The sequence below is a fragment of the Phreatobacter stygius genome, assembly GCF_005144885.1.
Lineage (GTDB): Bacteria > Pseudomonadota > Alphaproteobacteria > Rhizobiales > Phreatobacteraceae > Phreatobacter > Phreatobacter stygius.
This window is the reverse complement of the sequence record NZ_CP039690.1, coordinates 1-55,377: the sequence shown is the minus strand read 5'-3', so window position 1 is coordinate 55,377 and position 55,377 is coordinate 1. Positions and strand designations below refer to the sequence as shown.

General features: G+C 66.6%; 55 protein-coding genes, 2 tRNA genes and 5 pseudogenes (1 of these 62 only partly in view). 47 read left to right on the top strand and 15 right to left on the bottom strand.

The genetic code is table 11. The annotated features are described in order from the left end of the window. A protein-coding gene (locus tag E8M01_RS00280) for a glycoside hydrolase family 3 N-terminal domain-containing protein (protein ID WP_170181702.1) crosses the window boundary here: on the bottom strand, window positions 1-990 show its start. It extends 1,254 nt beyond the left edge of the window; 990 of the gene's 2,244 nt are visible here — the first part of the coding sequence; it begins with the start codon at window positions 988-990; the stop codon falls past the left edge of the window. Between the two features lie 159 nt (window positions 991-1,149). On the opposite strand from E8M01_RS00280, the gene E8M01_RS00275 reads away from it, so the two are divergent. The 7 genes from E8M01_RS00275 (at window position 1,150) to E8M01_RS00245 (ending at window position 5,887) form a co-directional block, all read left to right on the top strand. Beyond that, window positions 1,150-1,929: an alpha/beta fold hydrolase gene (locus E8M01_RS00275; RefSeq protein ID WP_136958276.1), complete on the top strand. Its 780-nt coding sequence runs from the start codon at window positions 1,150-1,152 to the stop codon at window positions 1,927-1,929. A 1-nt stretch (window position 1,930) separates the two neighbouring features. Continuing rightward, window positions 1,931-2,785 carry an alpha/beta fold hydrolase gene (locus E8M01_RS00270; protein ID WP_136958275.1) on the top strand — a complete coding sequence of 285 codons (855 nt, stop codon included), beginning with the start codon at window positions 1,931-1,933 and terminating at the stop codon, window positions 2,783-2,785. A 243-nt stretch (window positions 2,786-3,028) separates the two neighbouring features. Next, window positions 3,029-3,868 (top strand): serine O-acetyltransferase, encoded by an 840-nt coding sequence (cysE, locus tag E8M01_RS00265; protein WP_136958274.1) that lies wholly within the window; start codon window positions 3,029-3,031, stop codon window positions 3,866-3,868. Window positions 3,869-4,010: 142 nt separating this feature from the next. After that, window positions 4,011-4,226 carry a DUF3126 family protein gene (locus E8M01_RS00260; RefSeq protein WP_136958273.1) on the top strand — a complete coding sequence of 72 codons (216 nt, stop codon included), beginning with the start codon at window positions 4,011-4,013 and terminating at the stop codon, window positions 4,224-4,226. Window positions 4,227-4,357: 131 nt separating this feature from the next. Further along, window positions 4,358-4,678 (top strand): DUF6949 family protein, encoded by a 321-nt coding sequence (locus E8M01_RS00255; RefSeq protein WP_136958272.1) that lies wholly within the window; start codon window positions 4,358-4,360, stop codon window positions 4,676-4,678. A gap of 69 nt (window positions 4,679-4,747) precedes the next feature. After that, window positions 4,748-5,278: a gamma carbonic anhydrase family protein gene (locus E8M01_RS00250; RefSeq protein WP_136958271.1), complete on the top strand. Its 531-nt coding sequence runs from the start codon at window positions 4,748-4,750 to the stop codon at window positions 5,276-5,278. A 3-nt stretch (window positions 5,279-5,281) separates the two neighbouring features. Then, on the top strand, window positions 5,282-5,887 hold the full coding sequence (locus tag E8M01_RS00245; RefSeq protein WP_136958270.1) for a 2-hydroxychromene-2-carboxylate isomerase: 606 nt from the start codon (window positions 5,282-5,284) through the stop codon (window positions 5,885-5,887). 127 nt (window positions 5,888-6,014) lie between these two features. Here E8M01_RS00245 and E8M01_RS00240 read toward each other — a convergent pair whose 3' ends face one another. The 3 genes from E8M01_RS00240 to E8M01_RS00230 all read right to left on the bottom strand — a co-directional run bounded on the left by E8M01_RS00240 (window position 6,015) and on the right by E8M01_RS00230 (window position 8,346). Next, on the bottom strand, window positions 6,015-6,599 hold the full coding sequence (locus tag E8M01_RS00240; RefSeq protein ID WP_246088549.1) for a transglutaminase-like cysteine peptidase: 585 nt from the start codon (window positions 6,597-6,599) through the stop codon (window positions 6,015-6,017). 374 nt (window positions 6,600-6,973) lie between these two features. After that, the gene (locus E8M01_RS00235; RefSeq protein WP_136958268.1) at window positions 6,974-7,645 is read right to left on the bottom strand and encodes a PilZ domain-containing protein; all 672 of its coding nucleotides are present in this window, start codon (window positions 7,643-7,645) and stop codon (window positions 6,974-6,976) included. Between the two features lie 86 nt (window positions 7,646-7,731). Further along, complete coding sequence (locus tag E8M01_RS00230) at window positions 7,732-8,346, bottom strand: PAS domain-containing protein (RefSeq protein WP_136958267.1); 615 nt, start codon at window positions 8,344-8,346, stop codon at window positions 7,732-7,734. Window positions 8,347-8,826: 480 nt separating this feature from the next. On the opposite strand from E8M01_RS00230, the gene E8M01_RS00225 reads away from it, so the two are divergent. Together E8M01_RS00225 and E8M01_RS00220 are read left to right on the top strand one after the other, a co-directional pair. After that, a complete protein-coding gene (locus tag E8M01_RS00225) occupies window positions 8,827-9,543 on the top strand; it encodes a rhomboid family intramembrane serine protease (protein WP_246088548.1) in 717 nt (238 codons plus the stop codon). Between the two features lie 139 nt (window positions 9,544-9,682). Then, the gene (locus tag E8M01_RS00220; RefSeq protein WP_136958265.1) at window positions 9,683-10,117 is read left to right on the top strand and encodes a CBS domain-containing protein; all 435 of its coding nucleotides are present in this window, start codon (window positions 9,683-9,685) and stop codon (window positions 10,115-10,117) included. Window positions 10,118-10,171: 54 nt separating this feature from the next. Here the strand turns inward: E8M01_RS00220 and E8M01_RS00215 are convergent, their stop codons facing one another. Continuing rightward, entirely contained in the window at window positions 10,172-11,233 is a 1,062-nt protein-coding gene (locus tag E8M01_RS00215) for a patatin-like phospholipase family protein (protein ID WP_136958264.1), read from the bottom strand. 3 nt (window positions 11,234-11,236) lie between these two features. Then, the gene (gene hisI, locus E8M01_RS00210) at window positions 11,237-11,689 is read right to left on the bottom strand and encodes a phosphoribosyl-AMP cyclohydrolase (protein WP_136958263.1); all 453 of its coding nucleotides are present in this window, start codon (window positions 11,687-11,689) and stop codon (window positions 11,237-11,239) included. Window positions 11,690-11,862: 173 nt separating this feature from the next. On the opposite strand from hisI, the gene E8M01_RS00205 reads away from it, so the two are divergent. The 4 genes from E8M01_RS00205 (at window position 11,863) to E8M01_RS00190 (ending at window position 14,524) form a co-directional block, all read left to right on the top strand. Then, complete coding sequence (locus tag E8M01_RS00205) at window positions 11,863-12,414, top strand: hypothetical protein (RefSeq protein WP_136958262.1); 552 nt, start codon at window positions 11,863-11,865, stop codon at window positions 12,412-12,414. 82 nt (window positions 12,415-12,496) lie between these two features. Beyond that, window positions 12,497-12,784: an Asp-tRNA(Asn)/Glu-tRNA(Gln) amidotransferase subunit GatC gene (gene gatC / locus E8M01_RS00200; protein WP_136958261.1), complete on the top strand. Its 288-nt coding sequence runs from the start codon at window positions 12,497-12,499 to the stop codon at window positions 12,782-12,784. A gap of 5 nt (window positions 12,785-12,789) precedes the next feature. Continuing rightward, a complete protein-coding gene (gene gatA, locus E8M01_RS00195) occupies window positions 12,790-14,301 on the top strand; it encodes an Asp-tRNA(Asn)/Glu-tRNA(Gln) amidotransferase subunit GatA (protein WP_136958260.1) in 1,512 nt (503 codons plus the stop codon). A 1-nt stretch (window position 14,302) separates the two neighbouring features. Continuing rightward, a complete protein-coding gene (locus E8M01_RS00190) occupies window positions 14,303-14,524 on the top strand; it encodes a DUF4175 domain-containing protein (RefSeq protein ID WP_136958259.1) in 222 nt (73 codons plus the stop codon). Window positions 14,525-14,605: 81 nt separating this feature from the next. Here the strand turns inward: E8M01_RS00190 and E8M01_RS00185 are convergent, their stop codons facing one another. After that, complete coding sequence (locus E8M01_RS00185; protein WP_136958258.1) at window positions 14,606-15,382, bottom strand: DUF4394 domain-containing protein; 777 nt, start codon at window positions 15,380-15,382, stop codon at window positions 14,606-14,608. Window positions 15,383-15,584: 202 nt separating this feature from the next. Here E8M01_RS00185 and E8M01_RS00180 point away from each other — a divergent pair, with 202 nt between their 5' ends. The 3 genes from E8M01_RS00180 (at window position 15,585) to gatB (ending at window position 18,488) form a co-directional block, all read left to right on the top strand. Then, the gene (locus E8M01_RS00180) at window positions 15,585-16,124 is read left to right on the top strand and encodes a sigma-70 family RNA polymerase sigma factor (RefSeq protein ID WP_136958257.1); all 540 of its coding nucleotides are present in this window, start codon (window positions 15,585-15,587) and stop codon (window positions 16,122-16,124) included. Continuing rightward, entirely contained in the window at window positions 16,121-16,840 is a 720-nt protein-coding gene (locus E8M01_RS00175) for an anti-sigma factor (RefSeq protein ID WP_136958256.1), read from the top strand. Before E8M01_RS00180 ends, E8M01_RS00175 begins: the two co-directional genes overlap by 4 nt. Before the next feature lie 178 nt (window positions 16,841-17,018). Continuing rightward, window positions 17,019-18,488 carry an Asp-tRNA(Asn)/Glu-tRNA(Gln) amidotransferase subunit GatB gene (gatB, locus tag E8M01_RS00170; RefSeq protein WP_136958255.1) on the top strand — a complete coding sequence of 490 codons (1,470 nt, stop codon included), beginning with the start codon at window positions 17,019-17,021 and terminating at the stop codon, window positions 18,486-18,488. 45 nt (window positions 18,489-18,533) lie between these two features. On the opposite strand, the gene E8M01_RS00165 is transcribed toward gatB, so the two are convergent. Continuing rightward, entirely contained in the window at window positions 18,534-19,019 is a 486-nt protein-coding gene (locus tag E8M01_RS00165) for a cupredoxin domain-containing protein (RefSeq protein WP_136958254.1), read from the bottom strand. A gap of 294 nt (window positions 19,020-19,313) precedes the next feature. Here E8M01_RS00165 and E8M01_RS00160 point away from each other — a divergent pair, with 294 nt between their 5' ends. From E8M01_RS00160 to E8M01_RS00150, 3 genes are all read left to right on the top strand, one after another. Continuing rightward, window positions 19,314-20,246, top strand: coding sequence for an alpha/beta fold hydrolase (locus E8M01_RS00160; RefSeq protein ID WP_170181701.1), 933 nt, complete (start codon window positions 19,314-19,316; stop codon window positions 20,244-20,246). A gap of 253 nt (window positions 20,247-20,499) precedes the next feature. Then, window positions 20,500-21,135: a glutathione S-transferase family protein gene (locus E8M01_RS00155; protein WP_170181700.1), complete on the top strand. Its 636-nt coding sequence runs from the start codon at window positions 20,500-20,502 to the stop codon at window positions 21,133-21,135. Further along, entirely contained in the window at window positions 21,132-21,620 is a 489-nt protein-coding gene (locus E8M01_RS00150) for a GNAT family N-acetyltransferase (protein ID WP_246088547.1), read from the top strand. Before E8M01_RS00155 ends, E8M01_RS00150 begins: the two co-directional genes overlap by 4 nt. 84 nt (window positions 21,621-21,704) lie before the next feature. On the opposite strand, the gene E8M01_RS00145 is transcribed toward E8M01_RS00150, so the two are convergent. Next, window positions 21,705-22,055, bottom strand: a complete 351-nt coding sequence (locus E8M01_RS00145; RefSeq protein ID WP_136958251.1) for a hypothetical protein — start codon at window positions 22,053-22,055, stop codon at window positions 21,705-21,707. A 213-nt stretch (window positions 22,056-22,268) separates the two neighbouring features. Here E8M01_RS00145 and E8M01_RS00140 point away from each other — a divergent pair, with 213 nt between their 5' ends. Then, window positions 22,269-22,967 carry a glutathione S-transferase N-terminal domain-containing protein gene (locus tag E8M01_RS00140; RefSeq protein ID WP_136964371.1) on the top strand — a complete coding sequence of 233 codons (699 nt, stop codon included), beginning with the start codon at window positions 22,269-22,271 and terminating at the stop codon, window positions 22,965-22,967. Between the two features lie 79 nt (window positions 22,968-23,046). Here the strand turns inward: E8M01_RS00140 and E8M01_RS00135 are convergent, their stop codons facing one another. Further along, entirely contained in the window at window positions 23,047-23,457 is a 411-nt protein-coding gene (locus E8M01_RS00135) for a DUF2147 domain-containing protein (protein ID WP_246088546.1), read from the bottom strand. A gap of 221 nt (window positions 23,458-23,678) precedes the next feature. Here E8M01_RS00135 and E8M01_RS00130 point away from each other — a divergent pair, with 221 nt between their 5' ends. Beyond that, complete coding sequence (locus tag E8M01_RS00130) at window positions 23,679-23,996, top strand: SEL1-like repeat protein (protein ID WP_246088545.1); 318 nt, start codon at window positions 23,679-23,681, stop codon at window positions 23,994-23,996. Window positions 23,997-24,062: 66 nt separating this feature from the next. On the opposite strand, the gene E8M01_RS00125 is transcribed toward E8M01_RS00130, so the two are convergent. After that, window positions 24,063-26,615, bottom strand: a complete 2,553-nt coding sequence (locus E8M01_RS00125; protein ID WP_136958250.1) for a YfhO family protein — start codon at window positions 26,613-26,615, stop codon at window positions 24,063-24,065. Window positions 26,616-27,502: 887 nt separating this feature from the next. Here E8M01_RS00125 and E8M01_RS00120 point away from each other — a divergent pair. Further along, complete coding sequence (locus E8M01_RS00120) at window positions 27,503-28,921, top strand: phage integrase N-terminal SAM-like domain-containing protein (protein WP_136958249.1); 1,419 nt, start codon at window positions 27,503-27,505, stop codon at window positions 28,919-28,921. A gap of 115 nt (window positions 28,922-29,036) precedes the next feature. On the opposite strand, the gene E8M01_RS00115 is transcribed toward E8M01_RS00120, so the two are convergent. Beyond that, the gene (locus tag E8M01_RS00115; protein ID WP_170181699.1) at window positions 29,037-30,734 is read right to left on the bottom strand and encodes a porin; all 1,698 of its coding nucleotides are present in this window, start codon (window positions 30,732-30,734) and stop codon (window positions 29,037-29,039) included. 15 nt (window positions 30,735-30,749) lie between these two features. On the opposite strand from E8M01_RS00115, the gene E8M01_RS00110 reads away from it, so the two are divergent. From E8M01_RS00110 to E8M01_RS35390, 19 genes are all read left to right on the top strand, one after another. After that, window positions 30,750-30,842 (top strand) — tRNA-Ser (locus E8M01_RS00110). Window positions 30,843-31,194: 352 nt separating this feature from the next. Next, a complete protein-coding gene (locus E8M01_RS00105) occupies window positions 31,195-31,551 on the top strand; it encodes a DUF6481 family protein (RefSeq protein WP_136958247.1) in 357 nt (118 codons plus the stop codon). Window positions 31,552-31,846: 295 nt separating this feature from the next. Further along, a complete protein-coding gene (locus E8M01_RS00100) occupies window positions 31,847-32,314 on the top strand; it encodes an Lrp/AsnC family transcriptional regulator (protein ID WP_136958246.1) in 468 nt (155 codons plus the stop codon). Between the two features lie 186 nt (window positions 32,315-32,500). Beyond that, complete coding sequence (locus E8M01_RS00095; protein ID WP_136958245.1) at window positions 32,501-33,526, top strand: ABC transporter substrate-binding protein; 1,026 nt, start codon at window positions 32,501-32,503, stop codon at window positions 33,524-33,526. A 4-nt stretch (window positions 33,527-33,530) separates the two neighbouring features. Next, window positions 33,531-34,280, top strand: coding sequence for an ABC transporter permease (locus E8M01_RS00090; protein WP_136958244.1), 750 nt, complete (start codon window positions 33,531-33,533; stop codon window positions 34,278-34,280). Then, complete coding sequence (locus E8M01_RS00085) at window positions 34,268-35,035, top strand: ABC transporter ATP-binding protein (RefSeq protein ID WP_136958243.1); 768 nt, start codon at window positions 34,268-34,270, stop codon at window positions 35,033-35,035. Before E8M01_RS00090 ends, E8M01_RS00085 begins: the two co-directional genes overlap by 13 nt. A 693-nt stretch (window positions 35,036-35,728) precedes the next feature. After that, window positions 35,729-37,234: a porin gene (locus E8M01_RS00080; RefSeq protein WP_170181698.1), complete on the top strand. Its 1,506-nt coding sequence runs from the start codon at window positions 35,729-35,731 to the stop codon at window positions 37,232-37,234. Between the two features lie 256 nt (window positions 37,235-37,490). Next, complete coding sequence (locus E8M01_RS00075; RefSeq protein WP_170181697.1) at window positions 37,491-40,364, top strand: OmpA family protein; 2,874 nt, start codon at window positions 37,491-37,493, stop codon at window positions 40,362-40,364. A gap of 10 nt (window positions 40,365-40,374) precedes the next feature. Next, complete coding sequence (locus E8M01_RS00070; RefSeq protein WP_136958240.1) at window positions 40,375-40,989, top strand: hypothetical protein; 615 nt, start codon at window positions 40,375-40,377, stop codon at window positions 40,987-40,989. 153 nt (window positions 40,990-41,142) lie between these two features. Next, window positions 41,143-42,918, top strand: coding sequence for an aspartate--tRNA ligase (aspS, locus tag E8M01_RS00065; RefSeq protein ID WP_136958239.1), 1,776 nt, complete (start codon window positions 41,143-41,145; stop codon window positions 42,916-42,918). A gap of 4 nt (window positions 42,919-42,922) precedes the next feature. Next, window positions 42,923-43,795, top strand: coding sequence for an alpha/beta fold hydrolase (locus E8M01_RS00060; protein ID WP_136958238.1), 873 nt, complete (start codon window positions 42,923-42,925; stop codon window positions 43,793-43,795). A gap of 194 nt (window positions 43,796-43,989) precedes the next feature. After that, complete coding sequence (locus E8M01_RS00055; RefSeq protein WP_136958237.1) at window positions 43,990-44,520, top strand: CDP-alcohol phosphatidyltransferase family protein; 531 nt, start codon at window positions 43,990-43,992, stop codon at window positions 44,518-44,520. 85 nt (window positions 44,521-44,605) lie between these two features. Then, the gene (locus E8M01_RS00050; RefSeq protein ID WP_136958236.1) at window positions 44,606-45,694 is read left to right on the top strand and encodes an AI-2E family transporter; all 1,089 of its coding nucleotides are present in this window, start codon (window positions 44,606-44,608) and stop codon (window positions 45,692-45,694) included. Window positions 45,695-46,262: 568 nt separating this feature from the next. Further along, window positions 46,263-46,397, top strand: coding sequence for a hypothetical protein (locus E8M01_RS35940; protein WP_425467693.1), 135 nt, complete (start codon window positions 46,263-46,265; stop codon window positions 46,395-46,397). A 196-nt stretch (window positions 46,398-46,593) separates the two neighbouring features. Beyond that, the gene (locus E8M01_RS35410; RefSeq protein WP_246088544.1) at window positions 46,594-47,568 is read left to right on the top strand and encodes a polyphosphate kinase; all 975 of its coding nucleotides are present in this window, start codon (window positions 46,594-46,596) and stop codon (window positions 47,566-47,568) included. Further along, window positions 47,471-48,187: a polyphosphate kinase gene (locus E8M01_RS35405; RefSeq protein ID WP_246088543.1), complete on the top strand. Its 717-nt coding sequence runs from the start codon at window positions 47,471-47,473 to the stop codon at window positions 48,185-48,187. Before E8M01_RS35410 ends, E8M01_RS35405 begins: the two co-directional genes overlap by 98 nt. Continuing rightward, the gene (locus E8M01_RS35400; protein ID WP_342778721.1) at window positions 48,121-48,633 is read left to right on the top strand and encodes a hypothetical protein; all 513 of its coding nucleotides are present in this window, start codon (window positions 48,121-48,123) and stop codon (window positions 48,631-48,633) included. The genes E8M01_RS35405 and E8M01_RS35400 overlap by 67 nt, the downstream gene beginning before the upstream one ends. A gap of 242 nt (window positions 48,634-48,875) precedes the next feature. Beyond that, complete coding sequence (locus E8M01_RS35395) at window positions 48,876-49,211, top strand: Ppx/GppA phosphatase family protein (RefSeq protein WP_246088883.1); 336 nt, start codon at window positions 48,876-48,878, stop codon at window positions 49,209-49,211. A gap of 521 nt (window positions 49,212-49,732) precedes the next feature. Then, window positions 49,733-50,212: a hypothetical protein gene (locus tag E8M01_RS35390; protein WP_246088891.1), complete on the top strand. Its 480-nt coding sequence runs from the start codon at window positions 49,733-49,735 to the stop codon at window positions 50,210-50,212. Between the two features lie 90 nt (window positions 50,213-50,302). Here the strand turns inward: E8M01_RS35390 and E8M01_RS00030 are convergent. Further along, a pseudogene (locus tag E8M01_RS00030) lies at window positions 50,303-50,680 on the bottom strand (winged helix-turn-helix transcriptional regulator); the annotation flags it as partial. Between the two features lie 130 nt (window positions 50,681-50,810). On the opposite strand from E8M01_RS00030, the pseudogene E8M01_RS00025 reads away from it, so the two are divergent. From E8M01_RS00025 to E8M01_RS00015, 5 genes and pseudogenes are all read left to right on the top strand, one after another. Beyond that, window positions 50,811-51,187 (top strand): annotated as a pseudogene (locus E8M01_RS00025) (NADPH-dependent FMN reductase); the annotation flags it as partial. Window positions 51,188-51,220: 33 nt separating this feature from the next. Further along, the gene (locus E8M01_RS35850; protein ID WP_342778722.1) at window positions 51,221-51,373 is read left to right on the top strand and encodes a hypothetical protein; all 153 of its coding nucleotides are present in this window, start codon (window positions 51,221-51,223) and stop codon (window positions 51,371-51,373) included. A gap of 168 nt (window positions 51,374-51,541) precedes the next feature. After that, window positions 51,542-53,138, top strand: a pseudogene (locus E8M01_RS35935) (acetyl-CoA carboxylase biotin carboxylase subunit); the annotation flags it as partial. An 18-nt stretch (window positions 53,139-53,156) separates the two neighbouring features. After that, window positions 53,157-53,559: pseudogene (locus E8M01_RS35835) on the top strand (biotin/lipoyl-containing protein); the annotation flags it as partial. Between the two features lie 85 nt (window positions 53,560-53,644). After that, window positions 53,645-53,729 (top strand) — tRNA-Leu (locus E8M01_RS00015). Between the two features lie 174 nt (window positions 53,730-53,903). Here E8M01_RS00015 and E8M01_RS35380 read toward each other — a convergent pair. Both E8M01_RS35380 and E8M01_RS35375 read right to left on the bottom strand, forming a co-directional pair. Continuing rightward, window positions 53,904-54,044 carry a hypothetical protein gene (locus E8M01_RS35380; protein ID WP_246088541.1) on the bottom strand — a complete coding sequence of 47 codons (141 nt, stop codon included), beginning with the start codon at window positions 54,042-54,044 and terminating at the stop codon, window positions 53,904-53,906. Then, complete coding sequence (locus E8M01_RS35375; protein ID WP_342778659.1) at window positions 54,041-54,325, bottom strand: polysaccharide deacetylase family protein; 285 nt, start codon at window positions 54,323-54,325, stop codon at window positions 54,041-54,043. Before E8M01_RS35375 ends, E8M01_RS35380 begins: the two co-directional genes overlap by 4 nt. Here E8M01_RS35375 and E8M01_RS35930 point away from each other — a divergent pair. After that, a pseudogene (locus E8M01_RS35930) lies at window positions 54,209-55,335 on the top strand (magnesium transporter MgtE N-terminal domain-containing protein). The gene E8M01_RS35375 and the pseudogene E8M01_RS35930 overlap by 117 nt on opposite strands. Window positions 55,336-55,377: the final 42 nt, after the last annotated feature.

Below are 55,377 nucleotides of genomic sequence, written 5' to 3'. Positions count from 1 at the left end.
ATCGGCGAGATGGCGGATGAACAGGCCGGAGAACATGTCCATGTCGACGCCGGCGAGCAGGGCCTTGCGCGCCGCTTCGGCGCCGTCGGCGGCGACGCCGTGGTTGATCAGCTCCTCGATCGAGGCGAAGTCGGAGACGACGAAACCACGAAAGCCGAGCCGGCCCTTGAGCAGGCCGGTGAGCAGCGGACGGTCGGCGGTGGCCGGCACGCCGTTCATGGCGCTGAGCGAGGTCATGGCGGTGAAGGCGCCGGCGCGGATCGCCGCCAGGAAGGGCGGCACGTGGAGGTCGAGCAGCTTGGAGGGCGGGATCCAGACGCTGTTATAGTCGCGTCCGGCCTCGGCCTCGCCGTAACCGGCGAAATGTTTGACGCTGGTGCCAAGCCCACCGCGGTGATAGCCGCGGACCCGGGCCGCGGCGACGATGGTGGCGAGATGGACGTCTTCGCCGGCGCCCTCGAAGACCCGGCCCCAGCGCGGATCGCGGGTCAGGTCGACCATCGGCGCGAAGGTCCAGTTGACGCCGGCGGCGCGCGATTCCCGGGCGGTCCAATAGGCGGCAAGCTCGATCAGGCGCGGGTCGAAGGTCGCGGCCTGGCCGATCGGCTGGGGAAAATAGGTGGCAAAGCCATGGATCGCGTCGAGGCCAATGATCAGCGGGATCTTCAGGCGGCTCGCCTGGACCAGATCCTGCAGGCGGCGGACCTCGGCCGGATCGATGAAATTCATCACCGCGCCGGAGCGGCCGGTCGCCACCCACTGAGGATCGAAGCCGTCGCCGCGGCCGGTCAGGTTGAGCTGGCCGATCTTCTCGTCGAGCGTCATGCGCGCCAGCAAGGCCTCGACGCGCCGCTCGATCGCCTGGGCCTCGTCGCCGGTTCTCCAGGCGAGGCCGCGGTCGGCCTGGGCCGACAGTGGCACGGCGGACAGCGTCGCCAGAGACAGCGTCATCAGAGTGAAGGCGAGGGCTCGGACGAGGACGGTGGGCATGGGGTCTGATGGTGCTCCGCAACAATGAGGACCATGGGTAGCGCGTGGCGCAGGCCCTGTCATCATACCGCCCCCGGCGTCATGGCGGCGCAGGGTCGTGCATGGCCGCGCCACGCCAGAGCTCTTCCGCCGGCCGCTTCAGCCGGCTAGAAAGCCTCCATGCCCGCACTTCCGACGCCCCTGCCGCTCCAGACCTTTGCCTCCGCCGGCGTCGCCATCGCCTATTTCGATGTCGGCGAGGGCGAGCCGATCCTGTGCATTCACGGTTTCGCCTCCTCGGCCCATGTCAACTGGGTCTATCCCGGCTGGGTCGAGACGCTGACCAAGGCCGGCCGGCGGGTCATCGCGCTCGACAATCGCGGCCACGGCGCGTCCGAGAAGCTCTATGATCCCGCTGCCTACCACACCACTGTCATGGCCGAGGACGCCCGCGGCCTGATGGACCATCTCGGCCTCGAGACGGCCGACGTGCTCGGTTATTCGATGGGCGCCAGGATCACCGCCTTCCTGGCGCTGCGCCACCCCGCACGGGTTCGTTCCGCCGTGCTCGGCGGCCTCGGCATCAAGCTGGTCGACGGCGTCGGCCTGCCCGAGACCATTGCCGACGCGCTGGAAGCGCCGTCGCTGGACGAGGTCACCGATCCGCAGGGGCGGATGTTCCGCGCCTTCGCCAACCAGACCCGGTCGGACCGGGCGGCGCTGGCCGCCTGCATCCGCGGCTCGCGTAACCTGATGACGGCCGAGGAGGTCGGCGAGATCCGCTGCCCGACCCTGGTCGCGGTCGGTACCAAGGATCAGATCGCTGGCGAGCCGGAGCCGCTGGCAGCCCTCATCCCGAAAGGCGAGGCGCTGGATATCCCGGACCGCGACCATATGCCGGCGGTCGGCGACAAGGTGTTCAAGGCCGGCGTCGTCCAGTTCCTGTCGCGTCGTCCCTGATATGTCGATCCATCCGCGGCATGCGCGTTTCACCGGCGCCGAGGGCAACCGGCTCGAAGGCGACGTCTATGGCCATGGCGAGCGCACGGCGCTGCTGCTGCATGGCGGCGGCCAGACCCGGCACGCCTGGCGGGCGACCGCGCGCAAGCTCGCCGAGCGCGGCTTCACCGCCATTCCGGTCGACCAGCGCGGCCATGGCGACAGCGCCTGGGTCGACACCGGCGCCTATGCCTTCCAGGACTTTGGCGACGACGCGGTGGCGCTCGGGCGTCAGATCGAGCGGCAATTCGGTTCCAAGCCGGTGGCGATCGGCGCTTCGCTCGGCGGCCTCGCCTCGCTCCACGCCCTTGGCGACGCCGCGTGCTTTTCCGCGCTGGTGCTGGTCGACATCACCCCACGCATGGAACAGCGCGGCGTTGCCCATGTGCAGAATTTCATGATGGCGCGGGCCAAGGAGGGCTTCGCCAGCATCGACGAGGCGGCCGACACGGTGGCCGCCTATCTGCCGCACCGGACCAAGCCCCGGTCCAATGAGGGCCTGCGCAAGAACCTCCGCCAGCGCGCCGACGGACGCTGGTACTGGCACTGGGACCCGCGCTTTTTCGACGGACCGCGCGCCGTCAATAGCGACCCTGAGCAACTGGTGGCGCGGCTTGAAAGAGCGGCTTGTGGGTTGACCATGCCGACCTTGCTGGTGCGCGGCGGCTCGTCCGACATCGTCAGCCCGGAAAGCGCCGAGGCTTTCCTGGCGCTGGTGCCGCATGCCCGTTTCATCGATGTCAGCGGCGCCGGCCACATGGTGGCGGGCGACAAGAACGATGTCTTCGCCGACGCCATCCTGGCCTTCCTCGGCTGACGGCCGGGCGCCCGTTTCGCATTCAACCTTTCGTAAAATCAGTCTGTTAGAGAAGGTTTGTTCAGGTTCTGATTCTGATTCAAATGCTTCATGTCGTGGCTCCTCAGGATTTGATTCCGATTGAGGGTCCTTAAATCCAACGCCTTGCGTTATGATGCGTGCACTGCTGCAGGGTCGCGATCCTGCCAAGGCCCGGCGCGGGATGGGGCTCCATCCGGCGCTGTTGCGTGACAGGAGACGGTGATGTCTGCGAGCTTTCGTTCGGACGTGCGCCAGCGCGTCCAGGGCCTTGAATCGGTCGACCCGGTCTGGCACCGCATTCGGGCCGAAGCCAGTGCCGCGGCCGAACGCGAGCCGGCGCTGGCGACCTTCCTGTTCGGCTCGGTGATCTCGCAGCATTCGCTGGAGGAGGCGGTCGCCTCGCGGGTCGCCACCAGGCTCGATCATCCCGACGTGCCCATGGCGATCATCCGCCAGGCCTTCCACGATGCGCTCGACACCGCCTCGGAGATCGGCGTGTCGATGCGCGCCGACATCATGGCGGTGGTCGATCGCGACCCGGCCACCGACCGGGCGATCGAGCCGCTGCTCTATTTCAAGGGTTTCCACGCGATCCAGAGCCACCGGCTGGCGCATTGGCTCTGGGCGGCCGGGCGCAAGGATTTCGCGCTCTATCTGCAGAGCCGCTCGTCGGTGGTGTTCCAGACCGACATTCATCCCGCCGCCCGGATCGGCCGGGGCATCTTCCTCGACCATGCCACCGGCCTGGTCGTCGGCGCGACCGCGGTGGTCGAGGACGAGGTGTCGATCCTGCAGGACGTGACGCTCGGCGGCACGGGCAAGGAAACCGGCGACCGGCATCCGAAGATCGGCCGCGGGGTGATGATCGGCGCCGGCGCCAAGGTGCTCGGCAATATCGAGATCGGCCATCATTCACGGATCGCCTCCGGCTCGGTGGTGCTGTCGCCCGTGCCGCCCTGCAAGACGGTTGCCGGCGTGCCGGCCAAGATCGTCGGCGAGGCCGGCTGTCCGGAGCCGTCGCGCAGCATGGACCAGATGATCGCCGGGGATTGCGGCGGCTGATGCCGTTGTGAAGCCGCTCGGCCTTTGACTGCGGCCGGCGACCATGGCACACGGCGGTCTCAGTTTTGATTTGCCGCATGTCCCGGAGGCGAAACGGTTGCCGCTTCGCAGGACATGCGTCGGAACACCGGAGGCATCAGCCGTGGACAAGCAGGAAATCACCAAGCTGCAGGACTACCTGCGCCGCAAGTTCGGCAACACGACGATCAAGCTCACGCCCAATCCGCGCCGCAAGGAGATGATCGAGGTCACCATCGGCGACGAGCAGATCGGCACGCTCTACAAGGATGTCGAGGACGGCGAGACCTCCTACACCGTGACCATCTCGATCCTCGATATCGATCTCGAGGACGAATAGGCGGGGAGCGGCGCATTAACCGTTCCTTAAGGAATCGGGCGCCCAAGCTTAACAAAAACCTAATGACGCGGTAGCAATTGAACCGAACCGGCACGGGACCCGTGTCGGCGGATCATGTCGAGTGCCGCGTCATGTCGCTGTTGAGCCTGCAACTCATCCATTCGCTCGCGCTGGGTTTTGCCGTCGCCGGGCTGTTCGTCGCGCTCTACCGGGTGCTGACGGAAAAGCCGGCGAGCTTCCGGCTGCTGCAGACCGGCGGTTTCGGTGCGGTGCTCGCGGTGCCGTTCCTGGCCTTCGCCGCACCGGCGATCATCATCCGCAACACCATTCGCGGCCGGCTGATCGAGAACCGGCGTTTCGAATTCGTGTTCCTGGCCACCGTGCTGGCCGGCATCTGGAGCCTGATGTCGGGCCGGGTGGTCGCCATGGTGATCATGTCTTTCGGCTTCTGATCGGCCGTTCGTCACCTTCAATTCGCGGGATCGCCGTGGCATAGCTCTTCCAACACCCTGGAGGAGCCCATGCCTATTTACGCGCTCGACGGCATTGCGCCGGAGCTTCCCGCCGATCAGCGCTTCTTCGTGGCGCCCGACGCCCATGTGATCGGGGCGGTGCGGCTGAAGACCGATGCCGGCATCTGGTTCGGCGCCGTGCTGCGCGGCGACAACGAGTGGATCGAGGTCGGCGAGCGCAGCAATATCCAGGAAATGTGCGTGCTGCACACCGATATGGGCTACCCGCTGGTGATCGGGCCGGACTGCACCATCGGCCACAAGGCGATCCTGCACGGCTGCACGATCGGCGCCAATACGCTGGTCGGCATGGGCGCAACCATTCTCAACAATGCCAAGATCGGGCGGAACTGCCTCGTCGGCGCCAATGCGCTGATCACCGAGGGCAAGGAGTTCCCGGACAATTCACTGATCGTCGGCTCGCCGGCGCGCGCCGTGCGCAGCCTCGACGACGCGGCGGTTGCCCGCCTGAAGCTGAGCGCGGCGCATTATGTCGAGAACGCCAACCGGTTCAAGAACGGCCTCAAGGTCATCGGGTGAACCATGGCGGCACCGTCCATCGACTTCTTCTATGAGTTCGCCTCGAGCTATTCCTATCCGGCCGCGATGCGGGCCGGGGAGGTGGCGGAGCGCGCCGGTGTCACCTTGCGCTGGCGGCCCTTCCTGCTCGGGCCGATCTTCGCCGATCTCGGCCTGACCACGTCGCCCTTCAACACCCAGCCGGCCAAGGGCCGCTACATGTGGCGCGACCTGCAGCGAACCATGGCGGCCGCCAGCCTGCCGTTCCGGATGCCCGATCCGTTCCCGCAGAACAGCCTGCTGGCGGCGCGCGTCGCGACCGCCTTGCCGGATGACGGCAAGCGCGCGGCTTTTTCGCGCGCCGTCTATCGCGCCGCGTTCGGGGACGGCGCGCAGATCGCCGACGCCGAAGTGCTTGGCCGGCTGCTGCGCGACATCGGCGTCGAGCCGGCGCCGTTGCTGGTGGCGGCCGGCAGCGACGCGGTCAAGCAGGCGCTCAGGGCCGCGGTCGAGGCGGCCAAGGCCGCCGGCATCTTCGGCGCGCCGAGCTTCGTGACCGCCGACGGCGAATTGTTCTGGGGCAATGACCGGCTCGACCAGGCGGTGGCCTGGGCCGCCCGGGGCGCGTGACCCGGGCGCTGCCGCCATCGAAAAAAGGTGACGGCCGGTCCTCATTCTGAGGCACCGGCCGTCGATCGCGAACCCGGTCTGGGGACGGGGAGGGGTGGGACGTGACCGAGGACGCGAAACTCCTGATTTATGGGGACGCGACGGCGGTCGGCGCCGTTGCGGGGCCGACCGTCACCCAGCGGTTCGGGTCGTCCTGGGACTGGCGCTTGACGAAGCGATAGCCGGTCGCATGCCAGAGGCGGATCTCGTCGGTCTCGTTGTCGAGCACGTAGTCGCCGCGATCGGTCTTGACGGTCAGGATGGCGTGGCCCTCGCCCTTGCGGTCGCGCACCACGGTGATCAACAGGGCGCTGGCCGGCAGGCCGGCGCGGATCAGCATCTGCTTCTTCAACAGCACATAGTCCTCGCAGTCGCCGCGGCCGGAGATCGGATAGGTCCAGACCTCGTCGGCGCCATATTGGTCGATGTCGGTGACCGGCTCGACGGTTGCGTTGACATGGGCGTTGATGCGCACGAGCTGGGTCCAGACCGCGCGGCTCAGCGTGACGTTCTCGACGCGGGCCGGACGGGCCTGGCAATCCGCGGCATTGAGCTCGCAGAACTGGGCCCAGCCGATCGGCACGCTGGTGGTGCCGGCCTCGGTCAGATAGGCGAGCTGCGGACCGGCCCGAACGCCATGCCAGGCGGGCGCGAGCACGGTCGCCAGCGCCAAGGCGCAGCCTCCCAATACCGTTGTCCACCGGCCCTGCATGACGTGTCCCTCCGTCGATGGCCGCACCATGGCAGGCGGGCTTTGCGGGGGGCTGAAGCGGATCGGTGAAAGGCTAAGCGATCCGGTGAGGGTCTGTTCAGTTTAACGGGACGTGGATTCAGCCGGTGGAATCCGGTGAAAATCGTTGGCGTCGGGGCTAAGGCCTTGACGTGAAACGGCCGCCGGCGGCGAGAGGCCCGGCGAGACGCTCGCGAGGGGGCCGACAGAACGGGCCGGGCGCGGCCTGCGATTAAGCCGATAGGGCGCAATGTCGGGGCGATCTTCAGGGCTTGTTCAGCACCAGCCGAAGCCCTGTGGCCAACCGTAGCCGGGGCTCAGCGCGTGGGGAAGCGGTCGTCCTGGTCGGACCGGATGTCGGCGCCGAGGTCCGCGCCGACCTCGCGGGCCAGCTGCAGGATGGTCTCGATCGGCTGCTGGCCGGAGAATTCCACCGCAAAGCCCTTGTCGAGCATGCGCACGACACGCGCCATGGTGCGCGAGACCTGGACGATGTCGCCGACCTTGACGCTGTCGGTTCCGGCAATGGCGGCGCCGGACAGCGAGATGTCGATGATCCGGACCGGCAGCTTTTCACCTGACGGCACGGTGATGGTGGTGAACGGGTTGGTCGGCACGATGCGTTCGTGCCGGCGATCCTCGGGCAGGCCGAGAATCTGCCGGTTGGCCAGCCAGGTCAGCTGATCGGCAAGCTTGTCGCGTTTGCGCGCCGAAGCCTCGATGGTCATGCTGAAACCGTTCGGGACGACCCGGACGACCATGCCCTCGATGCGCCCGATATGGTCGAGATAGGCAACCACCCGCTCGCCGAGCTTGCCGACCACGGGGGCGACGATCTGGGCGCCGCCGGGCGACATGTCGATGGCCTGGCAGGGGAATTCGCGGCGGTCGCTCAGCATGAAACGGCCGAGCAGATCCACACGCACGCGCTGAAAGCGGCGGCTCTCTTCGCCCGAGGCGACGGACAGGACTTTGGCGAGCGCTGGCATGATCAGGGATATTCGCGAACCGACGTCCCGGACATTAGTGTCATGTCGTTAACGCTGCGTTGCAGCGACCCGTCACCTGCGACGCCTCAGGCCATGCGGCCGCCCTCGATGACCCGCAGCGCCGGGCGGGACGGAAACACGGCGGAAATCGCCGAACTCGCCGCGTTGGCGATGGCCACGCGGGGCTGCGCCGGCTGCTGGTCCTGCCAATTCGGCCAGATCAGTTTGACATGGACCACCTTCAGCTCGGTGATTTCGTCGCGGCCGATCCAATAGGGGCTCTCCAGCATCGAGATCACGCCGACCATGCGTGCGCCGATCCGGCCGCGATGGGCGAGCGGCAGCACGACCAGTTCCAGCGGCACCGTCTGTCCCGCCGCGCTGATGCCTTCGGCGGCGATCAGCAGGCCGGTCGGTGCGGCATTGGCGTCGGCAAGCCCCTGAGCCACCCTGGCACGGTCCTGTCCGGTGAAATGGCCGAGGAAGGGCAGGCCCTTCATCTCCTGTCCGAAAATGGCGCAGACCCGGGAGCCGGCCAGGCGATAGGGCACGACGCCGAGCCGATCGGTCTCCAGGATGAAGGTGTCTCCCAGGATGCCGGCAATGCCGCGCGGCTCGATATCGGCGCGGTCGGGAGCGATCCCGCCGGCGCGCAGGCCGTCCCAATAGTTGAACAGGGTGCGGCTCGCTGCATGTCGCATGGAATTCCTCGTAACCAGACTGTACCGTCCTGGGACAAAATTCGGTCCGCCGGACACTTCTGCCGGTCTCTACGCATGGGCCATGCCAGGGCAAAGCCGCCCCGATCCGAGGCATTGGCGGGACGGCCCCTGGGACGGGTTAAGGTAAACAGAACCTTTCGATTGCCCGGGCCGGAGCCGCCGTGATGTGGTGGCGATGTTGCCTTTCGGGGCCGGGACAGATCCACCGGCGATCCGACACGAAGATCTTGTCTCCGGGGACCGGAGGAGATGGTGACGTGGCCATCGCAGGCGGCTTGCCGCTTGCGCGGCTTCGGCCGGGGGGAGATCGCGAGATCTCCCCCTCTTTTTTGCGGCACTGCCCGGCATCGCCCTGCCTTCCGGTGTGCCGGCTCTCGACTTGAGGGCCCGATTGGCTCTAGTGAGGCTTGCAAAGCCGCTGCCCCGAGCGGCCGCCTTGGCCGCCGAAAGCCCCTGCACTTGTCCCAACGCGAACCGATCCTGAACATTCCCGGCGTCATCGCGGTGCTCGCCGGGGTGATGATCCTTGTCCATTGCTGGCGGGTCTTCGTGCTCGATCCCGAGACCGATATCCAGGTCCTGCTGACCTTTGCCTTCATTCCCGCCCGTTTCGAGCGATCGCTGGCGGCCTCCTGGGGGTTTCCCGGCGGGATCGCCGCGGATATCTGGAGCTTCGTCACCTATGCGTTCCTGCACGCCGACTGGACCCATCTGGGCGTCAACGTGCTGTGGTTCGTGGTGTTCGGCAGCCCGGTGGCGCGACGGTTCGGCACGCTGCGCAGCCTGGCCTTCTTCGTCGTGACGGCGGCGATCGGCGCGGCGGCGCATCTTGCCGCCAATGGCGCCGAGCTTGCGCCGATGATCGGGGCGTCAGCCGCCGTGTCCGGCTTCACCGCGGCGGCGGTGCGTTTCGTGTTCCAGAGCGGCGGTCCGCTCGGCCCCATGCGTTCGGCCCATCCGGACGCCTATCATGTCCCGGCGCTCAGCCTGCCGGACCTGGTCCGCAACGGCACGGTCATGGGCATGATCACGGTCTGGATCCTGCTGAACGTGGTGTTCGGCGCGGTCAGCCTGCCGATCCCCGGCGCCGAGGGCCAGATCGCCTGGCAAGCCCACCTCGGCGGATTTGTCGCAGGATTGGTCTTATTCCGACTCTTCGATCCCGTGGCTGCCTGAGTTAGCTTCGTCATGCCGCAGCGCACGACAACCGGCTTGCGTCCGGCGCCTACTCGGTAAATCCTTGTCGTCCGGAACGACCGGGGCATGACTGGGGCATGTCGGCGTGACTGTCCCGTTGGGAACGGAGGCAACCACTATGAGTGTCGTTCGCCACATACTCGACAGCAAGGGCCGCAACGTCGCGACGATTTCGCCGGACGCTTCGCTTGCCGATGCCGTTCACATGCTCGCCGACATGAAGATCGGCGCCGTGGTGGTCACCGGTTCCGGCAAGGGCATTGCGGGCATCCTGTCCGAGCGCGATATCGTTCGCGCGGTGGCGAAGCTCGGTGCCGGCGCGCTCGACAGCAATGTCTCGCAGACCATGACGAGCAAGGTGGTGACCTGCGCCGAAACCGACTCGATCGGCGATCTCATGGAGCGCATGACCGAAGGCAAGTTCCGCCATCTGCCGGTGCTCGACAACGGCAAGCTGGTCGGCATCATTTCGATCGGCGACGTGGTCAAGTCGCGGGTCGCCGAGATGGAGCACGAGCAGAGCGCGCTCAAGGACTACATCATGAACTCCTGATCGCCAGGCGCCGCGCGCCGCCGATCGGACCCGGGATCGACCGCAGGTCCCGGATCAAGCGACCGCCTTCATCGCTTCGGCAATGTCGGGCAGCAGCCGTTCGGTTGCTTCCTCGCCGAGCGCGATGGCGTCCGCGGCGCGGTGGAACTCGAACAGGCCGAGGCGCGACAAGCGCGGGCCGATCAGGACGTTCGGCGGATCGCCGGCCAGCCGGGTGCGGGCGATACGCTCCTGGGTCGCGTTGAAGGCCTTGGCCAGCACGGTCGGGATGCCGGGTGAACGGGCCAGCGCAATGCGCGGGTCGATGGCGCCGTCGTCGACCGTCTCGCTCAGGCGCGCGCGCAGCGGACGCGACAACGCCCGGCCCAGCCCGCGGCCGAGACCCCGGCCGAGATTGACCACCGCCCTGACGCGCGGCCGCCGCTCGATGAGCGGGAAGGCCTCGTCTTCCGGGCTGGTGCCGTGATCCTGGATGACGGTCGCGCGGCCGAGCGCATCGGCATTGAGGCTGACCGCGAGCACCAGGCGGGCGCCGAGTGCACGGGTGACCGAAACCGGCACCGGGTTCGACAAGGCCCCGTCCATCAGCCAGCGTCCGCCGATCCGCACCGGCGGCAGGATGCCGGGCAGGGCATAAGAGCCGCGCAGCGCCGTCATCATGAGGCCGCGGGTGAGCCAGACCTCGTGACCGGTGCCGATCTCGGTGGCGATCGCGGCGAAACGGATCGGCAGGTCCTCGATGCGGCTGTCGCCGATCTCGCGCTCCAGCAGCTGGGCAATGCGCGAGCCGCCCATCAGCCCGCCGCCGGAAATCGCGATGTCGACGAGCGAGATCACGTCGCGGCGCTTCAGCGCGACGGCCCAGTCGGCGAGCGCCTCCAGCTTGCCGGCGGCATAGAGGCCGCCGACCACCGCGCCGATCGACGTGCCGGCAATGACGTCGGGCGCATAACCGGCGCGCACCAGGGCGCGCAGCACGCCAATATGCGCCAGGCCTCGGGCCGCGCCACCGCCGAGCGCCAGGCCAATGGTCGGGCGCGGCGGCGGCACCGGAGCGGCCTTGGGCTCGGCCGGCTCTTCGTTCTGGCGCCTGCGGGTGCGACGGAGACGCAGCATGGCTCAGCCGAAAGCCGGGCGCAGACGCTCGGCGTCGCGCGGTTCGAGGCGAGCCTCGCTCACCGGCTTGCCGATCGGCACGGCGCGATAGAAACAGGACCTGCGGCCGGTATGACAGGAGCCGCCGTCGCCGCCGACCGTCACCTTGAGCCAGACCGCGTCCTGGTCGCAATCGACCCGCATCTCGACCACCGTCTGGATCTGGCCCGACGTGTCGCCCTTGTGCCAGAGCGACTGGCGCGAGCGCGACCAGTACCAGGCCTCGCCGGTCTCCACGGTGCGGGCCAGCGCCTCGGCGTTCATATGCGCGACCATCAGCAATTCGCCGGTCCGGGCATCGCTGGTGACCGCCGTGACCAGGCCATCAGGGCCGAATCGCGGAGTGAGTCGGTCGCCTTCCTCCAGGTCCGGCTTGGACCCGGGAAGCGGAAACAGGTCGTTGCAGTCTGCACACATGTGGATAAGTCCGGGGAACAGGCTTCCGCCCGGTTCTAGCGTGCTCAGACGCTTAAGCCAAAGCCTGACGGAATTTAACCTGAGGTAAACCATGTTCGTCAGGGTTAACGAATAGTTCCACTCGCGACGCCGGTGGTGCGCTGGCAAAATGCAGCCCGATGCGAGAGGGCTCTATGAACGATCCGCGCAACACATTCTCGACCTCCGAAATCGCCGACCCAGCAGCGCTCAAGGCCCATGCCGCGCTTTATGGGGCGCTCGATTCGACGGTTCGCGAAGAGCCGGCCGTCATCGTCGCGCGGCCGCGACCGATCCCGCAAGGCGGCGCCGCCGTTGCCCGGGCCCTGCGGGCCCGGCTGATCGCCGAAACCCGGGCGGCGCAAGCCATGCCGGCGGTTTCGACGACGCGGCAGCGCTCCGAGAACAATGGAGCGGCCGGAGCGCAGGGCGGCGCGGTTGCGCCGGAGCGGGCCACGTCATCAGGCGGGCCGGCGGAGCGGGGTCCCTTTACACCGGTTCAACCAGGCGCCGACCGGGCCGATGAACCGGGCGGGCCAGGTGACGGCCGGCCGAGGCCAAGCATTCCCTCCGCCGCCATTCTGCGCTTCCGACTGAGCGAGCTGCCGAGACTTGCCGGGCAATTTGTCGGCCGCAACGGCGAGACCCAAGGGCGTGACAACGGGCGTGACAACGGGCGCGAGGCAGGTCCCGCGGCCGAGACCTGATCGCCTGCGCGGTTGCGGCGCGAAACGACCGGGTGCTATGAGGCCCGATCGTTATTCCTCACGCGACCGGGTGAACACTTCCATGTCCGTCGATCAGGCGACCGTGCGGCGTATCGCGCATCTGGCGCGTATTGCCGTCACCGAGGCGGAGGTGCCGCACCTCCAGGGCGAGATCAACGCCATCCTCTCCTTCGTCGAGCAATTGAGCGAGGTCGACGTGTCAGGCGTCGAACCGATGACCTCGGTCACGCCGATGGCGATGAAGAAGCGCCAGGATGCGATCACCGATGGCGGCATCGCCGAGCAGATCGTCGCCAATGCGCCCGAACACGAGGGCACCTTCTTCGCCGTTCCCAAGGTCGTGGAGTGACACCGGTGACCGACCTGACCCATCTCTCGATCGCCGAGGCCCATGCCGGCCTCGCCGCCAAGGACTTCTCGGCCACCGATCTGACCAAGGCCTATCTCGGCGCCATGGAAAAGGCGCGCAGCCTCAACGCCTATGTGCTGGAAACGCCGGACAAGGCACTGGCCATGGCAAGGGCCTCGGACGAGCGCATCGCCAAGGGCGAGATCGGGCCGCTCGAAGGCATTCCGCTGGGTGTCAAGGACCTGTTCTGCACCAAGGGCACGCGCACCACCGCCTGTTCGAAGATCCTCGCCAATTTCGTGCCGACCTATGAATCGACGGTCACCACCAATCTGTGGCGCGACGGCGCGGTCATGCTCGGCAAGCTGAACAATGACGAGTTCGCCATGGGCTCGTCGAACGAGACGAGCTGCTTCCCCGGCGCGATCAACCCCTGGCGGCGCAAGGGCTCGAATGTGAGCGGCGGAGCCGGCGGTGTCGAAGGCACCTATCTGGTGCCCGGCGGCTCGTCCGGCGGGTCGTCCTCGGCGGTCGCGGCGCATCTGTGCGCCGGCGCCACCGCGACCGATACCGGCGGCTCGATCCGCCAGCCCGCCGCCTTCACCGGTACGGTCGGCATCAAGCCGACCTATGGCCGGGTGTCGCGCTGGGGCGTGGTGGCCTTCGCCTCGTCGCTCGACCAGGCCGGGCCGATCGCGCGCACGGTGCTGGACACCGCCATGCTGCTGCGCTCGTTCGCCGGCGCCGACGCCAAGGACACGACCTGCGTCGATCTGCCGGTGCCCGACTACGCCAAGGCGGTCGGCAAATCGGTCAAGGGCATGACCATCGGCATCCCCCGGGAGTATCGGGTCGACGGCATGCCGCCGGAGATCGAGAAGCTCTGGGAAGAGGGGGCGGCGATCCTCAAGGACGCCGGCGCCAAGATCGTCGAGATTTCGCTGCCGCACACCAAATATGCGCTGCCGGCCTATTATATCGTGGCGCCGGCGGAAGCGTCCTCCAACCTCGCCCGTTACGACGGCGTGCGTTACGGTTTGCGGGTGCCGGGCAAGGACATCACCGACCTCTACGAGAAGACCCGCGCCGCGGGCTTCGGCAAGGAGGTCAAGCGCCGCATCATGATCGGCACCTATGTGCTCTCGGCCGGTTATTACGACGCCTATTACGTCCGGGCCCAGAAGCTGCGCACCCTGATCAAGAAGGATTTCGAGGACGCTTACGCCCAGGGCGTCGACGCGATCCTGACGCCGGCGACGCCGTCCGCGGCCTTCGGCATCGGCGAGAAGGGATCGGGCGATCCGGTCGAGATGTATCTGAACGACGTCTTCACGGTGACCGTCAACATGGCCGGCTTGCCGGGCATCGCGGTTCCGGCCGGCCTCGATCCTCAGGGCCTGCCGCTCGGGCTTCAGCTGATCGGCCGCGCCTTCGACGAGGAGACGCTGTTCTCGGTGGCCAGCGTCATCGAAAAGGCCAAGGGGTCGTTCCCGGTGCAGGACCAGTGGTGGGCTTGAGATGATCATCACCCGCGCCATCGCGATCGCCTGTCTGACGGTGTTCGCCTGGCTCCTGTGGGTGACGACGGGCCTGTTCTGCATCCTGCTGGCGATGGGCTGGTACAGCGGCGATCCGCCGCTGAAGCTGACCTATCTGACGGTGCTGGCGGCCGGCGCGCTGGTCGGCGGCGGGCTTTGCCGCTATCTCGCCGGCCGCATCGAAGGCCCATCCCGGGGCTGAGCGTCCGGGACGCGCGAGAACGGCCCCCACATTGGCGTGGGGACCGCTCCGGCTCAGGCGACTGTCACAACGGGAGCGGTGTCAGTCGACCCAGGCAATGTGGCTGAGCGCGCCGGTGAGGCCCTGCAGCGCGCCGCTCATGGTGGCGCGACCGGTCTGCAGGTCGACCGAATAGACATTGCCCGCGGTGACCAGCCAGGCCGCATTGGTGCCGTTCATGCTGGCGATATTAAAGGCTGCCGGCCCGGACAGCGTGATGCCGAGCGCACCGATCGTGTTCAGCACGCCATCGTTCGGCGGCACCTGGGTCACCAGCGCATTCGAGCCGGCATCGATGTCGTAGAGCGCGGTGGCCGTCGTCCCTTTCACCGAATTGCTATAGGCGCCGGCGACCACGCGCGGCGTGCGGGTGGCATTGGCGTCGCCCTCCTTGAACTTGTGGCTGCCGTCGACGGTCGCCTTGCCGTCATCGACATTGACCCTGAGGCTGACCCCGTCGGGGGTCATGACGCGCAGGCGGTCGGCCACCGGATTGAAGTCGACGGTGATCGAGGTGCCGCCGCGCAGCGTCTCCGACAGTTTGGATTTCACCGTCGCGCGGCCGGTCTGCGGATCGATGGTGACGATCGAGCCGTCGGCGGCGAGCCCGTAGAGCAGGCCGTCGGCCGGCCGGCGGTCGATGCCGACGAGCTGGCCGACGCCCGAGATCGCGACCGGACGCGAGACCATGCGGGTCGCGGGATCAATGGAGACGAGCGTCCGGCCGTCGACCAGGCCGACCAGGCGATCAGCCTGAGCCGGCGCGGCAAGGGCTGCGAGCGCGAAGGTGGCGGCAAGAAACGTGGCTTTGCTGGACATGGGCGGTCTCCCCTGATCGGTCGCTGCTGCGCCGTCGTGAGGGGTACCCGGCGCGCCGGCCCGGCGGATGCGTCGATCACGGGTTCGTGAAGACGCGGGGTCGCAGGTCGCGGCGGCGCTGCGCCAAAATTTCCCCCGCGCGATTGCATCCACATGCCGAACGCGCGTGTAATGGCCGCAATCGAGGCTTCCGGAGTGCATCATGGCGCTACCCGCCGCCGACCTGAAGGATGCGCTGGCGCGCTGCGCCAAGGGTGACCGCGCGGCCTTGCGCGTGATCTACGAGAGCGAATGCCCGGTCATGATCGGGGTTGCCATGCGCATCGTGAAACGGCGCGAACTGGCGGAAGAGGTGGTGCAGGAGGCTTTCGTCAAGATCTGGCGCAATGCCCACCGGTTCAATCCGGAACTCGGCCCGCCCAAGGCCTGGCTCTATGCCATCGTGCGCAACCAGGCGCTGAACGTGCTGCGCGACGGCCGGCGCGAGGATCTGGTCGAAGAGGTGCCGGAGAACACCGCCGATGCCGTCCAGGCCTATTCGGCGGCCGACATGCTGCCCGAGGCCAATGCGCTGAAGCGCTGCCTGGAAGGGCTCGATCCCCGCCGGCGGACCAGTGTCCTGATGGCCTATGTCGACGGTTTCTCGCATGGCGAAATCGCCGGACGGCTCGCCGTGCCGCTCGGCACGGTGAAGGCGTGGATCCGCCGCTCGCTGATCTCGCTCAGGGAGTGCATGGGATGACCGACGAGATCATCGCATCCGCTGGCGAATATGTGGCGGGGCTCATGAGCAAGGACGAGAACGAGGCCTTCGAGCGGCTGATGGTGACCGATCCGGAGGTCCGCCGCGCCGTTGCCGACTGGCGCGCCAGGCTCTTGCCGCTGGACGAGGCGGCTCCACCGATCGAGCCCTCGGCCGAGCTCTGGGCCGGCATCGAGCGCGCCATCGGTGCGGCTCCGGCCGCGCCGGCCGCGCCCGCTTCGACCGGCCTCGTCGGTCGCGCCAAGGCCTTCTGGGCCGATGTCAGGGCGCTCAGGATCGCCGCGCTCGCCGGCGTCGCGGCGGCCTTCGTGCTGGCGGCGGTCCTGCTGGTCCGGCCGCTCGGGCCGCCGGCCGGCCCGGTGGTGGTCGCCGTGCTCAACGCGCCGAACACACAGACCGCCGGCGCCATTGTCGAGGCCTTCGCCGACGGTCGCATCCGGGTCGTGCCGCTCACCCCGATCCCGGTTCCGGAGGGCCGCACCCTGCAGGTCTGGACACTCTGGGATCGCGCCGTCGGTCCGCGCTCGATCGGCCTGATGACCAGCGCGCGCGGCCAGGACTACCGGACATCCGGCTTGCCGGCGCCGGTGGCCGACCAGCTCTATGAGATCACGCTGGAACCGGCCGGCGGCTCGCCGACCGGCCGGCCGACCGGTCCGATCCTGTTTGTCGGGCGCGGCGCGACGCCGCTCTAGACGGAGCGGCGAATAGCGAAGCGCGAGTAGGGTGAGAGGTCGAGCCGATACCGGCTGCGATGACGCAAAAACAACCGATGCGACAGGCCAATCGGCCGGCGGCGATGCGGCGACCCTTGTTCTCGGGCGCTCCATTCGCTACTCCCGGCACAGCACCCCAAGTTTGTACGAGCCCGCCATGACCGTGCCTGTCGATCCGAAGAAGCTCATCCCCGGCGCCACCGGCGACTGGGAGGTCGTGATCGGCCTGGAGATCCATGCCCAGGTCGCGACGCAGGCCAAGCTGTTCTCGGGCGCGGCGACCGCCTTCGGCGCCGAGCCGAACAGCCAGGTCAGCCTGGTCGACGCCGCCATGCCGGGCATGCTGCCGGTCATCAACGAGGAATGTGTCCGGCAGGCGATCCGCACCGGCATTGGCCTGAAGGCCGAGATCAATCTGAAGAGCGTGTTCGACCGGAAGAACTATTTCTATCCGGATCTGCCGCAGGGCTATCAGATCAGCCAGTACAAGAGCCCGATCGTCGGCGAGGGCGAGGTGACCGTCGACCTGACGCCGACCGAAAGCTTCACCGTGCGGATCGAGCGGCTGCACCTGGAACAGGACGCCGGCAAGTCGATTCACGACCAGAGCCCGACGCTGTCCTATGTCGACCTGAACCGTTCCGGCGTGGCGCTGATGGAGATCGTCTCCAAGCCGGATATGCGCACGGCCGACGAAGCCAAGGCCTATGTGACCAAGCTGCGCACCATCCTGCGCTATCTCGGCACCTGCGACGGCGACATGGAAAAGGGCAACCTGCGTGCCGACGTCAACGTCTCCGTGCGCAAGCCCGGCGACGAGCTGGGCACGCGCTGCGAGATCAAGAACGTCAATTCGATCCGCTTCATCGGCCAGGCGATCGACCACGAGGCGCGCCGCCAGATCGGCGTCATCGAGGATGGCGGCACGATCGATCAGGAGACCCGCCTGTTCGACCCGGTCAAGGGCGAGACGCGATCGATGCGCTCGAAGGAAGAAGCGCATGACTATCGCTATTTCCCGGATCCCGACCTGCTGCCGCTGGAATTCGACCAGGCCTATGTCGACGATCTCGCCCAGCATCTGCCGGAACTGCCGGATGGCAAGAAAGCCCGCTTCATCGCGCAATATGGCCTGACGCCCTATGACGCCTCGATCCTGGTGCTGGAGCGCGAAAGCGCCGACTATTTCGAGGAGGTGGCCAAGGGCCGCGACAGCAAGGCTGCCGCCAACTGGGTGATCAACGAGCTGTTCGGCCGCCTCAACAAGGAGGGCCACGACGTCACCGCCTCGCCGGTCTCGCCGGCGCAGATCGGCGGCATCATCGACCTGATCGCCGACGGCACCATTTCCGGCAAGATCGCCAAGGACCTGTTCGAGATCGTCTTCACAGAGGGCGGCGACCCCGCCGCTATCGTCGAGACGCGCGGCATGAAGCAGGTCACCGATACCGGCGCGATCGAGAAGGTGATCGACGAGGTGATCGCCGCCAATCCGGACAAGGTCGAGCAGGCCAGGGCCAAGCCGACCTTGCTCGGCTGGTTCGTCGGCCAGGTGATGAAGGCGTCCGGCGGCAAGGCCAATCCGGGTGCGGTCAACGACATTCTGAAGCAGAAGCTCGGCATCTGAGGCGGCCGCCGCGGTCAAGCGGCGACCGGCCGAGGCGGACCCTGGCTATTCGATGACGATCTCGCCGACCATGCCGTGGTCGGCGTGGGTCTTGCCGTCGGTGCCGACGATGCCGCAGCGCAGGTCGGTGACCCGCCCGGTCGCCACCGGCACGAACCACCACTCGGCGGTCTGGCCCGGATAGACCTCGATCTCGCGGATGGCGCCCTTGAATTCGGCGAGGGTGACGAGGCGCTCGCCCTGGCGCTGCACCACCTGGACCTTGCGGGTGTAGATCATCTGGCTGAAGCTGTGCGAGGTGAAATAGTGCGGCGCGTCGCTGGCATTGCGCAGCACCAATTTGTACAGCCGGCCGGTTTCAAACCTCAGCTTGTCGGGAAAGAAGGCGTGGCGCCCGGGTGCGCCGAGCTCGACCACCACCTCGATCGGCGTCTGGCCGGCGAGGTTGCCGGCGGCCCGGCCGGGCAGGGCGGCGCCCCAGCTCAGCGCCACCAAGGCGGCAACTGCGACGGCGCGTTTCCAGAAGGACATGATTCACTCCCCAGTTCGGATGATATTTTCGCACATGCAAATCATTTGCACGCACATGCGAGCCATTTGCAAGACCGAAACATCTTGCGACGTCATTGGGGGACGTCATCTGGGGCCGCCGCCTGGGCCGGATCTCGCGTGGCCGCGATAGCCCCGGTCTATCGGGGACATAAGAGTTTCATGGCGCTTCGGGCAGCCGGGCAAGGCCTCGACCATTGCCGCGACGGCCGGGCCGTTCCTATCCTGATGCGCCAGAAGCCCGCCCATGGGCCGGCAGGTTCCGGGAGACCGTCCATGACCGCAATGACCCGCCGCGCGACGCTGATCGCTGCCGCCGCCATGTCGGCGAGCCCGCCTGGCCCGGCCGCGCTTGCCCAGGGGCCGTCAGTGGTGGCGGCCGCGGTCCAGCCCAAGCTCTCGATGGCCATGTCGGCCGACGGCACCGCGCTCGCCGTGCAGGAATGGGGCAATCCGGCGGGGCTGCCGGTCGTGCTGATCCACGGCTTCAGCCAGGCGCATCTCTGCTGGTTGAAGCAGGTGACCGATCCGGCGCTCGCGGCCGAGCTGCGCCTGATCAGCTTCGATCTGCGCGGCCATGGCCTGTCCGACAAGCCGCCGGGGCGGGACGCCTATCAGCCGGCCAAGGTCTGGGCCGACGACGTCAAGGCGGTGATCGCGGCGACCGGCGCGGTGCGCCCGGTGCTGGTCGGCTGGTCCTATGCCGGCCGGGTCATGGCCGATTACCTCATGGTGCATGGTCCTGACGCGGTCTCGGGCGTCAATTTCGTCAATGCCGTCACCCATGCCGCCCTGAACATGCAGGCGCCGGCCGGCCCGGTTTCGGCCGGCATGGTGGCGCCTGATCTCGGCACCCAGATCCGCCAGACACGCGCCTTCCTCAGCGCCTGTTTCGCCAAGGCGCCGACCCAGGAGGAGTTCGAGACCATGGTGGCCTTCAATGCGATGACGCCGGCCGCCATCCGCCGCAACATGCTGGGACGGCCGACGCCTTATGAGGCGATGTTCAAGGCCTTGAAACTGCCGGTGCTGGTCACCCATGGCCGCGCCGACAAGGCGGTGGTGCCGGCGGTCGGCGAATATACCGCGGCGACCATTCCGGGCGCCAAGACGTCGTTCTACGACGGCGTCGGCCATCTGCCATTCTGGGAAGACGCGCCGCGCTTCAACGCCGAACTCCTGGCCTTCGTGCGGTCGGCGCGCGGGTAGTACCGCACTGCCCCTCCGTCTTGACCGGCCTTGGCCCGGCCATCAACGCATGACCTGACCGGGAAGACGTGGATGGCCGTGACGAGCGCGGCCATGGCGCAGTGAAAGCCTGCGGGTCGGCAATGGACTGGCGATGGTTCCTCTCGTGGGGTTCTCATCCCATCGGCATTATCAGCTGACCTCGCTTGCAAGCCGCGCACTTGCGCGAAAGGAGAAGCTCGTTTCCCATGCCGCCCGCATCGGGAGGATATTCATGTCGAAACGCTTCACGCTTCACGGTTTCTGGTTGTCCGGACCGACCTACAAGGTCGCGCTCATGCTGTCGCTGTGCGGCGAACCCTTCGCCTTCCGGCAAATCAATCTCAGGGCCGGCGAGCACAAGACGCCGGACTTCCTGGCCAAGAACCGCTTCGGCCAGGTGCCGGCGCTGGACGATGCCAAGCTGGGCGTTTCGTTGTGCCAGTCGGCGGCGATCCTGGAGCACCTGGCCCTCGAGCTCGGCCGGTTCAAGGGCGACGAGCCAGGCGACCTGATCCGGGCGCGCGAATGGATGTTCTGGGACTTCGACAAGCTGGCGCCGCCGATCTACCGGTCGCGGGCCTGCCGCGCCGGTCTTCGCTCGTTCAACCAGCCGATCATGGAAATGTATGCGGCCGAGGCCAATCTGGCGCTGAAGACGCTCAACGATCATCTGGCCGGACGCGACTGGCTGGTCGGCAAGAGCCCGACAATCGCCGATATCGACATCTATGGCGTGGCCTGCATGGCCGGCCAGGCCGGCTTCGATATTACCGCCCATGCCAATGTCGCGGCCTGGGCCAAGCGTTTCGAAGGCCTTCCGGGCTTCGGCAATGCGCAGGCCGTGGTGCCGCAGGAGCACCGCGCATGAGCATGGCTCCGTCCTCCGCCGTGCCGGACCTCCGGCCGGCCATGGCGGCCGACGTCGCCGCCATCGCCGCCCTGATCGCGATGGGCGGCGCGGCGGATGCGGCCGACCGGGTGGCGGCCGAGGCCGAAGCGCGGCATCCGGCCTATGCCGAGGCGTTCGACCGCATTCGCAGCTCGGCCGCCAATCATCTGTTCGTCGCCGAACAGGCGGGCCGGGTGATCGGCACCTATCAGCTCACCGTGCTGCCGGGCATCGCCCAGCGCGGTCGTATCCGCGGCAAGATCGAGAGCGTCCATGTCGACCCGGAGCTGCGCGGCGGCGGCATCGGCGCCATCATGATGCGCCATGCGGTCGAGCAGGCCCGCGCGCTCGGCGTCGGCCTGCTCGAATTGTCGTCGGACAAGCGCCGGGGCGCCGCCCACCGCTTCTACGAGCGGTTGGGCTTTGCCCGCAGCCATGAGGGCTTCAAGATGGTGCTGGACTGAGGTTGGACCGACGTTGGACCGACGTTGGACCGACGTTGGACCGACGTTGGACCGACGTTGGACCGACGTTGGACCGACTTGGCGTCAGGCGCCGCGCCGACGAGCCCGGCACTCCGGCAGGAATGTCCGCCAGGTCTTGCCGGCGGCCTGCAACTGCGTCCTGCCGGCCCGCCATTCCGCGCCACAGTCGCGCATCAGCTGATCGTTGCGCAACTGAGCGGCTGAGCGCGGGCGGGTGGTGGTTGCCGGCGCGGCGGCGCCGGGGGTGGTCGCGGCTGGTGCGGTAGCGGCCGGAGCGCGGGTGCGGGCGCGCGACGGTGTGGTTGCCGGTGCCGTCGCCCCTGGGGCTGCCGGCGTGGTGGCCGGGGCCTGGGCCGATGCGATATCGGTGACGAACAGCACGGCGGCCGCGGCCGCGATCAGATGAAGGCGCATGAACAATCCTCCCTGGGGCGGGCCGCGCCAAAGCCTGCAAGCCGGCGGGGCTGCCTATTACCGGTTGCATCTTGCCAGGATTTTATTCCGGTGCAAATGAGGCATCGCACGGATGGAGGGCTCGGGCCCTTGGCGGATGGCCTCGATGCGCCTAGCTTCACGCCACCGCGGCCCACCGAAGAAATCGTTCAGAACCGCCGCTTGAGACGGACCATGTCCCAGAAATCCATTGATCTCTATTACTGGCCGACCCCGAACGGATGGAAGGTCTCCATCATGCTCGAGGAGTGCGGATTGCCCTACACAGTGCATACCGTGAACATCGGCAAGGGCGATCAGTTCAAGCCGGAATTCCTAGCGATCTCGCCGAACAACCGGATCCCCGCCATCGTCGATCCGGACGGGCCGGACGGCCGTCCGATCTCGGTGTTCGAGTCGGGCGCGATCCTGCAATATCTCGGTCGCAAGACCGGCAAGTTCTATCCCGCTGACGAGCGCAAGCGCGTCGAGGTTGATCAATGGCTGATGTGGCAGATGGGCGGCTTCGGCCCGATGCTCGGCCAGACCCACCATTTCCGTATCTACGCCCCGGAAAAGATCGAATATGCGATCAACCGCTACACCAACGAGGCCAATCGCCTCTATGGCGTGCTGAACCGGCGGCTCGAGGGCCGCGACTATATCGCCGGCGACTATTCGATCGCCGACATGGCCTGTATCGGCTGGGCCAAAGCGTGGGAACGCCAGGGCCAGGACATCGCGCAGTTCCCCAATGTGAAGGCCTGGATCGAACGGATGCTGGCGCGGCCGGCGGTCAAGGCGGGCCTTTCCGTCAACAAGGAAGACCGCAACCCCCAGGCCATGCAGGATCCAGGCGTGCGCGCCGTCCTGTTCGGCCAGACGGCGCGCTGACGATCGTCGCGGCGGTTTGGGCGCCGGCGGCCTGGGCGGTGGTTTTTGGGCCCCGCTCATCGCCTGCCGGCCGCCTGTCTCAGTTGACCCGCGACCAGGTCTGGCTGCGGCAGATCAGGCCGCCGAGCACGCAGCCCGACAGGCTCATCGAATTGGCCGACGGCATGGTCATTCGGCCGTTATAGGTCTTGCCGTCCTGGAAATTATAAAGTGATCCCTGCCAGGCATTGGCGCCGTTGGCGCGCATGGTGATCATGCGGATCCCGACCAGGTTGCGGCTGCGGAGCGCGGCGTTCTCGTTCTTCTCGTCGCGCGCCTGGCCCGATGCCGCGACGATCGTGCCGCAGAGCTGATTGCCGCAATCGGCAAAACGCACGCGGGTTTCGCCGGATTGGCTGAGCCAGGTGCCGCGCGGATCATTGGCGAGGGCGGGAGCGCTCAGCATGACGGCCGCCGCCGCGACGAGGCCGATCATCGTCAAGATTTTCATTGGGGTCCCTCCCGGCGCTTGTCCGTTGATTGCTGGCCTGTGGTGTCTGGCGCGCCGTGGCGACAGTTTCGCTCAACCGGCAAGCCGCCGTCCAGCGGCCGAATCGGCCCCGGGCGCCCGAATCGTAGCGTTAATGAATCGTTGACCTCTGGACAGCAAACTGCGGCGTCGGAATGGAGCAGGCGGCCATGGTGCCGTCGCGAAGGCCGCGGAGTTGCATGATGTCCGTGATGATCCTCGCAGAGAGCGACACGCCGTCCATCGCGCCGGCCGGCCCGACGACGGCCGATTTGACGGCGCTGGAACTGGCGGACCGGCCGCCGCGCGAACTCGGCATGCTCTATGCCGCCGGCCGGGTGGTGCCGCGCGATCTGGTCGCCGCCCATATGTGGCTCAATATCGCGGCGCTGAAGGGCGACCGCGAGGCCGCGCGCCAGCGCCAGGAAATCGCCGGCGAGATGTCGAAGGACGAGATTGCCCGGGCGCTTGCGGGCGCGCGCGCCTGGCTCGACCGGCAGATTCAGGAACCTATTGCCTGACCGGCCCATCGCCTGACCGGCCCGGTGTCTGATCGGCCCACTGCCTGAACCGACGGTCGGGCCTGGTCATTTGCGGCCCATCACGGTGGCCAGCGCGGCGGCCAGATTTTCGCCGCCGAAGGGTTCGAAGCGGAACACCACCTCATGCCGGCCCGGCGGCAGCTCGACCCCGCGGAACAGAACATTGGCGCGCAGCAGCGGCCGCCTTTCGTCATTCACCGTGACGGTCCAGCCGGGGTAGTCGAGGTCGTGCAGGACCAGAACGCCCGCCACCTCGGTCTCGGCGACCAGACGCACCTGGTTGATGCCATATTCGGCGATGGCCACGCGACCGGCGGTGGCGCGACCAGGCGCGTCGGTCGCGGCGGGGACGCTGTCGATCGGGTCGTCCTGGCCAATCAGCACTTCGGAGGCCAGATCGACGTCCGGGATCTCGCCGGCCGCCAGGGCCGCCTCGACGTTCACACGTTTGACGCGAGCGGCCAGCATGGCGCGGGGGGCTGCCGGCGGCAGCCGGTAGATCCACAGCGGCGGGCCCTCGCGCAGCTCGGCGATGCGTGGCCGGGGCAGCGCCGCGGGCATGCGCTCGAATGGCTGGTCGAACACCAGAAGCTCGATGCCGAGCAGGCGGGCGAGCCTCGAGCGGTAACCGCGGAAGGTTTTCGGGAAGGGGCGCAGGCGCGGCTCATGGGCGGTTTCGGCGGCGCCGGTTGCCCGTTCGTAGAGTGCGAAGCGCAGCGGATTGTAGCCGAGCGTGCTTTCGATCCCATAGGTCATGCCGGCATTCTGCCAGCCATTCTCGGGGCCGAGGATCTCGACCCGCGGCCGGCGGCCGCGCGCGTGCTCGGCTTCCAGGCTGCCGAGCAACTGGCGCAGCGCATCGCGATCCGGCGACGGCTCGGCGCTGAACACGGCATAGACGCTTTTCGCCTCGGCATTGATCGGCGTCGTGACATTGTGGATGGCAAGTTCGCCGGCGGCGAGCGCCACGAAGCCGAGACCGAAAGCCGGGCCAGCCCGGCCAGCCCGACCCGCGGCGAGCGTTCTGATGAGCCAGACGGCAATGGCTCCGGCGAACACGGCGCCTGCGAGCGCGCGCACGGCGACCAGCACGTGGGTCATCGACGGCGCGCGTGTCAGGGCAAACAGGGCGAGGCCGGCCGCAACGGCCGCGAGCATGCCGAGCAGGACCCGGTTGGTCGCCCCGGTCTTGCCGCGCATAACTGCGTCGAGACAGCCGCCGGCGAGCATGGCAATGGCGAAGACCAGGATGAAACAGGCATCGGCCGGACGCCGGTAGAGCGAGATGCCGGGCATCAGGTCGAAGATCAGGCGGAACACCGGCGTGTGGGCGCCAAGCGCATAGACCAGGCTGGCCGCGGCAAGCGCGCTGAAGAAACGCAGCCCCGGGGCAAGGCAAAGGCCCGTGGCAATGCCGATCCAGGCCACCAGCACGGTGGCCGCCGCGCCGACATGCAGGAAGTTGACCGAGCGGTCGGTCCAGTCGAACGCCGGCCAATGGGGCGAGCCCGGACCGAAATAGAGGTCGGCCTTGTGCAGGCCACCGAAGAAGTCGGCGGCGAACAGGCCGACCAGGTTGAACGGGTCGAGCGAGCCGTAGGCGGCGGTCTGGAAGGCCACCATGGGCCGGTTCGAGAAGGCTGCGAATTGCAGTGTCAGCAGCAGCGGGACGACCAGGATGGCGGCGCCGACCAGGCCCATCACGGCGAGCAGCGGCAGGCGCGCCAGGAACCAGCGGCCGGCGGCGGGGGCACGAAGGCCGCGGGCGAGGACAAAAGCGACCAGGACAAGGCAGTTCAGGAAGGCAATCTGGTCGCGTCCGAGTGCCATGAAGGCCGCCGTCGCGCCGAAGGCCATGCTCCAGCCATAGGAGCGGCGATCGAGCGCCAGTTCCAGCAGCAGGAGGCAGACCGGCAAATAGGCGTAGGAGACGACCAGGCCGACATGCTGGAGGCGGCCCATGGCCGGCCCGCCGAAGAAGACGATCGCGGCTGCCAGGGTCGCGGCCTCGGGACGCCAGCCGCGCCGTGCGCAAAGTGCCGCCGCAGCCGCGCTGCCGGCAGCCAGATGGGCCAGTACGATCGTGTCGAACAGTCCGATCGAAGCCTGGGGAAGGATCCAGGCGGCGGGCAGGAAGGTCGGCGAGAACAGCAGCGATTGCGGATCGGCGACGCTTGGAAAGCCGGAGAAGTGATAGGGATTCCACAGGGGCAGCTCGCCCTGGGACAAGGCGCGGCCGACGAAACGGAAGAAATTATAAAATTGCGACTTGGCGTCCCACGGGATGGTCACGCCGCCGATCTGATAGGCGGCCGCCGTCAGCCCCCAAAAAACCAGGATGGCGAAGGCGACGAGCAGCGTCTCCCGCCGTGTCCAGGCGGGGAGGGCGGTGTTAGCGGCAGGCGGTTGCGTGGGTACGGCGTTCACGCCCGGGGTTCTAGAGCATTTCCGCGCGAAGTGGATACCGCTTCGTATGAAAAGCCCAGCGCGGCGGGCAGGCGCCAATCGGGCGGAGCGCTCCGGCGCAGGTGTCGCGAAGCCGGTCGACGGTCGCTTCGCCTCGCCGGCCGAGGCGGCCGCCTCTCCGAAGGCGCGCATCGCCGCGTCGTGCTGCCGGGATCAGCCTGTGCTGCGTTCGTGCCTCCGCCCGACGGGCCCGTTCCGAGGTCAAATGGGCCGCCTCATCCGTCTTGGTCTCGTGGTTGTAGAATCCAATTGATAAACTATAACGTGTGTTTTATATGCAACCTATGCGTCAGTTGCGGTGGTCAAGGAGCACTTCTCGGTCATCACGGCATAGTGAAAGGTGGCGGCCCGCTCAGATTCATGGCCGGATCGGTTCCGCCGATTGCGCGGTCTTGCCGATCGTCGGGTTTCGCGGTCTTGGCGGCGGGCCGGACGCGGCGCGTTCAGATAAGCCAATTATAACAATGGGTTGTTTCGCCTCTCACGGGTCGCGAGATGATGACCGGGCAGGCATTTGCGGCTGGTCGAGCCGCCAGGTCCAGCCGGAGAGTCCGCCGGGTTGCCCAGCGTGGCACAACTGCAACGGCCCGTGAAAACCGCGATGCCCAAGGTACCTGCCGGTGGACTCATCCGTTGATCGGCACCTCGCCCGTCGTCGGCGGATAATTTTTCAGATTGGGGTCGTGATGTATCCGCATGGGTTGTGCGGGCGAGAAAATTGGCCGGCCTCAGCTTCCCGATGGAATACCTGGAATCTGGTAGGCCTGTGATTGGCCAAAAAACAAGCAATGTTTCTGGCCATAACCTGTCACCGAACTGACTCAATGCTTGTAATCACAGCAGCCATATGGCTATGATGCTTCAAATGTCGGGTATTTGACAATTGGATGTGGCGAGGTGACCGATTTCTGGTCTGTCCTTTACGCTTTGACGACTCCGGACCTATGTGAGGCGCAGCGGTTGTCGGTCGGCTGAATGATTTCGGTTGGCAGACGGTCTTGGATTGAGGAATTCAAGCTTTGAGTTCAGTCGCGTCACAACCCGAATTGACTTGTGCGCCCAACGGGACATTCAGCTTTGCGCTGCCTATCGCACCGAGCATTGTCGAGGATTTTTTTGGAGTTTCGGTCAGGGTCAACGTCGATGGTCTTGTCTTCAACGTTGTAATCGACTCCTCCATCCAGATCCCTCCGGTTTGCCGGTCGATTCAGGACGCAAAATACTTCGCAATGGCGATATCGTTTCAGATATTGGTCCATGTTAGTGAATTGTCGTCGGTCAATACGGCCTCTCCCACGGTCGCAGCTCAGGAGCTCGCCGGCGGGGGAGAGGCGAGGGTGGTGGTTCCGTTCAAGGCTGCCGTTCGATTTGACGAACTCGCGCCGGCGCAAACTGCGCCGACCTTTCACCTGGCCGGGCTGGAGCCGCCCCGGAAGCGGGATCGACAGCCCGCGCCACCCGGACGCGAGCCGGAATTGTCGTTCGACGAGCTGTTCGAACAATGGCGCGAGCAACATCTGCTGTCCGGCGGGGCGCCGACGACGCCGCCCTATTGGGAAACATTGATTCAGCGCTTCGTCGCTTATCTCGGGCATTCGGATCCGGCGCGCGTTTCGACCCAGGATGTCAGGAATTACCGGGATCACCTGATCAAGAGCGGCCGGCTGTTGCGAACCGCCCGGCATTCGGACCTCGCGGCGCTCCGGTCGATCTTCCGTTTCGGGATCGAACAGGGTTTGCTGCCGATCGCGGATCCGACATCCGGCGTTCGTTTCCGCAGCAGCCGGCTGGTGACGAGCCGGAAGATGATGGCGTTTTCCGATGATGAGGCGCGGACATTGTTGCGCGCCGCCGATCTCGAAGACAAACCATCGCGACGATGGATCCCGTGGCTGACCGCGCTGACCGGCAGCCGTATTTCTACCATCGTCAATCTGCGACACGAAGATGTCGTGAAGATCGATGACGTCTGGTGCATCCGTATTTCACGGCAGGCGGGGCCAATCAAGACCGCTGCGTCCGAGCGCATTGTTCCTATTCATCCGCTTATTCTCGAGCGTGGATTTATAGACTTCGTTCATTCGACAGGGCGCGATCGTCTTTTCATCAACAAGACGCGCGACGATTTCATTCTGGACGGGAAGACGACGACTTCGTCGATCCCTGCGCCGTATAATCCTGGCCGCACCACCCGGAATCGACTGACCGAGTGGATCCATTCGCTTGGCCTCGACATTGGCCGATCCTCCGGCAAGGACCCGAACCATGCCTGGCGACATTGGTTCAAGGAGAAGGCTTTCGAGGTCGGCATTCCCGAAAAAATCACGGATGCCATCGTTGGTCACGCTCAGGCGAGCATATCGCGGCGTTATGGCGCTGTATCCGTGCCGGTCATGTTCGATGAATTGAAGAAGATTCCTGACCCTCTCAGTCATTGAGGGATAGCCACAGCTTGTTCGCTGTTCGTATTTTCTGATCTGTTTGGGTTTAACTTAAAGAAAAACCCCGACGGTTGCCCGCCGGGGTCTTCTAACTCAGGATCTGAGGATCAGATCAGAAGTTGCGCTGAACGCGGAGGGTACCAACCCAGGCACCTTCCTGGCCGCGCGGCACACCGCCGCCCGAGATGGCGGGAACGAGGCCAGCCTGGGTGCGGGCATTGATGTTGTGGTAGACAACTTCAAGGCCGAGGTCGAGGTTACGAACCGGCGACCAGATCGTGTTGACGCCGACGTTCCAGTACTTGATGTCCGAGAGGCCAACAGCCGCTGCCGGCTGGTTGATGTCGGAATAGGCACCGAAGATCGACGAACGCAGAGCCGGGGTCCAGAAGTGACGGAAGCCAGCGGCAACCGACCAGGCCTTGGTGGTCTGGATCGAGGCATTGCCGACGACCGGAACGCCACCGAGGTTGTTCGCCACGACCGCGTCACGCAGCTGGCTGTTCAGAGCATTTACGCCCGACAGGTTGCCGGCGCCGGAGATGGTCTGACGATCGCCACCCTGGTTGGCCGTGCCGAAGGCGTAGTCGAGAGCGCCGTCGGCATAGACTGCCTGCAACCACAACACGTCGCCACGGGCGAGCATGTCGAGGTTCAGACGGACACCGGCGCCGACAGCCCAGCCGAACTTGTCGCCGGCTGCGTTGGTCGGATTGCCGAAGTTCTGGCCAGTAAGGGCGGGGATCTGGGTCGTCGTCGTGCCGGCATAGCCGTAATCGGTCAGCTGGTGCAGGGCGCCCATGATCTGAGCCGAACCCCAGGCCTGATCGACGCGCAGGTTGGCGACGATGTCCGGCACTTTCTGGGCGCCGTAGGTCAGGCCGTAGACGCCCGAGAGCGGACGCGTCAGCGGCGTGATGTTGGCGCCGGCGGCGTTGTCGACCCAGACGTCCTGGTTGCCGTAGCGGCGATACATGCTGTCTTCCAACGACACCGTCGCCGAGAAGCCCGAACCGAACGAGGCGGTATAGGCCAGCACGGTGGTCGAGCGCGCGGTCGCGGCGAAGTTGCCGGAGAGCTGCACGTCGCCCTGGTAGAAGTTGAAGAACGAGGCCGAGAAGCCGAAGGTGAAGCCAGCGAACTGGATGAAGGCACGCTCGACGTTGATGGCGGAAGCACGCGGCGACTGATGCGTGCCCGAGTTGACGAGGCCCTGCGAGGAGAAGGCGCCGTCAAACTGACCGCGATAGGCCGAGAACTGGCCGAAAGCGCGGAGCAGGCCGTATTCGGTGTTCGAACGGGCGTCGAAGTTCAGCGTCAGACGCGCCGAGGTGCCGTAGAGCGAGTCGAAGTACGAGGTACCGAGAACCCGCTGGCCGGGGACAGCGGTGCTGCCGGTAGCGCGGCTGCCCGGAGTGGTGTTGACCGTGTAGTCGACGCGCACGAAGCCGCCGATACGCAGGCAGGTGTCGGTGCCCGGGATGAAGAAGAAGCCCGCGCCGTAGGTGTCGCAGATGCGCACGTACTCAGCGGGGGCCGCCTTGCCCGGAAGATCGGCAGCCTGAGCGCCGGCGATGGCAACGAAGCCCGCCGCGGTGCCGAGAAGAAGGCTCTGCTCCGACAGGCGACTCGGTACCTTGAGAGACCTTGGCGATCCGCCCGGCGCGGTCGCCATCGCCGATGGCCGGCCAAGACCGGAAGCTGGCGCCAACGGCAGGGCCGCGCCTTGGCCCGTCGGTCTCCGGCCTGCATAAAAGAACTGGCCATCTTGTTCGGCGATCGCCTTGCCAATTGCCGCGTTCGCGGGCATAGAGACGGCCATCGCGGAGACGTGGCCGAGAGGCTGAAGGCGCTCGTTTGCTAAACGAGTGTACGCTCAAAAGGTGTACCGAGGGTTCGAATCCCTCCGTCTCCGCCAGACTTTAGGTAATGCAGACGATAATCTGGAGATGTGAGGCCGGTTGCAAGATCAGTGACAAGAGCGCCCCTGCTCGATCTAGCGCGCTTTTGGCGGGAACCATTTGACAGTGCCACGCGTTGAACCGGTGCAAATCATGCGCAGAGGTTCGATGGACTGCCGGAGCGGATCGCCATTCAAGATAAGCGATGTGAAGCAGCCTCGGCGCAACGGCCCGATTCCGGCCGCCAAAGCGAATCCCCAAGCTGTCACGGCAAATCGCATTATCTTTATCGGAAATGCGCGATTGCCATGGCGATGAAGCCAGTGAATTCCTAAATAAGTCCCACCCAGCACGAACCAAGGCTAACCTTTGTCGATCCACCAGCAGACCACTTTTACCGGACGTCGCGAAACCGCCGAGAAGGCCAAGCAGAGCCTTCTGGAAAAATTCCGTTCGCGCCCGGGGCCGGATCATCCGGAGACCATCAAGCGCGAGGCAGCCCGCCGCGCCGTGGTCGAAGCGCGCGAGGCCCGCGAGGCCGCGCGCGAAGCCGAGCGCGCCGCCAAGGCCGCGCAGGAGGCCGCCGAACGGGCCGAACGCGAAGAAGCCGAGCGTATTCTCGAGGCCGAGCGCCAGGCCCAGCGCGAGGCCGACCGGCCGAAAGCCATGCTGCGCGAGGCCGTGCTTTACGCCACGCAGCGCGCCCAGCGCGGATCGCGTCGCTAAGTCTTCTCAAGCCCGATGACCGCCGACGAAGCCGTCGGTGGGATCGAAGGCGATCTGATCAGTTTGGAAAGGCCGGCCTCGCGCCGGCCTTTTGTTTTTTGCCCTGACCGAAGCGGTCAACGGGTCGACCGCCTCAGCGGAACAGGCGCCGCCACGGCGCCGCGCCAGCATCTGCGCTCTTGCCAAAACAGAATAAATATTCTCATATCCGGATGAAATCTGAGCCTATCAGAAATTATTTTCTCATAAGCCCAGTTTGGTGAAACGCCATGTCACATTCGGGGCTAAGCAGAGAATGGATGCCATTGACCGCAAGATCCTGACGATTCTTCAGGATGACGCCACGATCTCGATCGCCGAACTCGCCGAGCGGGTTCACCTGTCGCAGACGCCGTGCTGGAAGCGGATTCAGAAGCTCGAGACGAATGGTTTCATCGTCCGCCGTGTCGCGCTGGTCTCGCCGGAAAAGCTCGGTCTCGGCCTGACGGTTTTCGTTTCCATCGAGACGTCGGACCATTCGCGGGAATGGCTCGGCAAGTTCGCCGAGACGGTTTCGGCGCTTCCCGAGGTGATGGAATTCTACCGGATGGCCGGAGACGTCGACTATATGCTGCGCGTGGTGGTGACCGACATGGCCGCCTATGACGCCTTCTACAAGCGGCTGATCGAGACGATCCCGCTGAAGAACGTCACGTCGCGTTTCGCGATGGAGCGCATCAAGTCGACCACCGCCTATCAGGTGCCGGCCTTGCCGAAGCCTTGAGGCGTGGCAGCGGCGTCGCAGGTTCATTCCAGTGAATCGGCGCTGAAGAGCATTTTATTGTCGTCATCAAGCCATTTTCGAGAATGAAATATCTGCCCATGCCGACCGTCTTGCGATCCGAAACCATATCATTCTATCTGACTTGAAATGACCGCCTCGCGCCGCCTGCCATCAAATGGATTGACCATGTCGCTGTCCCGCCGTCTCGTCCTCGCCGCGCCCATGGTGGTGACCTTCGCAACCCGCTCCGGCGCGCAAGGCGCGGCTCCGGTCGCGGCCCGGATCGGCGTCATTCCGATCCTGGCGGCGGCGCCGGTCTTCGTGGCCGACCGCCAGGGCTGGCTGAAGGAGGCCGGGCTCAACACCAGCTACACGACCTTCGAGTCGGGCCCGAACATGATCCAGGCGCTCGCCTCCGGCACCATCGACATCTATGTCGCCGGGGTCGCGCCGCTTGGCGTCGCGCGCACCCGCGGCATCGACATCAAGGTGGTGTCGACGACGGCGGTCGAGGAGATGACCGCGGTGGTGACGCCCAAGCTCGCCCGCTTCTTCGAGGCCGGCGTCGCGCCGGCCGAGGCGTTCAAACGCTATCGCGCCGCCACCGGCCAGGCCGCGCGCATGGCCACGCAGCCGGCCGGCTCGGTTCCCAATACGACATTGCAGCACTGGCTCTGGGAGGTGACCAGGACCGACAAGGCCGATGCCACGGTCGTGCCGATGGGCATTGATGCCACCCAGCAGGCGGTTCTGGTCGGCGCGGTCGAGGGCGCGACCATTCGCGAGCCGGCGGTGACCATCGTCACGCAGCGCGATCCCGGCATCAAGATCGTCGCACTGGGCGGCGAGATGTTCCCGAACCAGCCGGGCACGGTGGTCGCGGTGACGGCGGCGTTCCTGCAGCGCCACCCGGACAAGGTCCAGGCGCTGGTCACCGGTGTGGTCAAGGCCGTCGCCCTGATCAAGAGCGATCCGGCCCGCGTCGCCCCGCATGTCGAGCAGGCGCTGGGCAAGGGCATTGTCGATGTTGCCACCATTGCCAAGGCGCTGGTGTCGCCGGCGTCGAAATTCACCGCCGATCCGCGCAGCATCATCGAAGCCACCGCGGCGCTGCAGCGCTACCAGGTGAAGCTCGGCTCGCTCGACCGCGAACTGCCGCTCGACGGACTGTTCGAGACGCGCTTTTTCGAACACGCCGCCGCCAGCCAGTGACGCCGTGAAGCCGTTGAATTTGCTCCTGCCGCTGGCGGGCCTCGCCGCATTCCTCGGCCTTTGGGAGGCCGTGCCGCAGCTTGGCCTGGTCAATGCCGCCTTCCTGCCGCCCCCCAGCGTGCTGCCGGCGGCGTTCTGGCGTGAACTCGCGTCGGGGGCCTGGCTCGAAGCCATCCGCAGCAGCCTCGGCCACTACACCACCGGGCTGGTCACCGGTTCGGCGCTCGGCGTCGGGCTCGGCGTGGTCACCGGCATGTATCGGCCAATGGAGAGCCTGACCTCCTGGGTGGTGCGCCTGCTCCGGCCGATCCCGGGTCTGGCCTGGGTGCCGTTCGCGATCATCTGGTTCGGCGTCGCGCCCTCGGCGGCGGTGTTCATCATCGCCATCGGTGTGTTCTGGATCGTCTATTTTGCCGCTCATGGCGCGGTTCGCCATGTCGATCGCGACCTGATCGAGGTGGCCGATGCCTTCGGCTTCCGCTCCGGACCGGAACGGCTGATCAAGGTTCTGCTGCCGGCCGCGACCCCGGGCATCCTGGTCGGCCTGCGCACCGCCATCGGCCAGGCCTGGATGGCGGTGGTCGCCGCCGAAATCTTCGGCGTGGCCGGCCTCGGCCAGCGCATGATGCAGGCGTCCAGCCTGCTCGCGACCGATATCGTGGTGGTCTATATGCTGACCATGGCCGGGCTTTACGGCCTGCTCGACACTGCCTTCGTGGCCCTGCAGGGATGGTTGCTCCGATGGAGGGCGTGATCGACATTAAGGGCCTGTCGCTCGCCTTCGAGCGCGACGGCCAGCGCACCGAAGTCTTGTCCGGCCTGGACCTGACGGTCCGGCGCGGTGAATTCCTGGCGATCGTCGGACCGTCCGGGGTCGGCAAATCGACCCTGCTCCGCGTGCTGATGGATCTGGCGCGGCCGACCGCCGGCGCAGTCGAGGTCGCGCAACCGGCGCCTGGCCGGCGGGCGCTCGCTTTCGTGTTTCAGGATGCCCGGCTGCTGCCTTGGCGCCGGGTCATCGACAATGCCGCCTTCGGGCTCGAAAAAACCGGCCTCGGACGGAGCGAAAGGCGCAACAAGGCGGCCGATGCGCTTGCCGTCGTCGGTCTCGCCGAATTCGCCGAACGCTGGCCGCACCAGCTTTCGGGCGGACAGCGCCAGCGCGTCGCACTGGCCCGCGCGCTCGCCGTCGATCCCGAAGTCCTGCTGATGGACGAGCCGTTTTCGGCGCTCGATGCGATCACCCGCGAGGGATTGCAGGACGAGTTGACCCGGGTCAGGCAGACGACCGGCAAAACCGTGCTGTTCGTCACCCATGATATCGACGAAGCGACCTATCTCGCTGATCGCATCGTGGTGCTCGCCGGCTCGCCGGGCCGCATTGCCGGCGTGCATGGCATCGACCTGCCGCATCCGCGCCGGCGCCAGGATCACAGCCTGCAGAACACGGCACTTGCCGTGCGCGCCGCGCTCGAGGGGGATCTCGTCATCGACGGGGCGGCGATCTGACACCCCAAGCGCCGGATCGGGCCGCCATATCGACTCGGCACCCGAATCTGCTGATGGGGCGAATCCGGCGTTCGCCGAGATCCAGGCTTGTGAGATTCGCGCCTGGGCCCGTGCCGGGTGATTCCCGCGCGGCCCGATGCCAAAGCCGCCAGATCGATCCGAAAGACGGCAAATCCACCGGAATGGCCGGTGGGAGGCGTGAAATGCGCAAAATTGCCGCCGTTCGGCTCCGGATTCGCCCGAGTCCAGCTCTCTCTCCGCAAGCGGCGCGCGGACCGCCGCCGGGCCTTGGCGCCGGGTGGGCGCAGAGCCGCTCCGCGCCCTATTGGTTAATGGCGGCTGTCGCCCGGGCTGCCGAAATTGATCTATCTCTTTAAGGGCTTGCGGTGCCGATGCGGGCTTTCTGGCCGGTTAACGGCGGCGTGGCCTTCTTGCAACAGTTCCGGGCAAAGCCACCTCCAGAGGCTGTGCGGACTGTTGTTTCCGTTGATTGGCGCGATGCCATCGGCAATGGTGACCCTGCGACGAAGGGGGGCACCCCGGTCGCACCGCCTTTCTTGGGTTCGAAGGTTCGTAACCCCCGAAGACAAGAAAGTCGGCTCGCGGGGAATTAAGGGCCGAAGGCTCGTCGGGATACCGGCAAGATCAACGAACCCCAGCTCCCTTTCAGGAGAAACTTTGGAGGTCTACAACATGAAGACGGTCAAGAGCCTTCTTCTCGGCACCGCGGCGGGCTTCGTTGCCATCGCCGGCGCTCAGGCTGCCGATCTTCCGGGCAAGGCGGCCCCCGCTGAGTACGTGCGCATCTGCGACACCTACGGCGCGGGCTTCTTCTTCATCCCGGGCACCGACACCTGCCTGCGTATCGGCGGCTTCGTGCGTGTCGACTACGGCGTCAACACCACTCCGGGCAGCCGCTCTAACGGCAGCACCGCTGTCCCCGGCCAGCAGGTTCTCGGCACCTCGTACTTCGACTCGCTCTACGGCACCTCGGTGCGTCTGACGCTGAACGTCGACGCCCGTTCGAACACCGAATACGGCCTGCTCCGCGCTTTCGGCCAGTTCTCGGCCTATCGCGGTCAGTACGGCGGCGCCTTCTCTTCGCAGGGCCTGGTCAACTCAGGCGTGCATCAGTCGCCGCGTGCTTCCGCCATCAACGTCGAGCGTGCCTTCATCCAGTTCGCTGGCTTCACCTTCGGCTTCTCGGCCTCGTTCTTCAACTTCTACCAGGGCGACGTGCAGCTCTCCGGCAACTTCGCCGCGACCGCGCGCTCGACCACCGTGCTGGCCTATACCGCCTCGTTCGGTTCGGGCTTCTCGGCGACGGTGTCGTTGGAAGACAGCATGTATCGCCGCTACTCGAACAGCGATACCTGGCTCGACGGCACTGTCGGCGTCAACACGGTTGGCCTGGCGCGTCCGCTCTCGGGCGTCTACGGCATGACCTACGGCCCCCAGAAGCTCCCGGACATCGTCGCCAACCTGCGCGTCGATCAGGCCTGGGGTTCGGCTCAGATCATGGGTGCCCTGCACCAGCTGACCGATTATGGCTATAACGCTGCCGTGGTGACCACGGCGACTGGCCTGAACTTCGGTGGTCCGACCAACGCCGCTGGCGACAAGTTCGGCTGGGCTGTTGGTGCCGGTCTGCGTCTGAACCTCGACATGCTCGCCCGTGGCGACGTGTTGTGGTTGCAGGCAGTCTATGCCGACGGCGCTCTCGACTACGCTTTCGGCACGGCCAACCAGGGTGGTGACCGCGGCACGATCTCCGGTGCGGGCAACCTCGCTGGCGTGAATGCTCTGAACAGCAACCTGCGTGACGCCGTCGTCGCCAACAACCTCGGTGGTGTTCCGGTCGTCGGCAATGCCTCGATCCAGACCACCAAGGCCTGGTCGGTTGCCGCCGGCTTCCGTCACTTCTGGACCCCGGCTCTGCGTTCGTCGATCTTCGGTGCTTATTCCGACATCAACCAGCCGGCTGCCGGTGTTGGTCTCTCGGACATCAAGTACTGGAACGTCGGCGTCAACACGATCTGGTCGCCGGTTCGTAACCTCGACCTCGGCCTTGAAGTTGTCTATCACAACATCAATGCCCGCACGCAGGCTGGTGGCGTTCCGGCCATCACCGGCGGCGGCGTGGCGCGCGGCCAGGAAGGTGCCTGGGTTGGTACCTTCCGCGTTCAGCGCAACTTCTGATCTGATCCTCAGATCCTGAGTTAAAGGACCCCGGCGGGCAACCGCCGGGGTTTCTTTTTGCCTTGAAGCAGCGTCTCGCAGCCGCAACAGTCGCAGCATGGCTCCGACCGGCGACGCCGGTCCGGACAGAAGCGACGAAACCTGTGGCCGGTCGCCGCTGGGGGTTGCGGTCAGAGGGTGGCGTCGCAGACACTGCGCGCCCGCAGGTCTCGCCATGTCGCGCGGCGACGCGATCCGGCGGAGAGGGAATTGGGACATGTTTCGGCCGAAGCAATGGATCTGGGGTCTGCCGCCGCTGGCGCTGCTCGTCCTCCTGGCCATTGCCTTCACCGAGGCCCCCGTCACCGCCGATGTCGGCAAGCGGGTCAGCGCTGAACTGGCTCGCCAAGGGTTCGACTGGGCCAAGGTCGAGGCGATCGGCCGCGATATCAGGATGACCGGCCAGGCGGAAAGCCTGGAAGCGCAGGCGCTCGCGGCGCGCGCGGCGGCTGAGGTCGCCGGCGCGCGGCTGGTCGACAACGCGACCAGCATCATTGCCGTTCGCCAGCCCTATCTCTGGACCGCGGACAAGGCCGGCGAGGTCATCACCTTGACCGGCGTGGTGCCAAGTGAGGCGTCCCGCGGCCAGATCATCGCGCAGGCACGTCGGCTCACCGGTGGCGCCGAAGTGGTCGACCGGCTGGAGCTTGCCCGCGGCGCGCCTGACGGCTTTGCCGATGCCACGGCCTTGCTGCTGCGCGAACTCGGCCGTCTCGAGCAAGGCCGCGCCGCCCTTTCCGATCTCAAGATATCCTTGCAAGGCACTGCAAACACGACGGAAGTCATTTCATCCGTCAGCCAGGCGATCGGCGCGCCGCCGGCGGGATTTTCGGTCGCCGAGATCACGATCAGGCCCCCGCGCGCCACGCCTTATCTGTTCGAAGCGGAGCGCGACCCGTCGGGCCTCGCCCTGTCGGGGCATGTGCCGAACGAAGCCACCAGAGCTTCGGTTCTCGCCATGGCGCGGCAGGTCCTGCCCGGCGTGGCGATCACCGACCGGATGACGCTCGCCGAAGGCGCACCGTCGGGCTACGAGGCGATGACCGGTTTCGCGCTGGCCCAGCTCGGCCGGCTGAGCGCGGGCCGGGTCAGCCTGCGCGACGGCGCCCTGGCGCTGCGCGGCGCGGCGCCCGATGGCGCGACCTATGCCGCCGTGACGCGGGCCGTGCGCAGCGGACTGCCGGCGGTGCTGAGTTCGGCCACCGCCACGATCACCGCGCCGGTGATCGCGCCTTACCGGTTCTCGGTCATCCGCCAGGGCGACACCATTGCCGTTGGCGGCTTTATCCCGGACGAGAACGTCCGCGCCGATGTGCTGGCGGCGATCAGGGCGGCGGCGCCGACATTGACCATTGCCGATCGGGCCGAGATCGGCCTTGGCGCGCCGCAGGGGTTCCAGCCCATGGCGGCTTTCGTCGCCGGCCAGGCGGCGCGGCTCGACCCGGCTTCCGCCCTGCTTGCCGATACGGCGCTGACCATTCAGGGCCGGGCAGGGACCTTCGCCGTTCTCGATGCGGTCACCGCGATGCTCAGGCAGCCGCCGACCGGACTGACGGTTGCACGCATCGATCTGGTGCCGCCGACGGTCCGGCCGTTCACCTGGGCAGCCCGGCTCGACGGGGCGGATGTGGTGCTCGAGGGCCATGTGCCTTCGACCGGCGTCCGCGATCAGGTCCTTGCGCGCGCGCGTTCTATTGCCAGCAATGCCAAGGTGGTCGATCGCATGCGGGTCGCCGAGGGCGCATCGGCCGATTTTGCCGCTGCCGCCCTGTTCGGCCTCGGCCAGCTGCAGCGGCTGAAGGACGGGGCCGTCTCGCTCTCCGACGGCAGTTTCGCGATCACCGGTACCGGGCGTGACACGGTCGGCGCGGCCGAGGTGGCGGCTGCCGCGTCCGGTCCGCAAGGATTGCCGCGCAGCGCCAGGATCGTCCAGAACGATGTGGTGGCGACCATTCTGTCGGCCCGGCCGTTCCTGCTCAACATCATCAGGACTGCGCAAGGGGTAACGCTCGACGGTTTTGCCGCGAGCGAGGCGGACAAGACGGCGCTGGTCGAGGCCGCCCGCGCCACGCTGCCCGGCGTCACGGTGACCGACAAGATCAGGGTTGCCGAGGGCCAGCCGGCCGATATGGACTGGGTGGCAGCGGGCCGTTTCGCGCTGATGCAGGTCGCGCGGCTCCGGCAAGGCAGCGCCCGCTACCAGGACCAGGCCTTCACCATCGAAGGCGATGCGATCGACCGGCCGGGATTTGTCGCCGCCAACCAGGCGGTGCGCACCGAGCCGTTTCCGAATGGCGGCCGGCTCGCCGGTGTCGATATCAGGCCACCCGTGGTTTCGCCTTACCCCTGGTTCGTCCAGAAGACTGAAAGCGGCGTCCTGCTGCAGGGCTTCGTGCCATCCAACACGCTGCGCCAAGCCAATCGCGAGGCGGCCGAGCGGATCTTCGCGCCGCTCGCCGTGCGCGACAGCCAGGAGCTCGCCGCCGGCGCGCCGGATGGGTTCGCTCAAGTTGCATTGTTTGCCATGGCGCAGGTCGCGCGGCTCGCCGAAGGCCGGGCTTCGATCCTCGACCGGACCTTGCGCGTCGCCGGGCGGGCTTCGTCCGAAGCGGTCGCCAATGACATCCGCGGCCAGCTGCCGCCGGCCGGGCCGGAAGGTTTCGCCACACACCACGAGCTGATCGGCCCGGTCGCGCCGCCGGCCGGCCTGGCGCCCGCGCCCTCGAGCAATCCCTGTGCGGTCCAGATCCGCGAAATCCTGACGACGGGCAGCGTCGCTTTCCGCCCCGACAGCGATGCCATCCGGCCGGACAGCCTTGCCGTCCTGACCCGTATCGCGCGCAGCCTCGGGCAATGTCCGGCCGCTGCCTTCATTGTCGAGGGCCATACCGACGACACCGGCTCGGCCGAACGCAATCTCGACCTGTCGCAGGCGCGCGCCCTGTCGGTGGTCAAATATCTGATCCGGCGGGGTGTTCCGGCGGCGCGGCTGACGGCCCAGGGGTTCGGCCAGACGCGTCCGGTGGTGCCGAACGACTCGGCGGCGAACCGGGCGAAGAACCGCCGTATCGATTTCGTCGTCAGGCCGTGAGGGGGGATCGATGGCTTATCTCGTGACCACACTCTGGCCCTGGGTCGTCGCGGCGATCCTGCTCGGCATGGTGGTCGGGGCGGCGACCGGCCGCCCCCGGCAGCCCGGCGAAACCCGGCGGAGCGGTCTCGCCCTGGATCTGCTGGTCTGGGCGATCGCGGCGCTGCTCGCGGTCGGGGTCGCCGCCGCAATCCTTCATTGGCTCAGGGGGCGGCACGGGCTCTGGCTCGACATGGCGCTGGCAATGACCGGGGCCTATGTGCTCGGCTGCGGCATTGGCGCCGTGCTGCGCCGGCTCGGCAGCGGCGCAGCCAAACCGGATTCCGAACTGGCGGTTGTTTCGCCGCCGGTTCCTGCGGTTGTGCCGGTCGAGGCGATGCCGCTTCCGGCTGTGCCGCCGGAGGCCGCAGCGGCACCGGCGTCGCCGGAGGCGCCGGCCAAGGTCGCCAAGCCGCGAGCCAGGAAAGCGCAAGGGGAAAAGCCGCCGGCGGCAATGCTGCCGGCGGGCCTGCCGCCTGACGGCAAGCCGGCCGGAAAGACGCGGGCGGCGAAGCGCCCGTCAAAGCCGGCGACGGCGGCTCCGGGAGCCGCGCGCGCCAAGCCGCGGGGCAAGCCCAAGGCCTGATCGAGCCCGGATCCGGGCGGCGGAGGGCGCTTTCTCAGGGTCGCGGCGGCTGTTTTGCGTCGGTTCCGTTTGAAGCGGGCGCGCGCTTCCGCTAAACGGACGCACATTCTTTCGCGCGCATCCGCGCTGCCGTTCCGTTTGCCGAGGCCTTCCATGCATCGCTACCGCTCCCACACCTGCGGCCAATTGCGCTCCACCGATGTCGGCGAGACCGTCCGGCTCTCGGGCTGGTGCCACCGTATCCGCGACCACGGGGGCATCCTGTTCGTCGACCTGCGCGATCACTACGGCATCACCCAGTGCCTGGCCGACCCGGACAGCCCGGCGTTCAAGGCGCTCGAGCAATGCCGCGCCGAGTGGGTCATCCGCATCGACGGCAAGGTGAAGGGGCGTGACGAGAGCCTGAAGAACGCCAAGATCCCGACCGGCGAGGTCGAGGTGTTCATTACCGAGATCGAAGTGCTCGGTCCGGCAGCGGAACTGCCGTTGCAGGTGTTCGGCGACCAGGAATATCCGGAAGAGACCCGGTTGAAATACCGCTTCCTCGATCTCCGTCGCGAGAAGCTGCACAAGAACATCATGACCCGTGGCCAGGTGGTCGATTCGATCCGCCGGCGCATGAAGGACACCGGTTTCTTCGAGTTCCAGACGCCGATCCTGACCGCCTCGTCGCCGGAGGGCGCGCGCGACTTCCTGGTGCCGAGCCGCATCCATCCCGGCAAGTTCTACGCTCTGCCGCAGGCGCCGCAGCAGTACAAGCAGCTGCTGATGATGTCGGGCTTCGACCGCTATTTCCAGATCGCGCCATGCTTCCGCGACGAGGATCCGCGCGCCGACCGTCTGCCCGGCGAGTTCTACCAGCTCGACCTCGAAATGAGCTTCGTCACCCAGGACGACGTCTTCGCGGCGGTCGAACCGGTGATCCGTGGCGTGTTCGAGGACTTCGCCGAGGGCAAGCCGGTCACCCAGGCCTTCCCGCGCATTCCCTATGCGGAATCGATGTGCAAATACGGCTCCGACAAGCCGGACCTGCGCAACCCGCTGGTCATGCAGGACGTGTCGGAGCATTTCCGCGGTTCCGGCTTCAAGGTCTTCGCGCGCATGTTGGAGGACGCCAAGAACCAGGTCTGGGCGATCCCCGGACCCGGTGGCGGCTCGCGCGCCTTCTGCGACCGGATGAACTCCTGGGCGCAGAGCGAGGGCCAGCCCGGCCTCGGCTACATCATGTGGCGCGAGGGCGGCGAGGGCGCCGGCCCGATCGCCAACAATATCGGCCCGGAGCGCACGGCCGCGATCCGCGACGCGCTGGGACTGAAAGAAGGCGACGCCGCCTTCTTCGTTGCCGGCGACCCGGCGAAATTCGTCAAGTTCTCGGGCCTTGCCCGCACCAAGGTCGGCGAGGAGCTGAACCTTGTCGACAAGGACCGCTTCGAACTCGCCTGGATCGTCGACTTCCCGATGTATGAGTGGAACGAGGACGAGAAGAAGGTCGACTTCTCGCACAATCCTTTCTCCATGCCGCAAGGCGGGCTGGAGGCGCTGGAGGGCCAGGATCCGCTGACCATCAAGGCGTTTCAGTACGACATCACCTGCAACGGCTACGAGATCGCCAGCGGAGGCATCCGCAACCATCGGCCCGAGGCCATGGTGAAGGCCTTCGAGATCGCCGGTTATGGCGAGGAAACGGTGATCGAGCGCTTCGGCGGCATGTACCGGGCGTTCCAGTATGGCGCGCCGCCGCATGGCGGCATGGCGGCCGGTGTCGACCGTATCGTCATGCTCATCTGCGGCGTGACCAATCTGCGCGAGATTTCTCTGTTCCCGATGAACCAGCGCGCCGAGGACCTGCTGATGGGCGCGCCATCGGAGGTGACGCCCCGCCAGCTGCGCGAATTGTCGATCCGGCTCGCCATCGATCCGAAAGCCTGAGGCGATGGGCGAGGCGGGCTACGAGAGCCGGTTCGTCGGCGCGACCGACGGCCTGAGGCTGCATGTGCGGGTCTATGGCGTGCCGCAGCCCGGCCGCTGGCCGCTCATCTGCCTCGCCGGCCTGTCGCGCAATTCCGCCGATTTCGACCGGCTCGCCCGCGCGCTGTCGGCGACGCGCCAAGTGGTCGCGCCGGATTATCGCGGCCGCGGACAATCCGACTGGGACACCAACTGGCAGAATTATGCGCTGCCGGTCGAGCTCAACGATCTGCTCGCCGTCACCACCGTGCTCGGCATCGACAAGGCGATCTTCCTCGGCACCTCGCGCGGCGGCATCCTGACCATGCTGATGTCGGCGGCGCGGCCGGGCCTGATCGCCGGCGCCATCCTCAACGATATCGGGCCGGTGATCGACGGCACCGGCCTGGCCCGGATCAAGAGTTATCTCGGCAAATTGCCCGAGCCGAAAAACCTCGACGAGGCAGTGGCGCTGCTGAAAAGCATCGGCAGCGCCAAGTTTCCGGCACTTTCCGATGCCGACTGGTATCGGCAGGCCGAGGGCATGTGGATGACCAGGGACGGCAGACTGGTGCCGGCCTTCGACCCGGCCTTGACCAAGCCGATGGAGACGATGAATTTCGATGCGCCCCTGCCGACGCTCTGGCCGCAATTCGATGGCCTGGCCAATGTCCCGGCCATGGTGATCCGCGGCGAACATTCCGACATCATTTCGGCCGAGACGGTCGCCGCCATGGTCGCGCGCCGGCCGGACCTTGGGGTGTTCGATGTGCCGGGCCAGGGCCATGCGCCGCTTTTGACCGACCGGCCGTCGATCGATCGGATCGCCGAATTTGCCCGCCGCTGCGATCCGGCCTGAGGCCGGGCGGCGGCCGGCCCCGGTGCCGCCGGCGCAAGGCCCGGAAATTCCGTGCCGATCCGCATTTCGGCGGTCGGTCTGCATTTTGGTGGTCGATCTCCATTTTGATAGTCGATCTCCATTTTGATAGTCTTGGCAAGCCGTTGCGCCGGCCTTAGTGTCCGCGTCCCTGGGGCCGGATCGATAACGCAACCGTGAGCATTCCCAATCTCCTCACCATCCTGCGGATCCTGCTCGTCCCCGTCGTGGTCTGGGCAATTTCCCAGGGGCGGATGGGCGTCGCGCTCGGCATCTTCGTTTTCGCCGGCATTACCGATGCGGTCGACGGCTATATCGCCAAGCGGTTCGACCAGCGGACCGAACTCGGCGCCTATCTCGACCCCCTGGCCGACAAGACGCTGATCGTTTCGATCTATGTCTCGCTCGCCATTTTCGGCTTCATTCCGCCCTGGGTGGTCATTCTGGTGGTGTCGCGCGACTTCATGATCGTCGGCGGCGTGCTGTTGTCGACATTTGTCGACAAGCCCTTGGCGATCCAGCCGCTGCTCGTCTCGAAGGCCAATACGGTGGCGCAGATCGTGTTTGCCGCGCTGGTGCTGGCCTCCAAGGGGCTGGGGCTCGATCTCGACCTGGCCATCGAGGTGGCGATGTGGGCCGTCGCGGTGCTGACGCTCGCCTCGGCCGGCGCCTATCTGGTGGCCTGGGTGCGCCACATGTCGACGTGACGATCCCTTGTCATGAGGCCTTGAAACCGACGCGGCGTCTTGCGACCTTGTCGGTACGATCGGTGGCGATCCGCGAGGGATACCGTTGACGCTTCAAAAGCAAGTGGGGTTCTGGATCGGCGGCCTGGTGCTGCTGATCCTGTCCCTCTATGTCCTGCGCGGTGTCCTGCTGCCTTTCGTCGCCGGGCTGGCGCTGGCTTATTTCCTCGACCCGATCGTCCGGCGCCTGGCCAAGCTCGGCCTGCCGCGCACGCTCGGCGCCCTGTTCGTGATCGGCACATTCGTCGTGCTGTTCATTGGCCTGATGTTCCTGATCGTGCCGATCCTGGCCAATCAGCTCACCGCCTTCATCGCGCGGCTGCCCGGTTATGTCGTGCAATTGCAGACGCTGGCGACCGAGCAGAACCGGGAATGGCTCCAGAAGGTGCTCGGCGAGCGGCTGCCCGACGTGTCGCGCTCGGTCGGCGACCTGGTCTCCCAGTCGGTCGGCTGGGCCGCGGGTTTCCTGCAGGGGCTGTGGTCCGGCGGCGCCGCCTTCATTTCGCTGTTCTCGCTGATCGTGGTGACGCCGGTGGTCGCCTTCTATCTCTTGAACGACTGGCCGAAGATCATGGTCAAGATCGATTCCTGGCTGCCGCTGAAGCACAGGGAGACGATCCTCGGCCTGATGCGCGAGATCGACCGGGCGCTGGCCGGCTTCCTGCGCGGCCAGGCCGCGGTCTGCGGCATCCTGATGATCTTCTACGGTGTCGCCTTGACCGCGTCGGGGCTCAATTTCGGCCTGCTGATCGGCATATCCATCGGTTTCCTCAGTTTCATCCCCTATGTCGGCTCGCTCACCGGGCTGATCCTGTCGCTCGGCGTCGCCATCGTGCAGTTCTGGCCGAACTGGTCGATGGTGGCGATCATCATCGGCATCTTCGTGGTCGGGCAATTCCTCGAAGCCTATGTGCTCTATCCCAACCTCGTCGGTGAATCGGTCGGCCTGCATCCGGTCTCGATGATGTTCGCCCTGTTCGCCTTCGGCGCCCTGTTCGGTTTCGTCGGACTTCTGCTGGCCGTGCCGCTGGCGGCTGCGATCGGTGTCTTGACCCGCTTCGCCATCAGGCAGTACCTCGCAAGCCCGCTCTATACGGGTGTGCCCCGGGAAGGTCCGGCTCGGTCGGAAAAGTGATCATGTTCCCGAATGCGTTTCGTGCCGGCCCGCGCCAGATGGCGCTCGATCTTGCGTTGCCCGAGTCCCTCGCGCGCGACGATTTTCTCGAGGCGCCGTGCAATGCCGAAGCGCTGGCGCTGATCGAGACCTGGCCGGAATGGCCGGCGCCGGTGGTTGCCCTGGTCGGCCCGCCGGGCGCCGGCAAGAGCCATCTCGGCGCGATCTGGGCCGACCATGCCGGGGCCCGCCGGCTGGCGGCGCGCGACCTGGCCGGCGCCGTGCCGGCCGATGCGCTGGCGACCGGCGCGCTGCTGCTCGAGGATGCCGGCCCGAAAACCTCGGAACTGGCGCTGTTCCACCTGATCAACAGCGCCAAGGAGGAGGGCGCCTTCGTCCTGATGACCACGCGTGAGCCGCCGGTCAGCTGGGGAACCGGCCTGAAGGACCTGTCGTCGCGGCTGCGCGCCATTCCGGCGGTGGCGCTGGCCGAACCCGAAGACGCGCTGCTGCGCGCCGTCCTGGTCAAGCTGTTCGCCGACCGTCAATTGCTGCTGACGCCGACATCGTCGAATATCTGGCCCGCCGCATGGAGCGCTCGCTCGATGCCGCGCGCCGTCTGGTCACCGAGCTCGATCGTGAGACGCTGGAAACCGGCCGCCGGCTGACCCGTCCGCTCGCCGCCCAGGTGCTCGAGCGGGTCATGCAGCCGAGCCTGATCTGACGAAGACTTCTCTTTGACGCCGGTCACAGCGGCGTCATGATCGCAGGTGATGGGTATCGCCTATCGCCCGAGGGAAAGACATGGCAACGCTCGAGACCAAGAAGGACGCTCCGCGGCACGAGCCGATCGTCGAGCTCCGCACCGAGGCCAAACCGCAGTCAAGCTCGCGGCGCCCGCCGAAAAGCAGGGGCCGCCGGTGGACCTGCGCCATCAGCCGCAGCGTTTCATCAACCGCGAGCTGTCCTGGCTGCAGTTCAACCGGCGCGTCATGGAAGAGGCGTCGAACCGCAATCATCCGCTGCTCGAACAGCTGCGCTTCCTGTCGATCTCGGCCAATAACCTCGACGAATTCTTCATGGTCCGGGTCGCCGGCCTGCGCGGCCAGGTGCTGGCCGGCGTCGGCACGCTCTCGCCCGACGGGCTGAGCCCGGCCGAGGCGCTGGTCAAGATCAGCGACAGCGTGGCGACGCTGGCCTCCGACCAGCAGCAGCGCTGGCGCGAACTGCGCGAGGACCTGTTCGCCGAGGGCATCGTGCTGGTCGACGGCCCCGATGTGACCAAGGCCGAGCGGGCCTGGCTGGAGGATCATTTCCTTGGCCACGTCTTCCCGGTGCTGACGCCGCTCGCCATCGATCCGGCGCATCCCTTCCCGTTCATTCCCAATCTCGGCTTCACCATTGCCCTGTCGCTGCAGCGCGCCGGCGACGGCCGGGCCATGCGGGCGCTGATCCGGGTGCCGGCCAAGATCGACCGATTCATCAAGCTGCCCGACCTCGCCGAGACCGGCGCTCGCCGGTTCATCACGCTGGAGCAGACCGTCGGCCTGTTCATCGGCCGGCTGTTCCCCGGCTATGTGGTCAAGGGGCAGGGCGCCTTTCGGGTCATTCGCGACAGCGATCTGGAAATCGAGGAAGAGGCGGAAGATCTGGTCCGCCACTTCGAATCGGCGTTGAAGCGGCGGCGGCGGGCTCGGTCATCCGCATGGAGGTCGAGGCGAGCATGCCCGAAGACCTCAGGCATTTCATTGCCCGCGCCCTCGCGTGGTCGACGACGAGGTGTTCCGGGTCGAAGGCGTGCTGGCGGTCAACGAATTGGCGCAGCTGGTCTCGCTCGACCGGCCGGATCTCAAATTCGTGCCCTATGCGCCACGCTATCCCGAGCGCATCCGTGACCAGGGCGGCGATTGCTTCGCCGCGATCCGCCAGAAGGATCTGATCGTCCACCACCCCTATGAGAGCTTCGACGTGGTGGTGCAGTTCCTCAACCAGCCGCCCGCGACCCGAATGTCGTGGCGATCAAGCAGACGCTCTACCGCACCTCCTCGGATTCGCCGATCGTCAAGCGCTGCGGAAGCCGCCGAAGCCGGCAAATCGGTCACCGCGCTGGTCGAACTCAAGGCACGTTTCGACGAAGAGGCCAATATCCGCTGGGCGCGCGACCTGGAGCGCGCCGGCGTGCAGGTGGTGTTCGGCTTCATCGAACTGAAGACCCACGCCAAATTGTCGATGGTGGTGCGCCGCGAGGGCGAGGCGCTGGTCACCTATTGCCATTCGGCACCGCAATTATCACCCGATCACCGCCAAGGTTTACACGACCTGTCCTATTTCACCGATGACCAGGTGATCGGCCCGCGACGTTCGCGCGCATCTTCAACTTCATCACCGGTTATGCCGAGCCCCAGAACTGGATCTGATGGCGGTGTCGCCACTCAACCTGAAGAGCGCTGCTCGACCATATCGCCGAGGAGACCGAATTCGCCCGGGTCGGCAAGCCCGCGGCGATCTGGATGAAGCTCAACGCGCTGGTCGATCCCGAGATCATCGATGCGCTCTACGATGCCAGCCGGGCCGGCGTCGCGATCGACCTGGTGGTGCGTGGCATCTGCTGCCTCAGGCCCGGCCTGCCCGGCCTTTCCGACAATATCCGGGTCAAATCGATCGTCGGCCGCTTCCTCGAACACACCCGCATCTATGCTTTCGGCGGCGGCCATGGCCTGCCGCATCCGAAGGCCCGGGTCTACATCTCCTCGGCCGATGCCATGCCGCGCAATCTCGACCGGCGGGTCGAGTCGCTCTGCCCGCTGAACACCCGACGGTGCATCACAGGCGCTCGATCAGATCATGATGGCCAATCTGAAGGACAACCAGCAGAGCTGGCGGGTCTTGTCGGACGGGAGCTCGGAGCGTATCAAGCCGGCCGAGGCGAAGAGCGTTCAATGCCCATAAATATTTCATGACCAATCCGAGCCTGTCAGACGTGGAAAATCGCTCAAGAATCATCTCCCCGCCACCTTCCCGTCGGGCAGAGCGTGGAGCGAGCTGATTTTTCCGAGATCGGCCGGGCCGGCTCCAGCTCGGGCCGACGATCGCCGTCATCGATATCGGCTCCAACTCGGTTCGCCTCGTCGTCTACGAGGCGCTGACCCGCTCGCCGACGCCGATCTTCAACGAAAAGACGTTGTGCGGCTCGGCCGGCAACGTGCTGATCAGCGGCCGGCTGGCCGATGACGCGGTGGCCAAGGCGCTGGCCTCGATCCGCCGTTTCCGCGTGCTGTGCAACCAGCTGATGTCGGCGAGCTGCATGTGCTGGCGACCGCCGCCCGTGCGCGACGCCAAGAACGGCGACGTCTTCATCGCCGAATGCGAGGCGATCTGCGGCGTGCCGCTGAAGCTCCTGTCGGGCGCGAGGAGGCCAATTTCGCGGCGCTCCGGCGTGATCTCCGGCACCTACCGGCTGATGGCATCGTCGGCGATCTCGGCGGCGGCTCGCTCGAGCTGGTCGACGTCAAGGACGCAGGATCGGCGGCGGGCGTGACCTTGCCGCTCGGCGGGCTCGGCGCTGCAGGACACCTCGGGCTATTCGTCAGAAGGCCGAGCGGATCACCGCAAGACCATTGCCAAGGTCGACCTGTTGAAGAAGGGCAAGGGCCACACCTTCTATGCGGTCGCGGCACGTGGCGCTCGCTCGCCAAGCTGCACATGGGCAGCGCGGCTATCCCTGAACGTCATGCATGGCTATGCCCTGACCGGCAAGGAGATCCCGACTTCTGCTATCTGGTCAGCCGGCAGCCGACCGATACGATCTCGCGCATCGAGTGGTCGCGGAAGCGGCGGCCGCTGCTGGCCTATGGCGCCTGGTGCTGGAAGCCGTGTCAGGGCCTCCAAGGTCGATCGCGTGGTGATCTCGGTGCTCGGCGTGCGCGAGGGCCTGCTCTATTCGATGCTCGACGAGATCGCGCGACCAGGATCCCCTGTTGTCGGCGGCGCGCGAACTCAGCCTGTTGCGCTCGCGCTCGCCGCGCCATGGCGAGGAGCTGATCGCCTGGACCGACCTTCATGGAGGTCTCTCACCTCGAGGAGACCGCGGAGGAGCGCCGGCTGCGCCACGCCGCCTGCCTGCTCGCCGATATCGGCTGGCGCGCCCATCCCGATTATCGCGGTGAGCAGAGCCTCAACATCATCGCCCACGCCAATTTCGCCGGCGTCGACCATCCCGGCCGCGCCTATCTGGCGCTGGCGACCTTCTATCGCCACGAAGGCATCATCGACGAGTTCATGTCGCCCCGGATCCGCGAACTGGTCGGGGTCAGGCTGCTCGATCGCGCCCGGGTGCTCGGCGCCCATGCGGGTCGCCTATCTGATCTCGGCGGCCATGCCGGGGTCCTGCCGCGCGCGCCGCTGACGGTCGAGGATCGCCGGCTGGTGCTGACGCTCGCCGGCGACCTGTCGGGATTGGCCGGTGAGCGGCTGGTCAATCGCCTGCGCACGCTCGGGCGCATGGTCGGGGCGCGACAGCGAATTGCGCGCGTTCCTTAAGAGCCGGGCGTCAGGCGATCTTGCCAGCCGCCATCTTGCCCGTCTTGGCCACCGCGGCTTGGGCTGCGGCGCCAGGTGCGGACAGGTGTGGTCGAAGCGCTCGCGCGCCGCGACGATCTCGGCCTGATGCCGGAAAGCCCAGTCGCTGAGCGCCCGGATCGGACCGATCAGCGAGCGGCCGAGCGGCGTCAGGGCATAATCGACCCGCGGCGGCACGGTCGGGAAAACCGTGCGCGACACCAGGCCGTCGCGCTCGAGACCGCGCAATGTCAGCGTCAGCATGCGTTGCGAGACCACGCCGATCTTGTGCTTCAGCTCATTGAAGCGCATCGGGCCGGCGCCTAGGAGGCGCACCACCAGAACCGCCCATTTGTCGCCGATGCGGGCCAGGATCGGCTTCACCACGCTGCAGTCGCCGGTGTGGGACCAGGCTTCGTCCTCGGTTACATCGATGTGCCCTAGGTCCATGCATGTGCCTCCTTGCGGGCCATGTGGCCGGTTCTCTAAATAGCCTCGGTCACAAAGAGTAACTTAGTGGCTTCGCCCCCGGGTGCATAGGTCCGCGGCTGATGATGATCCGACCAGGAGACCTGTTACGATGGCATTGAAGCTTCACACCATCATCACCAGCACGCGGCCGGGCCGCGTCGGGCCGATTTTCGCCAAATGGTTCGACGGGGTCGCCAGGGCACATGGCAAATTCGACCCGACGCTGGTCGACCTGGCCGATTTCAACCTGCCGATCTTCGACGAGCCGAAGCACCCCAGGCTCGGCGACTATCAGCATGAGCATACGAAGAAGTGGAGCGCCAGCGTCAAGGCGGCCGATGCCATCGTCTTCGTCACGCCGGAATATAATTACGGCCGTCGCCGGCGCTGATCAACGCGCTGACCTATCTGTCCGCCGAATGGGCCTATAAGCCGGCCGGCTTCCTCAGCTATGGCGGCATTTCCGGCGGCACCCGGGCGGTTCAGCAGGCCAAGCCGACGCTGACCACGCTGAAGCTGATGCCGATCCCGGAAGGCATCGCCCTTCCGGCTTTCACCAGCCTGTTGAACGAGGAACGCGAGTTCACCCCGAACGACCTGATCAATGCCAGCGCCGCGACGCTGCTCGACGAGCTGCACAAGTGGGCAGGCGCGCTGAAGGTCTTGCGCTGAAGGTCCTGCGCTGAAGGTCCTGCGCTGAAGGTCTTGCGCTGAGGCGAGGCGGCGGGCCGGCCCGATCAGGCCGCCCGCCGTCATCCCATTAGCCGAGTGGACGGGACTAGCGCTGGGGCCCTAGAACGCGGCATCATATGAAGTCGCGTGCCTCGAAGGGCCCCCTGCATGTTCAAGAAGATCCTGATCGCCAATCGCGGCGAAATCGCCTGCCGCGTGATCAAGACCGCACGCAAGATGGGGATCCAGACCGTCGCGGTTTATTCGGATGCCGACAAGGACGCGGTCCATGTCGAAATGGCCGACGAAGCCGTGCATATCGGCCCGCCGACCGCGTCGGAAAGCTATCTGGTGATCGACAAGATCATCGCCGCCTGCAAACAGACCGGCGCCGAAGCGGTGCATCCCGGCTACGGCTTCCTGTCGGAGCGCGAGGCCTTCGCGCTGGCGCTAAAAGACAACGGCATCGTCTTCATCGGGCCGAACCCGCATGCCATTGCCGCCATGGGCGACAAGATCGAATCGAAGAAGGCGGCGGCCGCCGCCAAGGTCTCGACCGTGCCGGGCTTTCTCGGCGTCATCGAAGACGAGGTTCATGCCGTCAAGATCTCCGATGAGATCGGCTATCCCGTGATGATCAAGGCCTCCGCCGGCGGCGGCGGCAAGGGCATGCGCATCGCCCATTCGGCGGGCGAGGTGGCCGAGGGTTTCCGGCTCGCCAAGTCGGAGGCCAAAAGCTCGTTCGGCGACGACCGGGTGTTCGTCGAGAAATTCATCGTCAACCCGCGCCATATCGAGATCCAGGTGCTGGGGACAAGCACGGCAACGTCATCTATCTCGGCGAGCGCGAATGCTCGATCCAGCGGCGCAACCAGAAGGTCATCGAGGAGCGCCGTCGCCGCTGCTCGATGAGAAGACCCGGCGCGCCATGGGCGAGCAGGCGGTGGCTCTCGCCAAGGCGGTGCAATATGATTCCGCCGGCACGGTGGAATTCGTCGCCGGCCAGGACCGGTCGTTCTATTTCCTCGAAATGAACACCCGCCTGCAGGTCGAGCATCCGGTCACCGAAATGGTCACCGGCATCGACCTGGTCGAGCAGATGATCAAAGTCGCCTATGGCGAAAAGCTCACGATCCAGCAGAGCGACGTGAAGCTCAACGGCTGGGCGGTCGAAAGCCGCATCTATGCCGAGGATCCCTATCGCAATTTCCTGCCCTCGATCGGCCGCCTGGTGACCTACCGTCCGCCGGCCGAAGGCAAGGTGGGCGCGGCGGTGCTGCGCAACGACACCGGCGTCACCGAGGGCGGCGAGATATCGCTCTATTACGATCCGATGATCGCCAAGCTGGTGACCTGGGCGCCGACCCGCGAGGTGGCGATCGAGGCCCAGGCCGATGCGCTGGACGCCTTCGCCATTGACGGCATCCAGCACAATATCCCGTTCCTGTCGGCGCTGATGCAGCATCCGCGCTGGCGCTCCGGCGAATTGTCGACCGGCTTCATCGCCGAGGAATATCCGGAAGGTTTCGCGCCGCGCCAGCCGGTCGGCGAGCCGGCCGAGGCCATGGCCGCGGTCGCCGCCTTCATCGATCACATGCTGAACGCGCGCAAACGCAAGATCTCCGGCCAGATGCGCCAGGGCCACCGGGTGTCGTTCGACCGCGACCGCGTCGTCACCATGGGCGAGAGCCGCTACGACGTGCAGGTGCTGGATGACGGCGAGAACATCGCCGTGCGCTTCTTCGAGGGCGCCGGCGGCCGCGAGACCGCGAGCCACACCATTGCCTCGGCCTGGGCGCCGGGCCAGCCGTGTTCTCGGGCACGGTCGACGGCAAGCCGGTCAACGTGCTGGTCCGCGCCATCCCGAACGGCCTCCTGCTCGCCTATCGCGGCATCGCCACCCGCGCCTATGTCTATACCGCCGCGAGGCCGAGCTTGCCGCGCTGATGCCGGTCAAGGTCGCCGCCGATACGGGCAAGAAGCTGCTCTGCCGATGCCCGGCCTGGTCAAGTCGATCGCGGTGGTGGTCGGCCAGGAGGTCAAGGCGGGCGAGGCGCTCTGCGGTGGTCGAGGCGATGAAGATGGAAAACGTGCTGCGCGCCGAGCGCGACGGCAAGGTCAAGTCGATCGCGGCCAAGCCCGGCGACAGCCTGGCGGTGGACGCCGTGATCATGGAGTTCGAGTGACGGCTGTGAGAAGAGCGCGGACAAGCCTTGCGGCCGGTGAATCGCTCTGCTAGACAGCCGCTCTCGCCGGGCTTGCCTGGCGAATGCGGTCGTGGCGGAACTGGTAGACGCGCTACCTTGAGGTGGTAGTTCTTAACCGAGTGGAGGTTCGAGTCCTCTCGACCGCACCAAATCCGAGACTTCGGTCTCCGGACGGCGCCCTGGACACCATCCAGGGCGCCGTTTGTTTTTGGGCCGCCCTGGTCGTCACGCCGGCTGCATGTGCACGACCTTGAAGTCGCGCTGCTTCAGTTCGCGCAGGAAGGCCGGCAGCATGGCCGCGGTCTGCTGCCGGGTGTCGTGCATCAGGATGATGCGGAGCCGGTCCGTTCGAGCCGGCGCAGCGCCAGATCCAGCTGGGCCTCCACGGTCATCTCGTTCCAGTCGCTGATCCAGAAATCGCAGCCGAACACGCCGATGCCGCGCGCCGCCAGCCCGTTGTTCAATTCGTCGGAATCGCCGAAGCCCGGATAGCGGAAGAACGGCGTGCGCGGCGTGCCGGAATAGGTGCCGTAGAGCGCCCGGTCGACCGCCGCGAACCCGGCCTCGATATCGCGCGCGCCCGCTCGACCGGCAATTGCGCCAGCGTCATCGGATGGGTCATCGAGTGATGCGCCACGGTGTGGCCCTCGGCGAGGATCCGCCGGCGAGGCCGGGGCATCATGGGCCATGCGGCCGACCAGAAAGAAGGGGCGCGCACGCATTCCTGCTTGAGCGCCGCCAGCACCTGGTCGGTCGGGCCGGGCAGGGGGCCGTCGTCGAAGGTCAGCACCACTTCGCGCGGGCCGAGCGGCAAGGTCCGGGGATAGCTCTTGCGCCCGACACGCAGGCCACCCGCGGTCGCCACCGGCAGGACCCGGGCGGTGCCGAGCGCATCGGCCCGGCAGGCGGGGGCGCGAGCGCTGCGGCCGGCGCCAGCGCCGAGGCGCGACCCCTGCCGCGACACCTGCCGCGATCTTGGCCGCGACGCGGCGGCGATCCATGCTGTCAAAACTGCTCATCGTGGCGTCTCCGCCTCCTTGCCAAATGCCATTCGCACGCCCAAGAAGGCGCCACCCTCCGCCGCTCGACGTGGCATGCCATCAGCGAGGCGCCCATGGCCGTTCCCACGCCACACCCGACCATGACCGACGACTGGCGCGACGACGACGGCGCGCTCAGATCGGACATTGTCGAGGCGGTGACCAGCGCCGTCGCCAGTAACGACGCCGCCAGGCTGAAGGATCTCGTCGGCGAAGCCCACGAGGCCGACATGGGCGATCTGATCGCCCAGCTCGACACCGAAGACCGTCGCAAGCTGGTCGAACTGCTCGGAGCAGATTTCGACTTCGCCGTGCTGACCGAAGTCGACGAAACGATTCGTGTCGAGATCCTGAGGATCTTCCCGCCGAGACCGTGGCGGAAGGCATCGCCGAACTCGACAGCGACGATGCCGTCTCGATCCTGCAGGACCTGGACGAGGAGGACCGCTCCGAGATCCTCGAAAAGATGCCGGCGGTCGAGCGGGGTCGCGCTGAAGCGTGCGCTCGACTACCCCGAGGATTCCGCCGGCCGGCGCATGAAGGACGACTTCATCGCCGTGCCGCCGTTCTGGACCGTCGGCCAGGTGATCGACCATCTGCGCGAAGCCGACGACCTGCCCGACGACTTCACCGAAGTCTTCGTGATCGATCCCGGTTATCATCTGCAAGGCCATATCCGGCTCGACCGGCTGTTTGCGCACCAAGCGGCCGGTGACCGTCACCGAGATCATGGAGGAGGAGGTCCGCACGGTCGAAG

Excerpts from the sequence above, each read along its gene's own strand:
- E8M01_RS00275 (WP_136958276.1), top strand. The coding sequence starts at position 1,150 with ATGCCCGCACTTCCGACGCCCCTGCCGCTCCAGACCTTTGCCTCCGCC.
- E8M01_RS00270 (WP_136958275.1), top strand. The coding sequence starts at position 1,931 with ATGTCGATCCATCCGCGGCATGCGCGTTTCACCGGCGCCGAGGGCAAC.
- cysE (WP_136958274.1), top strand. The coding sequence starts at position 3,029 with ATGTCTGCGAGCTTTCGTTCGGACGTGCGCCAGCGCGTCCAGGGCCTT.
- E8M01_RS00255 (WP_136958272.1), top strand. The coding sequence starts at position 4,358 with ATGTCGCTGTTGAGCCTGCAACTCATCCATTCGCTCGCGCTGGGTTTT.
- E8M01_RS00250 (WP_136958271.1), top strand. The coding sequence starts at position 4,748 with ATGCCTATTTACGCGCTCGACGGCATTGCGCCGGAGCTTCCCGCCGAT.
- E8M01_RS00245 (WP_136958270.1), top strand. The coding sequence starts at position 5,282 with ATGGCGGCACCGTCCATCGACTTCTTCTATGAGTTCGCCTCGAGCTAT.
- E8M01_RS00235 (WP_136958268.1), bottom strand. The coding sequence starts at position 7,645 with ATGCCAGCGCTCGCCAAAGTCCTGTCCGTCGCCTCGGGCGAAGAGAGC.
- E8M01_RS00230 (WP_136958267.1), bottom strand. The coding sequence starts at position 8,346 with ATGCGACATGCAGCGAGCCGCACCCTGTTCAACTATTGGGACGGCCTG.
- E8M01_RS00220 (WP_136958265.1), top strand. The coding sequence starts at position 9,683 with ATGAGTGTCGTTCGCCACATACTCGACAGCAAGGGCCGCAACGTCGCG.
- E8M01_RS00215 (WP_136958264.1), bottom strand. The coding sequence starts at position 11,233 with ATGCTGCGTCTCCGTCGCACCCGCAGGCGCCAGAACGAAGAGCCGGCC.
- hisI (WP_136958263.1), bottom strand. The coding sequence starts at position 11,689 with ATGTGTGCAGACTGCAACGACCTGTTTCCGCTTCCCGGGTCCAAGCCG.
- E8M01_RS00205 (WP_136958262.1), top strand. The coding sequence starts at position 11,863 with ATGAACGATCCGCGCAACACATTCTCGACCTCCGAAATCGCCGACCCA.
- gatC (WP_136958261.1), top strand. The coding sequence starts at position 12,497 with ATGTCCGTCGATCAGGCGACCGTGCGGCGTATCGCGCATCTGGCGCGT.
- E8M01_RS00190 (WP_136958259.1), top strand. The coding sequence starts at position 14,303 with ATGATCATCACCCGCGCCATCGCGATCGCCTGTCTGACGGTGTTCGCC.
- E8M01_RS00185 (WP_136958258.1), bottom strand. The coding sequence starts at position 15,382 with ATGTCCAGCAAAGCCACGTTTCTTGCCGCCACCTTCGCGCTCGCAGCC.
- E8M01_RS00180 (WP_136958257.1), top strand. The coding sequence starts at position 15,585 with ATGGCGCTACCCGCCGCCGACCTGAAGGATGCGCTGGCGCGCTGCGCC.
- E8M01_RS00175 (WP_136958256.1), top strand. The coding sequence starts at position 16,121 with ATGACCGACGAGATCATCGCATCCGCTGGCGAATATGTGGCGGGGCTC.
- gatB (WP_136958255.1), top strand. The coding sequence starts at position 17,019 with ATGACCGTGCCTGTCGATCCGAAGAAGCTCATCCCCGGCGCCACCGGC.
- E8M01_RS00165 (WP_136958254.1), bottom strand. The coding sequence starts at position 19,019 with ATGTCCTTCTGGAAACGCGCCGTCGCAGTTGCCGCCTTGGTGGCGCTG.
- E8M01_RS00160 (WP_170181701.1), top strand. The coding sequence starts at position 19,314 with ATGACCGCAATGACCCGCCGCGCGACGCTGATCGCTGCCGCCGCCATG.
- E8M01_RS00155 (WP_170181700.1), top strand. The coding sequence starts at position 20,500 with ATGTCGAAACGCTTCACGCTTCACGGTTTCTGGTTGTCCGGACCGACC.
- E8M01_RS00150 (WP_246088547.1), top strand. The coding sequence starts at position 21,132 with ATGAGCATGGCTCCGTCCTCCGCCGTGCCGGACCTCCGGCCGGCCATG.
- E8M01_RS00145 (WP_136958251.1), bottom strand. The coding sequence starts at position 22,055 with ATGCGCCTTCATCTGATCGCGGCCGCGGCCGCCGTGCTGTTCGTCACC.
- E8M01_RS00140 (WP_136964371.1), top strand. The coding sequence starts at position 22,269 with ATGTCCCAGAAATCCATTGATCTCTATTACTGGCCGACCCCGAACGGA.
- E8M01_RS00135 (WP_246088546.1), bottom strand. The coding sequence starts at position 23,457 with ATGAAAATCTTGACGATGATCGGCCTCGTCGCGGCGGCGGCCGTCATG.
- E8M01_RS00130 (WP_246088545.1), top strand. The coding sequence starts at position 23,679 with ATGTCCGTGATGATCCTCGCAGAGAGCGACACGCCGTCCATCGCGCCG.
- E8M01_RS00125 (WP_136958250.1), bottom strand. The coding sequence starts at position 26,615 with ATGCGCGCCTTCGGAGAGGCGGCCGCCTCGGCCGGCGAGGCGAAGCGA.
- E8M01_RS00115 (WP_170181699.1), bottom strand. The coding sequence starts at position 30,734 with ATGCCCGCGAACGCGGCAATTGGCAAGGCGATCGCCGAACAAGATGGC.
- E8M01_RS00100 (WP_136958246.1), top strand. The coding sequence starts at position 31,847 with ATGGATGCCATTGACCGCAAGATCCTGACGATTCTTCAGGATGACGCC.
- E8M01_RS00095 (WP_136958245.1), top strand. The coding sequence starts at position 32,501 with ATGTCGCTGTCCCGCCGTCTCGTCCTCGCCGCGCCCATGGTGGTGACC.
- E8M01_RS00085 (WP_136958243.1), top strand. The coding sequence starts at position 34,268 with ATGGAGGGCGTGATCGACATTAAGGGCCTGTCGCTCGCCTTCGAGCGC.
- E8M01_RS00080 (WP_170181698.1), top strand. The coding sequence starts at position 35,729 with ATGAAGACGGTCAAGAGCCTTCTTCTCGGCACCGCGGCGGGCTTCGTT.
- E8M01_RS00075 (WP_170181697.1), top strand. The coding sequence starts at position 37,491 with ATGTTTCGGCCGAAGCAATGGATCTGGGGTCTGCCGCCGCTGGCGCTG.
- E8M01_RS00070 (WP_136958240.1), top strand. The coding sequence starts at position 40,375 with ATGGCTTATCTCGTGACCACACTCTGGCCCTGGGTCGTCGCGGCGATC.
- aspS (WP_136958239.1), top strand. The coding sequence starts at position 41,143 with ATGCATCGCTACCGCTCCCACACCTGCGGCCAATTGCGCTCCACCGAT.
- E8M01_RS00060 (WP_136958238.1), top strand. The coding sequence starts at position 42,923 with ATGGGCGAGGCGGGCTACGAGAGCCGGTTCGTCGGCGCGACCGACGGC.
- E8M01_RS35940 (WP_425467693.1), top strand. The coding sequence starts at position 46,263 with ATGGAGCGCTCGCTCGATGCCGCGCGCCGTCTGGTCACCGAGCTCGAT.
- E8M01_RS35390 (WP_246088891.1), top strand. The coding sequence starts at position 49,733 with ATGGAGGTCTCTCACCTCGAGGAGACCGCGGAGGAGCGCCGGCTGCGC.
- E8M01_RS35850 (WP_342778722.1), top strand. The coding sequence starts at position 51,221 with ATGCCGATCCCGGAAGGCATCGCCCTTCCGGCTTTCACCAGCCTGTTG.